The 57,671-nt window shown below is 51.3% G+C and carries 39 protein-coding genes and 2 pseudogenes (1 of these 41 running past the window's edge); 19 read left to right on the forward strand and 22 right to left on the reverse strand.

All coding sequences use genetic code 11. The annotated features are described in order from the left end of the window. Window positions 1-101: 101 nt before the first annotated feature. The 7 genes and pseudogenes from R50912_RS22835 to R50912_RS22860 form a co-directional block, all read right to left on the reverse strand. Complete coding sequence (locus tag R50912_RS22835) at window positions 102-530, reverse strand: MarR family winged helix-turn-helix transcriptional regulator (protein WP_042238125.1); 429 nt, start codon at window positions 528-530, stop codon at window positions 102-104. A 104-nt stretch (window positions 531-634) separates the two neighbouring features. Beyond that, window positions 635-1,167 (reverse strand): annotated as a pseudogene (locus R50912_RS36485) (HNH endonuclease signature motif containing protein); the annotation flags it as partial. A 328-nt stretch (window positions 1,168-1,495) separates the two neighbouring features. Continuing rightward, window positions 1,496-1,972 (reverse strand): hypothetical protein, encoded by a 477-nt coding sequence (locus R50912_RS22840; RefSeq protein WP_042238127.1) that lies wholly within the window; start codon window positions 1,970-1,972, stop codon window positions 1,496-1,498. A gap of 15 nt (window positions 1,973-1,987) precedes the next feature. Continuing rightward, the gene (locus tag R50912_RS36005; protein WP_231637693.1) at window positions 1,988-4,090 is read right to left on the reverse strand and encodes a DNA/RNA non-specific endonuclease; all 2,103 of its coding nucleotides are present in this window, start codon (window positions 4,088-4,090) and stop codon (window positions 1,988-1,990) included. A 133-nt stretch (window positions 4,091-4,223) separates the two neighbouring features. Beyond that, window positions 4,224-5,798: a response regulator transcription factor gene (locus R50912_RS22850; RefSeq protein ID WP_042238129.1), complete on the reverse strand. Its 1,575-nt coding sequence runs from the start codon at window positions 5,796-5,798 to the stop codon at window positions 4,224-4,226. Beyond that, complete coding sequence (locus tag R50912_RS22855) at window positions 5,795-7,705, reverse strand: sensor histidine kinase (RefSeq protein ID WP_042238130.1); 1,911 nt, start codon at window positions 7,703-7,705, stop codon at window positions 5,795-5,797. Before R50912_RS22855 ends, R50912_RS22850 begins: the two co-directional genes overlap by 4 nt. 212 nt (window positions 7,706-7,917) lie before the next feature. Further along, the gene (locus R50912_RS22860) at window positions 7,918-8,256 is read right to left on the reverse strand and encodes a hypothetical protein (protein ID WP_197072960.1); all 339 of its coding nucleotides are present in this window, start codon (window positions 8,254-8,256) and stop codon (window positions 7,918-7,920) included. Window positions 8,257-8,625: 369 nt separating this feature from the next. On the opposite strand from R50912_RS22860, the gene R50912_RS22865 reads away from it, so the two are divergent. The 5 genes from R50912_RS22865 to R50912_RS22885 all read left to right on the forward strand — a co-directional run bounded on the left by R50912_RS22865 (window position 8,626) and on the right by R50912_RS22885 (window position 15,797). Next, a complete protein-coding gene (locus tag R50912_RS22865) occupies window positions 8,626-10,416 on the forward strand; it encodes a cache domain-containing sensor histidine kinase (RefSeq protein WP_052416639.1) in 1,791 nt (596 codons plus the stop codon). Further along, window positions 10,409-12,013, forward strand: a complete 1,605-nt coding sequence (locus R50912_RS22870) for a response regulator transcription factor (RefSeq protein WP_042138891.1) — start codon at window positions 10,409-10,411, stop codon at window positions 12,011-12,013. Before R50912_RS22865 ends, R50912_RS22870 begins: the two co-directional genes overlap by 8 nt. 87 nt (window positions 12,014-12,100) lie before the next feature. After that, entirely contained in the window at window positions 12,101-13,057 is a 957-nt protein-coding gene (locus R50912_RS22875; RefSeq protein WP_039306445.1) for an ABC transporter permease, read from the forward strand. Window positions 13,058-13,066: 9 nt separating this feature from the next. Then, on the forward strand, window positions 13,067-13,969 hold the full coding sequence (locus R50912_RS22880; protein WP_039306448.1) for a carbohydrate ABC transporter permease: 903 nt from the start codon (window positions 13,067-13,069) through the stop codon (window positions 13,967-13,969). Between the two features lie 76 nt (window positions 13,970-14,045). Then, window positions 14,046-15,797 (forward strand): ABC transporter substrate-binding protein, encoded by a 1,752-nt coding sequence (locus tag R50912_RS22885; protein WP_042238132.1) that lies wholly within the window; start codon window positions 14,046-14,048, stop codon window positions 15,795-15,797. Between the two features lie 342 nt (window positions 15,798-16,139). On the opposite strand, the gene R50912_RS22895 is transcribed toward R50912_RS22885, so the two are convergent. Then, a complete protein-coding gene (locus tag R50912_RS22895) occupies window positions 16,140-17,354 on the reverse strand; it encodes a helix-turn-helix domain-containing protein (protein WP_042238135.1) in 1,215 nt (404 codons plus the stop codon). Between the two features lie 178 nt (window positions 17,355-17,532). On the opposite strand from R50912_RS22895, the gene R50912_RS22900 reads away from it, so the two are divergent. The 3 genes from R50912_RS22900 to R50912_RS33490 all read left to right on the forward strand — a co-directional run bounded on the left by R50912_RS22900 (window position 17,533) and on the right by R50912_RS33490 (window position 20,036). Further along, window positions 17,533-18,879: an MFS transporter gene (locus tag R50912_RS22900; RefSeq protein WP_042238136.1), complete on the forward strand. Its 1,347-nt coding sequence runs from the start codon at window positions 17,533-17,535 to the stop codon at window positions 18,877-18,879. Between the two features lie 228 nt (window positions 18,880-19,107). Continuing rightward, the gene (locus tag R50912_RS22905; protein ID WP_042238137.1) at window positions 19,108-19,521 is read left to right on the forward strand and encodes a hypothetical protein; all 414 of its coding nucleotides are present in this window, start codon (window positions 19,108-19,110) and stop codon (window positions 19,519-19,521) included. A gap of 92 nt (window positions 19,522-19,613) precedes the next feature. Then, complete coding sequence (locus tag R50912_RS33490; RefSeq protein WP_052416640.1) at window positions 19,614-20,036, forward strand: DUF4362 domain-containing protein; 423 nt, start codon at window positions 19,614-19,616, stop codon at window positions 20,034-20,036. Window positions 20,037-20,119: 83 nt separating this feature from the next. On the opposite strand, the gene R50912_RS22915 is transcribed toward R50912_RS33490, so the two are convergent. Next, a complete protein-coding gene (locus R50912_RS22915) occupies window positions 20,120-20,767 on the reverse strand; it encodes a FusB/FusC family EF-G-binding protein (protein WP_042138897.1) in 648 nt (215 codons plus the stop codon). A gap of 236 nt (window positions 20,768-21,003) precedes the next feature. On the opposite strand from R50912_RS22915, the gene R50912_RS36010 reads away from it, so the two are divergent. Next, window positions 21,004-21,225, forward strand: a complete 222-nt coding sequence (locus tag R50912_RS36010) for a helix-turn-helix domain-containing protein (protein ID WP_052416641.1) — start codon at window positions 21,004-21,006, stop codon at window positions 21,223-21,225. A gap of 84 nt (window positions 21,226-21,309) precedes the next feature. Here R50912_RS36010 and R50912_RS22925 read toward each other — a convergent pair. Next, window positions 21,310-22,056, reverse strand: a pseudogene (locus R50912_RS22925) (glycoside hydrolase family 30 protein); the annotation flags it as partial. A 252-nt stretch (window positions 22,057-22,308) separates the two neighbouring features. Beyond that, window positions 22,309-22,806, reverse strand: a complete 498-nt coding sequence (locus R50912_RS22930) for a MarR family winged helix-turn-helix transcriptional regulator (RefSeq protein WP_042238138.1) — start codon at window positions 22,804-22,806, stop codon at window positions 22,309-22,311. A gap of 116 nt (window positions 22,807-22,922) precedes the next feature. Between R50912_RS22930 and R50912_RS22935 the strand changes: the two genes are divergently transcribed. Together R50912_RS22935 and R50912_RS22940 are read left to right on the forward strand one after the other, a co-directional pair. Next, on the forward strand, window positions 22,923-23,804 hold the full coding sequence (locus tag R50912_RS22935) for an SDR family NAD(P)-dependent oxidoreductase (RefSeq protein ID WP_042238141.1): 882 nt from the start codon (window positions 22,923-22,925) through the stop codon (window positions 23,802-23,804). A gap of 165 nt (window positions 23,805-23,969) precedes the next feature. Then, on the forward strand, window positions 23,970-24,392 hold the full coding sequence (locus R50912_RS22940) for a VOC family protein (RefSeq protein ID WP_042238143.1): 423 nt from the start codon (window positions 23,970-23,972) through the stop codon (window positions 24,390-24,392). A 68-nt stretch (window positions 24,393-24,460) separates the two neighbouring features. On the opposite strand, the gene R50912_RS22945 is transcribed toward R50912_RS22940, so the two are convergent. From R50912_RS22945 to R50912_RS22960, 4 genes are all read right to left on the reverse strand, one after another. Next, window positions 24,461-26,359, reverse strand: a complete 1,899-nt coding sequence (locus R50912_RS22945) for a DUF2264 domain-containing protein (RefSeq protein ID WP_231637694.1) — start codon at window positions 26,357-26,359, stop codon at window positions 24,461-24,463. Window positions 26,360-26,366: 7 nt separating this feature from the next. After that, window positions 26,367-27,503, reverse strand: a complete 1,137-nt coding sequence (locus tag R50912_RS22950; RefSeq protein ID WP_042238145.1) for a glycoside hydrolase family 88 protein — start codon at window positions 27,501-27,503, stop codon at window positions 26,367-26,369. A 413-nt stretch (window positions 27,504-27,916) separates the two neighbouring features. Further along, window positions 27,917-29,731 (reverse strand): heparinase II/III family protein, encoded by a 1,815-nt coding sequence (locus R50912_RS22955; protein ID WP_042238147.1) that lies wholly within the window; start codon window positions 29,729-29,731, stop codon window positions 27,917-27,919. A gap of 86 nt (window positions 29,732-29,817) precedes the next feature. After that, window positions 29,818-30,960 (reverse strand): DUF2264 domain-containing protein, encoded by a 1,143-nt coding sequence (locus R50912_RS22960; protein WP_042238149.1) that lies wholly within the window; start codon window positions 30,958-30,960, stop codon window positions 29,818-29,820. A 121-nt stretch (window positions 30,961-31,081) separates the two neighbouring features. Here R50912_RS22960 and R50912_RS22965 point away from each other — a divergent pair, with 121 nt between their 5' ends. Further along, window positions 31,082-31,912 (forward strand): helix-turn-helix domain-containing protein, encoded by an 831-nt coding sequence (locus R50912_RS22965; protein WP_052416642.1) that lies wholly within the window; start codon window positions 31,082-31,084, stop codon window positions 31,910-31,912. Between the two features lie 92 nt (window positions 31,913-32,004). On the opposite strand, the gene R50912_RS22970 is transcribed toward R50912_RS22965, so the two are convergent. Both R50912_RS22970 and R50912_RS22975 read right to left on the reverse strand, forming a co-directional pair. Further along, window positions 32,005-33,519 carry a response regulator transcription factor gene (locus tag R50912_RS22970; protein WP_042238151.1) on the reverse strand — a complete coding sequence of 505 codons (1,515 nt, stop codon included), beginning with the start codon at window positions 33,517-33,519 and terminating at the stop codon, window positions 32,005-32,007. A 16-nt stretch (window positions 33,520-33,535) separates the two neighbouring features. Then, window positions 33,536-35,320, reverse strand: coding sequence for a cache domain-containing sensor histidine kinase (locus R50912_RS22975; protein ID WP_042238153.1), 1,785 nt, complete (start codon window positions 35,318-35,320; stop codon window positions 33,536-33,538). A gap of 194 nt (window positions 35,321-35,514) precedes the next feature. On the opposite strand from R50912_RS22975, the gene R50912_RS22980 reads away from it, so the two are divergent. The 3 genes from R50912_RS22980 to R50912_RS22990 all read left to right on the forward strand — a co-directional run bounded on the left by R50912_RS22980 (window position 35,515) and on the right by R50912_RS22990 (window position 38,646). Beyond that, on the forward strand, window positions 35,515-36,858 hold the full coding sequence (locus R50912_RS22980) for an ABC transporter substrate-binding protein (RefSeq protein ID WP_042238155.1): 1,344 nt from the start codon (window positions 35,515-35,517) through the stop codon (window positions 36,856-36,858). Between the two features lie 85 nt (window positions 36,859-36,943). Next, window positions 36,944-37,816: a carbohydrate ABC transporter permease gene (locus R50912_RS22985; protein ID WP_042238156.1), complete on the forward strand. Its 873-nt coding sequence runs from the start codon at window positions 36,944-36,946 to the stop codon at window positions 37,814-37,816. After that, the gene (locus R50912_RS22990; RefSeq protein ID WP_042238158.1) at window positions 37,816-38,646 is read left to right on the forward strand and encodes a carbohydrate ABC transporter permease; all 831 of its coding nucleotides are present in this window, start codon (window positions 37,816-37,818) and stop codon (window positions 38,644-38,646) included. The genes R50912_RS22985 and R50912_RS22990 overlap by 1 nt, the downstream gene beginning before the upstream one ends. A 381-nt stretch (window positions 38,647-39,027) precedes the next feature. On the opposite strand, the gene tnpB is transcribed toward R50912_RS22990, so the two are convergent. The 5 genes from tnpB to R50912_RS23015 form a co-directional block, all read right to left on the reverse strand. Continuing rightward, the gene (gene tnpB, locus R50912_RS22995; RefSeq protein ID WP_042238160.1) at window positions 39,028-40,149 is read right to left on the reverse strand and encodes an IS200/IS605 family element RNA-guided endonuclease TnpB; all 1,122 of its coding nucleotides are present in this window, start codon (window positions 40,147-40,149) and stop codon (window positions 39,028-39,030) included. Window positions 40,150-40,356: 207 nt separating this feature from the next. Then, entirely contained in the window at window positions 40,357-47,031 is a 6,675-nt protein-coding gene (locus R50912_RS35225) for an S-layer homology domain-containing protein (RefSeq protein WP_156123269.1), read from the reverse strand. A gap of 150 nt (window positions 47,032-47,181) precedes the next feature. Then, window positions 47,182-48,021, reverse strand: coding sequence for a carbohydrate ABC transporter permease (locus R50912_RS23005; RefSeq protein WP_081956611.1), 840 nt, complete (start codon window positions 48,019-48,021; stop codon window positions 47,182-47,184). Between the two features lie 15 nt (window positions 48,022-48,036). Then, window positions 48,037-48,927 (reverse strand): carbohydrate ABC transporter permease, encoded by an 891-nt coding sequence (locus tag R50912_RS23010; protein ID WP_231637695.1) that lies wholly within the window; start codon window positions 48,925-48,927, stop codon window positions 48,037-48,039. Between the two features lie 201 nt (window positions 48,928-49,128). Next, on the reverse strand, window positions 49,129-50,472 hold the full coding sequence (locus R50912_RS23015; protein ID WP_042238165.1) for an ABC transporter substrate-binding protein: 1,344 nt from the start codon (window positions 50,470-50,472) through the stop codon (window positions 49,129-49,131). Between the two features lie 325 nt (window positions 50,473-50,797). On the opposite strand from R50912_RS23015, the gene R50912_RS23020 reads away from it, so the two are divergent. The 4 genes from R50912_RS23020 to R50912_RS23035 form a co-directional block, all read left to right on the forward strand. Next, entirely contained in the window at window positions 50,798-52,525 is a 1,728-nt protein-coding gene (locus R50912_RS23020) for a sensor histidine kinase (protein WP_081956612.1), read from the forward strand. A gap of 473 nt (window positions 52,526-52,998) precedes the next feature. Then, entirely contained in the window at window positions 52,999-54,630 is a 1,632-nt protein-coding gene (locus tag R50912_RS23025; RefSeq protein WP_042238169.1) for a helix-turn-helix domain-containing protein, read from the forward strand. A gap of 433 nt (window positions 54,631-55,063) precedes the next feature. Next, the gene (locus tag R50912_RS23030) at window positions 55,064-56,053 is read left to right on the forward strand and encodes a LacI family DNA-binding transcriptional regulator (RefSeq protein WP_042238172.1); all 990 of its coding nucleotides are present in this window, start codon (window positions 55,064-55,066) and stop codon (window positions 56,051-56,053) included. 109 nt (window positions 56,054-56,162) lie between these two features. After that, a protein-coding gene (locus tag R50912_RS23035; protein WP_042238175.1) for an alpha-galactosidase crosses the window boundary here: on the forward strand, window positions 56,163-57,671 show its 5' portion. 792 nt of this gene lie beyond the right edge of the window; 1,509 of the gene's 2,301 nt are visible here — the first part of the coding sequence; its start codon is at window positions 56,163-56,165; its stop codon lies beyond the right edge, outside the window.

The following is a 57,671-nucleotide window of genomic DNA, read 5'->3' on the forward strand; positions in this document are numbered from 1 at the left end:
TGCCTAACCATATTATCTATATGTTCGATTATTATATGTTCACTTATTAAATGGAGTCAAGGTTTTTCTTTAAACTTTCTTTTGGCAAATTCATTCCAGAGCTATGTCGACAACGTCTTTAAGCGGGCAATGAAATCATGCATATCCGGCCCCAGTCTGGAGAAAAACATCTGGTCCGCGCTCATAACAATCCGGCTGGCACGTTCCATAACAGCTACACCGGATTCGGTCAGTGAGATCAGCTTGGCTCTGGTATCCTGCGGATGCGGCACACGGCTGATATACCCTTTTTTCTCCAATGTTCTCAGCACTTCTGAAGCCATCATCGGATCGATATCAGAATTGTGGGCAATCTGAATCTGCGTCACACCGGACGCGCTTTCCCGCTCATTCAGTGCATGGCAGGACCGCAGAAGCGCAAACTGGACATGTGTCAGATCCACCTCCCGCAGCTCAGCTTTCATTAACTTTTGCCAATTGTTCGTGACTCTCCACATGATATAACCTATATCTTCCGTATATTGATCCATTCCGCGTCTCCCGTCGTTGTTGCTGCGTTATATTTGTTCATTATAAGCAGGAGAAGAAGCGCCGTCAAAAAATATAGATGCTCCCCATTCCGATTATTTTGCTGCTAAATTACAACATCCTGATATCCAACATCAACTACAGCTTCATCCAATAAACGAAGTCCCAGGCCATTTTCCTGATCCCATGTACTCTTAAATAGAATCCCAATATCTCGTCCTTCCCTTTTTAAATCTCTCCCTACTATTTATCCGCAAATCCTTCAGGTTCAAACGCACCCGCGTTCCACCAACACCACCAAGATGTTCAAATGTATTGTTTATCTTTGTTGGGACAAGCTGCATTGTTTTAACATCATTTAATTCGTGCCATGTTAATTTGTATTTATCTCTTTTGTTCTGATGCCTGACGAAAAAACAGGTCAACTTTGGTGGAATCCACTTATAGTCGGTCTGTAAATGAAATAGAAATATTTTGACAAAGAATACTTTGCTGAATAGCCCCCCAATTTTCTTTCAAAGTATTAAAAGTATTATATGAAGCATACTGTTTTTCACTAAATTCGCCATCTTCTTCACCATCTACCATCAAAGCAATATTGACTTCTCCTCCGAAAAACTCAATTGTAGTATCCTTGCTTGATTAACAAATCTGTTGTCAACGGTTTTAATAAGACCATTAAGAATGAATATTATCTTTTCTTCTTAACCGGTACTGCCGAACCCCTATGAGAAACGAAAACAACAAAAACAAGTCAATCATGGGGGCATCTGACCACAATTGACCTGTCCTGTGTAATAGAATAGCGACACTTTCTTCATCATAAAAGAATACTTCAAGTAATTGACTTAGGTCATAACTTGACTCTTCCTCCTAATTGAACGAACATAATTTCTGTTTCATTTGCAATTAGGCAGTTTGGTGACCAACGTTAGTCACTTCCAAAAAAGAAACAAAATCATTGGGTTCAGACTTTATTATTAGTTAGTCCCATTTTAATTTGTTCAAACCATTCCATAGAAATGTCATCTGCAGTTTTAACAGGATCATTAGTATGTATCAAATCATATTTATATTCAGCATTAAGACTATTCTTATCTACTTTGTAAACTAGTTTAATTTCAGTGGGCATTTCTCTGTTGTAATCATTGCATAATTTATATATTTTTTCGATGTCTCCATTTATTATTCTCATTACTCCTCTTTGCCGGTCTACAGATGTATTATATTGAAATTTATTTTCATTTTTTTCCAAAGCATCATTTAATTTATTTTTTCTAACAACTTTCCCATTAATCAAGAAGAAAAAATCACTGGAAATGACCTTTTCCTCAAATGAGCAATAGATAAATATTGTATCAGCATTATTACTAACATACTCCAAACATATAGAGACCATATCCGCTTGCAATTCACTAAAAAAATCTTCAAACACCTTATTCATTGATTGATCATCCTTTCAATTCAATAAATCCTTAGAAAAAAATTCTCCATCTATCTCGTAATCTATAATAAACTTAGATGGTCGTAAGTTATCTCCCTCATATTTCACTTCAACATTTACTTTTACTTGCTTTCCTTCCTTTATTGCTGCCGCCCACTGATTTTCAATTTTTTTATACTTACTCAAATTCACATTACTTGACTGAGATACAAGGTTATCAATCTCTGGTGACCCTCCAAATCTGTCTCCTGCCAAATGACCTGCATGGTCTCCAGTTACTTTGCCTGGTGTATTTGCATCATGCGGTAATCTTTCATCTCTTGCCGTTAATTTTAGCTCATCCGTACTAAACTTTTCAATTCTACCCAACTGATCTGTTTCATAATTATATTGGTGCTCACCGGCCTTATACTTCGCATTAGGTATTAGTTTCCCTGTATCATCAAAAGGATTATCAGCAAAAGTCTTTTCAGGTACTTCACCCGGCCCCTCAACCCTACCGCCGTTGCCACCCATTTCATCCATCGCATCAATATATTGCTGCTGCACCGGCGTCTTCGGCAACGCTGGGGTATCGGGTATTTCCCCTGCCTTGAAGGCAAACCCCTCCGGTGTCTGTAAGACTGGACCCAGCTCCGGGAGCTTCGACTTGATTCCTTTCAGGGCATCCTTCGCCGCCTGGCTGACGACGTCTTCCACCCCGCTGAACACTTTCCCAGCTTTGCCAATTTTGGTGACCTGCAGTCCCGGAACCAGTATGGACGCTACCGAGCCCAGCATCGCTGCCTTCTCTTCCGGGGTTCCTTCGTCAAAATTATGATAAGCCATCTTGGCCGCTTCCACCAGTACTTCCGGATGCTCCATGATATACACCGCTTGATTCTTCATTTCCGTTGTTGTTTTGACCGGGTGGACCACAAGCTTGAAGGCAAATGTAGCCGTATCCGCCACACCCATGATGACCTCTGTGATCAAGCCTTCCCCAAAAGCCCTTACTACCGCGTCTGCTTGTACGACTTTTTTCCGCCATTCCGTCATACCGTACGTGTCTTCCAGCCACATTTCATAGGCCAGCACCTGATTGGTTACTTTGGGATCAGAAATCCGCTCCATATAATAGTTAAAGGTCGTCTCATTTCGTTTGTTGCTAGCGGTAATCGGAGTGCCATCCGGCAGTTCCAGCGGCGGACCGTTCAGCCGTCTTGCAGCTTCGATCTGCTCCTGGACCTGCCTCACAGCCTCAGCGATCCTGATCTCCTCCCGCTTCACTTCCAGCTGGCTTCGCGCATAGTTCCCAGCGGCACTCTTCTCCATCGCCAGCCGCAGCTGCAGCAGATATTCTTCGTTATGTATGAGCGGTACACTCTCCGCCGTGATCGACGGATCATAATCGCAGGCTTTGACAGCCGGCTGCTTGAAATAGCCGCTTAGATCCTTCCCTGGTTCATATTGAACCTTGGCTACACCCAGCGAAACCAGCTTCCGGCGTGCTTCCTCGGCCTGCGCATGGACAGCCTCCATCTGCGTCTTGTTCCCGAACGCTTCATAGACCTTGAAGGCCATCTGCGCCTTCGCGATCCCATCCCGCGCCGCGAAGATATCCTTCAGCTTGCTTACGGCCGCAATACCCTCTACGGTCAAAAGCCCGGACGTTTGGATGATATTCCGCAGCTTCTGCACTGCCGGATCGTTATTCAGCTCATCCTTTCCCAGCAGGACGGTAACCGAAGTGATCAGATGCGATACACTCTTCTGCACAAAGGCTGGAATGGAAACCCGCCCGGCAGGACCTTGTGTCCCAAAGCTTCCGAATACACCCGCGAGAAGACTAAACTGCTGCGTGAGCTTGTCGGCCTGCCGTTTATTCTCCTCCTGGAGTCCTGCAACCCCCTTCAGGGCGGTCCGGATAATATCCTCCAATTTCTCTGCTTCTACGGTTAATTCATTGATCATGACCTGGGACTTCACGAGGTGGTCTCCCAGGGGAATTCCGCCCCAGCCGCTGGACTGGCCCTTCAGCTGCAAATACAGCCGGTTAGTGTCCTGGCTTACCTGGCCTATTCTGGTCTGCAGGCGCTGGACTTCATTCTCATTAAATATAAGCTTCCTGGAAGACAATATCATCCCTGCTTCCTTGTCAATATATATCCATTATTGTTATGCAGATTCCTTCTTTATCGGATTAATCTTCCATAAATTTAAGAGATAACCATTGAGATGAAAGAGTAAGGGATGGTAAACACTTCGGCTATTAATCTATTGACGCAGACAGTACTTTTTGCTGATTACGGTATTCTACCGGACTCACACCTTCACTTTCTTTAAACACCCGGTTGAAGTTCTTCGTGTTCTCAAACCCGGATTTCTTGGCGATCTCGTAAATCATATCATCTGTTGTTTGGAGCAGCTGCTTGGCCTTACCGATCCGGACTTTCTTCAAATAGTTCACAAAATTCTCTCCCGTGTATTCCCGGAAGACCTGGCTAAAATAAGAATAGTTAAAGGACACTAGATTAGAAATAATGGTCATATTAATATTCTGCGCATAGTTCTCGTGAATGTATTGGATCGCCTTCTTCATTTCTTTATTATCGATCTGCACGGATTTCAGGGTTTGGAGGTTGCCATCCAGCAGCAGGAACAGGCTCTCTACTTCACAGGAATAGTCTTGGAAACAGCTGAACTGATATAAATCGCTAACCTTGCTGTACTGTTGGAGTATTTCCGTTGATTCTTCTTTACCATACGATTGAAAGGTTTGATCAAATACAAGTTCGTTCAAGGCTCTGCTAATTCCCTCAAGATACCCGATATTCTTCGGGCTGATATCCGCAGCGTCCAATATTTCACGCAGCAGGCCCAGCAGCTCCTTCTCCCGCCCTGAACCCAGCATATTTGCAACCCTTTTGATTGTATCAGCCGGCACCTGATAGGCGTTATCCTTAAGGCAAACCTCTTCGAATGTTACGATACCGGGTGCGGGCAGCATGAAAGTATGCTTCAAAGAAACAGCCGCCTCCTCATAAGCAGAGTACAGCTTCTCCATCCCATAATTCAGCCCGCTTACGGAGATATTCAGGTGAGAATCTGCCTGCATCAGCAGCCTTGTTACTATCCGAGCAGCATGCATCCCTTCCGTCAGGATAACAGCCTGCGTATTCCGGTCAAAAAACCGCACAAAGCGAAAATGAAATGCAGGCTGAAGCTGTTCTATTAACGCTTGAAACTGCGCCTTAAAGGTCATCGACCCTAGTGCCTGCAAATCCCCGGCATGTTTAATCATTACTGCATGAAAACCGTGATCCATCCAAACCAGCTCCAGCTGGGCCAGCCGCTCTCTAACCTCTTCCGGCTCCGCTGATGAATGGCCCGCGTAGTAATTCAGCTGGCTCTCCATGTACTCCTCCCGCTGCTCAGAGGGCGCGGACCGTGCAACTATCACTTCCTCTCTTCGTCCAAGCTCATCTTCAGCACGCTTGATCGTAGCAGCCAATTCCTCGCGGATCACCGGTTTGAGCAGATATTCCTTCACTTCATAACGGATAGCCGCTCTGGCATAAGAGAAATCATCATAGCCGCTGACTATTACAATTACAGGCTTCAGATGGAAGTCTTGAATCGATTTTATTAATCCGATCCCATCCATCTCCGGCATACGAATATCTGTAATCAGAAGATCTATATTCACAGCTTTCAGTATGTCCAGCGCTTCAAATGCATCGCAAGCCAAGTGAATGTCATAGACATCTTTATACTCCCGCTCAATCATGGCCTGGAGCCCGCGGCGGATATTCTTTTCATCATCCACAATCAGGAGCTTTCTCATATAATCTGCGTTCCTCCTCTACTTGATATGATTAAAGGTAGCTTAACGGTCACTTGGGTATAGCTCCCCCGCTTGCTCTCTATCCTGAGTCCATGTTCATTACCATACACCATCTGAATCCGCTGATTCACATTTCGCAGCCCGATGCCGCTGCCCTTATTCAGCTCCGTTGTTTCCGCCTTCTCCCGGGGCAATGCATTGAATTCCTCTTCACTCATAATCTGCTTACGATTCAGCTCCTGCAGCTTATCCTCTGCAATTCCGATACCGTTGTCAGTCACCTCAATATAGAAGAACCCCCCGTCTTCAAAAGCATGGATAGCCACAATCAGGCCGTCACTTTTCATCAGAGCGGAATAAACTCCGTGCTTCAAGGCATTCTCGACAATAGGCTGCAGCGACATCTTCAATATTTCGTGATCCCAAAATTCGTCCTCCACCTCAATCTCCAGTTTCAGCTTCTCATCATACCGGATGCTCATAATAGCTATGTAATGCTGAATATGCCCCATTTCATCTCTCAGCTGCACCCGGTCACCTGTCCATCGGAGATTGTAACGCATCATACTGCCCAGGGAAGTGAGCGCATCCGATACGGTATACTGCCCCTCAACCTCTGCAAGCATTTTCAAATTCTCCAGGGTGTTGTATAAAAAATGGGCGTCAATCTGATTGTGCAACGCCTGGAGCTCAGCTTCTTTCGTGGCTGCGCTGCGCTTCACCGCATCGGCGATCATTCCGTTGATCGTATTCAGCATCTGCCGGAAATGGTGGGCCAGCTCTCCGATCTCATCGCCGCCTTTGACATCAATATCTACGCCAAAGTCACCGCCGCGCACTTGTTTCATGGAGTCCCGCAGAATATTCAGTTTGTTCAGTATGATGGACTGCATGAAGAAGGTTGTAATTGCCAGAAGTATCAGCAGGATTATAATAACCACAATGACGGTGTTTCGGGTTTGATCTATCTTGGAATATGTAGTGTGTAATGAAATCACATTGATAAGCTCTGCATTTATTTTATCGATATGTTCGACGAGGTATAGGAAATCCTCCCCCTTGTGGGAGAGCAGCAATGATGACTTGCCTGCTTCCTTGTACTTAGCGACGGCCGGCTGAATATCAGCTTCATCCAATCCCGCTAGCGGGTCTGTGCTGTTGGCATGCAGGTTGCCCTGCTGATCAAGTATGTAGAACCGGGAGTCCCGGTCACTGCTGTTGTTATATGCCTTTTTGAAGAAATTCCCGATGGGCATATCGACTTTGACGATTCCAAGATGCTGGAAGAGATTCTGGCTGTTCATTTGATTAACTCCCGCCATCAAGGAGACTATGGAGCTTAAGCTTTGGTTCACAGCAGCGTTGCTGTCCTGTAATATTGCATCTTCAGATTGAATCTCCCATAGAACGTTTCCGGTTTGATTCAACATTTTAGTATAAAATGGCTTGTCCTTAATCCTTTCTTCATGATAAATGATCGGCCAGAGCTCACTAATCCATGGATTGTTCACGAAAAAGTGAATATTTGCGATATCCGAATTATTGAACAACACGGTTTGTAAATAGGTGAAGGAGTATTCCTGAAACCGCTTGATATCGTTCAACCCGGGCTCCGATTCAACGGTTACATACTCTCTCAGCTGCCGATCCGAAACCAGTAATCCGATTGACTGCTCCATGACTCCGATCCTGCTCATAATCTCTTGTTTCTCATTATCGGTCTGGTATCGGTTCTCCTTGATGATGTCTTTGATCGTATTCTGATAGAACCCGGTAAACAAATAGTTGGAAATTACAATAACCGGAACCAGAATAATCACGATATAAGCCCCAATCAGCTTGATTTGGATGGATAGATCCGCAAGCCACCTCTTAAGCTTCTCTGCTGTGCTCCTAACCCTGGCCATCTCCCGCCCCTTTTCTTCAACTGCTTCTGTTATCACAATTATATTTCATCATGTTTGAATTCATAAGGCAGCAAATTTCAGTCAGGGTTGCAGAATTTTAGTTATTTGTCTCAATCGCTGCCGATTGATTGGATTGAACTATATTCCATAGCAAAAAAGCCGGCTCCTTTATAGGTAGCCAGCCTCTTTTATTGAATAGCCTAGCCTTCTCTTTATGGGGTTAACCCCCTGGTGAAGGTCTGCACACTTTCCTTAATGAATGCCTCAAGTGAGATTGTACCAATATCCAGGTTGTTGGCGAATACCCCGTAATTCATCGAGATGAAGGAATAAGCCTGAATCTCCGGAATTATATCGGTCAGCTTCCCCTTGCCGGCCATCACCGTGAAATAATTCGTCAAAATATTTATAAATTGTCTGGGATGCTTCAATGTTCTTTCCCTGAACCCCGGTAGATTATCCGCTTCCTTCACGCTGATCATAATCATTTTGCGGTTGCGGTTCATAATTTCATGGTAGGTCCGGCTGATCAGCAGCAAGTCTGTCTGCAAATCCCAGATAGCCAAACTTGGCTGAGAATGAAGGAAATTTCGTGCCAGCCCCCCCAAAGCTTCTAGCTGCTGCCTAAAGTTCTCCTGAATCGGTTTATCGGCGTCAAAATTTGAATCAAAGCTAATGCCTATGAATAAACGAAACGATACGTCAGAAAACAAGTGGAAGTTAAGCTCCATCAACAAGCTTATGTGTGTGAGGAGTAGATTTACCGGCTGAGTGTAAACGAACACGTCCTCCCGCAGAGCTATCCGGACTCAGATGACCTTATTTCGTGGAAAAATAAATTACATATATTGCTTTGCAGTTTGCAGATACACTCTTATGTAAGCGTCAACAATAAAGGACTGACGGAGGGGATTGTATTCGTGTATACCCGTATCATCACCCTGATGAACAATCTGAAGCTCAGGACCAAGCTCTTTCTATCCTTTGGTTGTGTTGTCCTGATTCCGGTGCTGATTGTGGGGGTGTTCCTGACAAGTGAACTGCAGAATATGGCTCTGGATAACGCACTGGAGCAGATTACAGCCAATGTAGACCGGGTCAAAAAAAGAACCGGCGAGATGCTGAATGTCCCGCTCGATATCGCCTACCGGCTGTCCAATGACAGCCGGCTGGAGGAGGCTGCCAACCACCGTTATGAATCGGTCTATGATGTGGTGCAGGCTTACCGGGACTATCCGGACTTCCGGGAATTCGTCCGGCTATACAAAGAAATCTCGAGCATCCGGCTGTACATTGACAACCCGACGGTGCTGGACAACTGGGAGTTCCTCCAGGCAGATGCCGCAGTAACGCAGGAGTCCTGGTATCAGACCGCCCTTGCCCAGAAAGGGCTGGTCTGCTGGAATTATATCCGCGACAACCGTAACGGCAAGTATTATCTCAGCCTGATCCGCAAGATCGATTTCCTGAAGCAGCGGACGACCGGCGTGCTGATTGTGAATGTGAATACGGAGAGGCTCAACTCCATTCTGGATCAGGAGACCTTCGAGACCATTATCGTTGATGAGAACGACAACATTGTTGCCTCGAACCGTGCAGATACGCTGGGCAAGACGCTGGAGGACATCGACTTCAAACCGCTGTCTCCCCTTCCCGGACAAGGGCCGGCCGATGTAAGGATTGACGGCAAGCCCTCCAAAATGCTGATCGATGACTGGCACCCCGGGGGCAGCCTGAACAGCCTGCGGATTATCTCCATCTTCTCGGTAGAGAGCATTGTGGGTGAGCCCAACCGGATTATCTCACTGGCGTCTATGGTCATTATCTCGGCTCTGATTCTGGCAATTATCCTGATCTATTACTTCTCACGGCTGCTCACCGGACGCATGCTGCACTTAAGCAAGCATATCTCCAAGGTCGCGTCCGGGAATCTGGAGGCGAGGCTGGTGATAGACGGCAAGGATGAGATCGGCCAGCTGGCAAGGCAATTCAATCATATGGTAAGGAATATCAACGATCTGATGAGCGAGGTGCAGGAATCGAACCGCCAGAAGAACGCCACCCTGCTGAAGCAGAATGAGATTAAATTCAAGATGATGGCCAGCCAGATCAACCCTCATTTTCTGTTCAACGCCCTGGAATCGATCCGGATGAAAGCCCATTCCCGGGGCCAGACCGACATCTCCCAGGTGGTAAGGCTGCTGGGTAAGATGATGCGCAAGAATCTGGAGGTAGGCAACGGGAGAATAGCGCTGCAAAGTGAGCTGGAGACCGTAAGCTGCTACCTGATCATCCAGAAATTCCGCTATAATGACCGGCTCGCCTATGAGCTGTATGTAGATCCGGCAGCGAATGCCATACAAATACCTCCGCTGATTATTCAGCCGCTGGTAGAGAACTGCGTCATTCACGGATTGGAAAACCGGATGGACGGCGGAATGGTCAGAGTAGACATCAGGGTCGAGAATGCCCTGCTCAAGGTTGAGGTATCGGATAACGGAATAGGGATCTCAGCTGCCCGGATCGCTGAAATCCGGCAAATGCTGGACAACAAGGATGATTATGAAACCAATAATATCGGAATGCGCAATATCCACCTGCGTCTTCAGCTGACCTATGGCCCGGAATGCGGCCTGAACCTGGCCAGTCAGAGCGGATACGGCACGCAGATCAGCTTCGCCATCCCCCTAAGGAGTGATTCTTATGTATAGTGTATTAATTGTTGATGATGAATTGTCTATCCGTGAAGGGCTTGTCACGCTGCTGGACTGGGAGAGCCTTGGCTACCGGGTGGTGGATACGGCGGCCAACGCGATTGAAGCGCGGTATAAGGTTGAGCTGTATTCCCCGGATCTGATGATTATCGATATACGCATGCCCGGGAAGGACGGACTGGAGCTGATCCGGGAGCTGCGGGAGGATGACGAGGCGGATATGCATATGGTCATCCTGAGCGGCTATGCCGACTTCAGCTATGCCAAGCGTGCGCTGTCTTACGGCATCGATAACTATCTGCTTAAGCCTGTCGATGAAGATGAACTGCAGCAGTATCTGTCCAGCCTGTCTGACGTGCTGAATGCACGGACTATAGACCGCAGGAATCATGCCGCCGTCAAGGTATGGAGCCGGGAGATGCTCGTCCAGTCCCTGCTGATGGAGAGCCGCCTGCACCCAGCAGCGCCAGCACTGATGGACCCGGCAATGGAATCCGGCCTGCTCTGGGATTCCTATCAGGTAGTCCTGATCCGGCTGCTGCTCCAGGATCATGCGGATAACGGACCTTCCACCGCCGTCAAGGCCAGGCTGACGGCAAGCTTCGAGAACAACAGCTGGGGCATTGTCTTCTCGCTGGATTCTTATCTGGGCGTGCTGCTGCAGCCCTCTTATCAGAAGGAGCTGGTCCGCAAATTAATCGTGCAGAATATCCGCGAAGCATCCGCCGCCGAGGGACTGGAATGTATTATTACCGCCGGAGACATGGTGGACAGCCTGGATGAGCTCTCCGTCTCCCATCAATCGGCGCTGGCCCGGATGAAGGATCATTTCTTCTATGATGAGCCGGGGATGATCGGTCCGGACTCGCTGAAGATGAAGACGGGACTTCCGGCTAAGCTCCCGGATGCGGAGAGCAGCCTCGCACCGGTGATGGACCGGCTGTATTTTGCCATGGATACCGGGAACCTCACCGTAATCCCTTCCCTGATCCAGGAAGCCGGGGATATCATGACTGCCGCAGGCTTATCGGAGATGGCTGTGAAATCCTATTACGTCCGGACGGTTACGGCACTTTTCAATAAGCTCTCTCTGGAATTTAAGGAGCTGGGCCAGGCGCAGAGCCGGGTGGACGGGCAAATCCAGCAAATCTACAGGCATACCTCGCTTCCCCAATTGCAGCGCTATATCACGGATCTGCTGGAGCAATATGCAGGCGGAATTATCCGCGATGAGATGGATGTATTAATGAAGCGGATGCTGGACCTCATTCAAAGGCATTATGACGAGAATCTGAAGCTGGAAACCCTGGCTGACGTGTTCTCTTACAGCAGTGCGTACCTCGGCAAGCTATTCAAGAGCAGTACAGGCAGCTCCTTCAACAGTTATCTGGACAAAGTACGCATCGAGAGAGCCAAGGAACTGCTGGATCAGGGCTGCAAAATCCATCAGGCCGCAAGCGAAGTCGGGTTCAGCGATGTGGATTATTTCCGTGAGAAGTTCAAAAAAATCACAGGCCTCTCCCCCTCTGTCTACCGCCGGAAGGATTCACTGCAGGAGGATGATTTTTCAGAAAGCGCTTACGAAAAGAACTGATTTCCCCCTGTTTTCCCGCTTAAATCTTCGGGTGTTTCCCCGTTTCCCGGAAGATTATGATAAAGCCATATCGAAGGAGGGACATAAATGAAAGCGATTACCCCCGCAATGAAGCCGGAGCTCAAGAAACCCGCTTCACGCTTCTGGGCCAAATTCCGGCAGCAGAAATATCTCTATATGATGGCGGTTCCTTTTGTCCTGTGGGCCTTTGTCTTCAGCTATCTGCCGTTATGGGGATGGATGATGGCCTTCCAGAAGTACAAGCCGGGCAAATCTTTTTTTGAGCAGAAATGGGTCGGCCTGCAGTATTTCAGGGAGCTCTTCCAGGATGAGCAATTCTTCAATGCCCTGCGCAACACTCTGGCGATGAGCCTCATGGGGCTGCTGGCCGGATTCATCATTCCTATCCTGTTCGCCATTCTCCTGAATGAGGTCAGATTGCAGGTGCTGAAACGGTTCGTCCAGACGGTGTCTTATCTGCCCCACTTTGTGTCCTGGGTGGTAGCCGCCGGGATCATTACCAAGATGCTCTCCACCGACAACGGCGCAGTGAATGACCTGCTGCTGAGTCTCCATATTATTAGTGAACCGGTCCAGTTCATGGCCAAAGGCAATCTGTTCTGGGGAATCGTGACCGCCTCTGATGTCTGGAAGGAAACGGGCTGGAACACAATCATCTATCTCGCCGCAATATCGGGGATCGGCCCTGAGCTGTATGAAGCCGCCAGAGTGGACGGGGCAAGCCGGCTGCAGCAGGTGCGGAACATTACACTGCCGGGCATCCGGGCGACGATCGTCATCCTGCTGATCATTTCCATCGGCCATCTCATCAGCATCGGGTTCGAGAAGCAATTCCTGCTCGGCAACAATCTGGTACGCGACTATTCGCAGACACTGGATTTATATGCGCTGAACTACGGGCTCGGTATGGGACGGTTCTCCTTCGGGACGGCCATTAATATTTTCAACTCGGTGGTCAGTGTGATTCTGCTGTTTACGGCCAATGGTATCTTCAAAAAAATAACCAAGGAAAGCATCATTTAGGAGGCCCTTATGCTGATCAAAAAACTGGCCGCCGCGTCCTGGTCGGACCGCATCTTCGATTTGGTAGTCTATATTGCGATTACGGTGGTGACTGTGGCCACACTGTACCCTTTTCTCAATGTGCTGGCGATTTCATTCAATGACTCCACGGATAGCATCAAGGGCGGGATTACGGTCTACCCCCGGATGTTCACCTTCAAGAACTATGAGACGATCTTCGCCTTCTCCGGTCTCATTACCGGATTCAAGATCTCTGTCCTGCGTACCCTTATCGGAACCCTGCTCGGACTGATTAGCGCCTCGATGCTGGCCTTCACCTTAAGCCGGGCGGACTTTCAGGGCCGCAGGTTCGTCTCCACCTTTCTGGCGCTGACGATGTATGTATCCGGTGGACTGATTCCCTTCTATATTCTGATCAAGAATCTGCATATGATGGGCACCTTCGGCGTGTATGTCCTGCCCGGCTTGGTCAGTGCATTTAATGTGTTCGTCATCCGCTCCTTCATCGACGGCCTGCCTTACGCCCTGCAGGAATCTGCCAAGCTGGACGGGGCCAATGACTTCACCATCTACTGGCGGGTGATTCTGCCGCTGACCAAACCTGCGCTGGCAACCATCGCCCTGTTCCTGGCTGTCGGCCAGTGGAATGCCTGGATTGACACCTACCTGTATAACGGCTCGAATGACGCACTGACGACGCTGCAGTTTGAGCTGATGAAGGTCATTCAGAGCACCACCACCAATGCGGATAACTTCCGTGGCCGGAATATGACCGAAGTGATGGCGCAGATCTCCCCGGAATCGGTCAAAATGGCAATCACGATTGTTGTCACCGTACCTATTCTGATTGTTTATCCGTTCCTGCAGCGCTACTTCGTCAAAGGCATGACGCTGGGCTCGGTCAAAAGCTAGTCCGCTCACCGGTATCATCAGGCTGACGCCTGTGTATACAATATGTTCTCACCAGACAAAGGGAGGGTTTCTATTCATGACAAGAAAGACAGCGAAACCGTATGTGGCGCTAATGGTCTTGACCTTGCTGCTCAGTGTACTGGCCGGCTGCGGCGGGGGCAATAATAACAGCAAGAATACGGCTGGGAATACCGGTACTGAAGCTACCAATAGCACTAATGCGGCGGCCACAGCAGAAGCTACGGCAGCAGCCGAAGATTTAAGTCCATTGACACTTTCCTTCTTCGCGGAAGATCCCAATCCGAACTGGAATAATATGAAGGATGAAGTCAGTACCGTCCTTACGGAGAAAACAGGCGTCACTCTCGATGCCGAATTCGCCGTAGGCGATCCGCAGCAGAAGATCGCGCTGATTGCTGCCGGCGGGGAATATCCCGACATCATCTCGGCCAAAGCGGATATCGGGAAGCTGGTGGATGCCGGCGCTGTCATTGACCTGACCGAACTGATCGACAAATACGCGCCTAATATCAAGCGGGTGCTTGGAGACAATCTGGCCCGGGCCAAATACACGAACGAAGACCAGTCCATCTATGCCATCCCTACCTGGGCTGCTGTGAATGAGAAGAAATTCGTTGCCGGCGGAGGCTTTGAGCTGCAGCACAGGGTGCTGAAGGAAGCCGGATATCCGGAGATCAAGACGGTACAGGATTATGAGAATGTAATCAAGGCCTACCTGGAGAAACACCCGACCGATGAGAACGGCAACAAGAATATCGGCGTATCGCTGAACGCAGATGACTGGCATATGTACATTTCCGTAACCAATCCTGCAGTGGCGACTACCGGCGGTTCCGATGACGGGGAATATTTCATTGATCAGGAGACGCATGAAGCGATCTACCACTTCCGCCGTCCCGAAGAGAAAGAATATTTCCGCTGGCTGAACCATATGAATGACATTGGCCTGCTGGATAAAGAAAGCTTCGTGCAGAAATACGACCAGTACAAAGCGAAAGTGGCCACTGGACGTGTGCTTGGCCTGATTGACCAGGATTGGGACTACAATGACGCGCAGCAGGCTCTGAAGACTGCCGGTAAATTCGATCAAACCTACGGCCATTATCCTGTGACCTTGACCAGTGAATACAAAGAAACCAGCTTCTGGCCTACCGGCTTCATGGGCGGCTACGGAATCTCCATCTCGACCACCAACCCTGATCCGGTCCGGACGATTAAGTTCCTGGATTACCTGGCTTCCGATGAAGGACAGATCCTGAACAACTGGGGCATTGAGGGCAAACATTATGTAGTAGAGAACGGCAAACGCGTTGTCCCTGCCGAAGTGCAGGACCGCATTAACAATGATAACACGGCCTTCACGAAGGAGACCGGCATCGGCTTCTACTGGAATATGATGGTTCACTATGGCGACGGAGCCAAGGATTCTACCGGCAACTATTACACCAAGAACTTCCCTGAGCAGCTGGTGCTCGGTTACAGCGACGTCGAGAAAGAAACGCTGGCAGCTTACAATGCCACTACCTGGAAGGATCTGTTCCCTAAAGAGGAGGAGTTCGCTGAGAAAGCGTACGGGGCAGCCTGGAACATTGCCCTCCCCGGTGAAGATGAAGTCTCCATTCTGGGCAATAAAATGAGAGATATTACGTGGAAACGCATCCCGCAGGCTATTCTGGCCAAACCGGCTGAATTCGATAAAATCTGGGATGACTACATGGCCGACCTCGAGAAAGCCGGTGTTAAGAAGATGGAAGCAGGCTACACCAAATACGTGCAGGACCGCGTGGAGCTGTGGAGCTCAAAATAGGGTGTTCGTTATTGCTTGAGCCACAAATGATTAAAGATATGGAGCCTGTACTATTTAAGAGATGGACTTAAAGCTTATTCGTTACTGCGGTGAACATTTGGACTTCCGGCCGCTGTTGTCCCCAGATATCTTCAATTTCCACCGCTGTTAGCGGTTGATATCCGGGGACAAAGGCGTACGCTATCGCTCCTACAGTTCCAAATTTCCCCTTCGCTCCTTTTCGCTTTTTGTTAATCTCAATAGTACTTTTTCCTTTCTCTAAAGATTTAGAGTTCAACCAATAGTTCACATGCAGAACCAACCGTGCGGGAAGCTGCACGGTTGGTTTTTGTTTGTGATTGTTTAGTTTTGGTGATCGTGGAGTTCGTGGTAAGTCTGTCTAATTAGTTCCGCATATTCAGAAGGCGGATAATCCTTTACCTGATCATAGGCAAACTCCACCTCGTGGCGGGCTTCCTCCATCCGGCCTTGCATAGCGAAGATCTTCGCTTTGTAGGCATAGGCAGTGAGCAGGTCGACCCGGTCAAGCGGATGATAGACCTGGTCGTTCAAGACTACTTTGGACAAGTCCGCCAGTGCCTCTTCATTCCTCTCCAGATGGTAGAGAGCGGTCCCCGTCATCATATGGACAAAAGGCATGAACTGGCTGTCTTTCGCCGGATAATGCTCCGCCAGTATCAGCACCTCCCCGTAATTCCGCTTCGCAAGAGCCAGTCTAATTTCGCCAAGATGCACCAGCTCCAGTGACTCCGCAGCTTCCGTGAACTGTGCGAACAGCTTTGCCTTGCTTAGGTACGCCTCTGCCTGCTCAAGGTCATTGTGAAGCAGGGCCAGATGGGAGAGTAGACGGTACAGATGATCCGACAATGAGTAGACCCCTTCTTCGTGCGACAGCTTAAGTGCCGCCAAGGCAGCTTCCCGGCTGCCGGAGTACTCTGCCAGTGCAGACAACGTAACACTTTCCGCATAATAAAGATCGATTTCAAATAAAAAATCGTTGCCTACCTTATTGTTCACATATTCCTTACGGACACGGCGAATCAGCTCCAGGCCATCCTGGTATCTGCTTTTGGCGAACAATAAAGCATAAGCCAAATACTGAATCTTGGCACGCTCTACAAATAAACCGAAACGCTCATAGATTTCAACAGCCCGTTCGATTCCTTCTTCTCCGCCCTCTATTCCGGTATGGTAGCAGGAGCCCACATAAAACTCCATCAGCCGTGCGGCATCCACTGCCATCGGAAGCGTATCCTTCATCAGCGGCTGGATTTCCGTGACAATCTCCTTATACTGCTTCGCCTTGTACTGCTGCTCAATCTTACGGACCAGCGGACCCAGCTCCGCTTCGTGTTCGCCCTCCAGGAAATAACCGGCATCTGTACCCAGACGCCCGGCAAGGAATTGCAGCGTATTCATCGAAGGCAGAGCCCGTCCGTTCTCGATTTGGCTGAGCATGCTTTTGGTCATATGTTCCCCGGCCAGGTCAGTCTGCGTAAGGCCCTTGGCTTTACGTAACTGCTTGACTTTATCGCCGATCGTCTGTTTGGTGGTCATCTGCTGTGCCAACTTTCTTTGGTTGCTTTTCTTCCAGTATAGCCTAATATTCAAGCGAGAAAAAGCCGCACTATGGAAAAAGTTAAATTTAATTAAACTTTTTGTTGCAATAATCAGATCCAACATCTACAATAAGTTTAATATAATTTAACTTTTTTCAGAAAAGGGAGTGCTTGTAATGTCTGAACCAACGCCGGTGGCAGCAGCATCCAACCGCAATATCATTCTTTTCTTCAGCGGAAAATTCGCTTCTGTTCTCGGCTCCAGTATGTACACCTTTGTTGTCGGCCTGTATATTCTGCAGCTCACCGGTTCAGGAAGCAGCTTTGCAGTTACGTTGCTGTGCGGTATGCTGCCCAGTATTATTCTGTCGCCCTTCGCCGGCGTGGTGGCTGATATGGTGAACCGCCGCAAGCTGCTGATCGGCTCAGATGCTGCAAGTGTTTTGATTATGCTGCTTTCCTTTGCCGCCGTCTCCATTGGGGGAATGTCCCTCTTACCGATTTATATCTCACTGATCCTTCTGTCAATATGCGCTACCTTCTACAGTATCTCCGCCTCCTCTTCCATGATGATGCTCGTTGACCGTGATTCCATCCAGCGTACCGGCTCCCTGAATCAAATTGCCAGTTCTGTCGGCCACCTGCTGGCTCCCATTCTTGCCGGTATGCTCTACGCCTTCCTCCCGCTTGAAGAATTCATGCTGCTGAACGCGGCAGGGCTTACCATCTCGACCGTGATGGGCTGCATGCTGAAGTTTAGACCGGTTCCAGAAGCCTTATCTGAAGCTGGGCTTGCAGATGGGGATGCCGAAACCGGAAATCCGCCCTTTCGCGAACGCCTGGGCAACGTGGCTGCCGAGGTCCGCACGAATCTGAAAGAAGGCTTCTCCTATGTAATCCGCCGTCCCGTTATCCGCTCCCTCCTAATTATCGTGTTCTGGATTAATTTCTTTGTAGTCGCGCTGAATGTAGTGCTGCCCTTTGTGGCCGTACAGACCCTGGGGCTGTCTTCGAAGCAATACGGTGTACTTGAAGCCATGCTGGCAGCGGGCATGCTGCTGATGTCCCTGCTCCTCACCGTTCTCCGCCAGAGCAACAATCCGGTAAATACAATTATCGGAGGTCTAAGTGCACTGGGGCTGCTGTTCCTAGCGATGGCGCTTCCGCTGCTGCTTCATTTCACCGCTGCCGTTACCTTCTTTTTCTTCCTGCCGCTATTGATTCTGGTCGGTGTCGTCATTATGATCATCAATATTCCGATTCAAGTGTACTTACAGCAGAGTATAGAAGAAGAGTATCGCGGGCGGGTATTCGGGCTGGTTGAAGGTATCGCCGGTTCCATCGCTCCGCTGGGCATGCTGCTCTACGGAGTGCTCCTAGACTGGATTCCGGGCTCCATTATTCTGCTGGCCTCCGGAGCGGCTATTCTGGCGGTAACTCTGATCGGGCGGAGAGGCTTAATCAGCAGTAATGCTGATGAGCAGCAAGGAATTCATGCAGAGGTGGAGCAGGCCGGGGCGTAACTCCTTGAGGAGACATAGCAGGTATAGTAACTTGTACCATCAATGATGCTACCTTTCCAGAGATAAAGAAACATTTTTAGACAATAAAATACTAAATTTTCATTTTATCGTTAAAAATATTTATAATTTTAGAAATTAATAGATAATGTAACGGATAAAGTAACTTCTACAGCTTCCCCAAAAGAGGTTGTAGAATATCATGGAGACCTGGCCGAAAATTTCAATACAGTGTCTAAACTCACTTATGGTTCAGATGCTATTTATGAAGTTGAGGTGAATGATTCTAAATCTTTTGAATATGAGGGTGTAATATTTACCGTATCAAATGCCAATGCCAATGTAAATGAACATTATAAAGGCGGTTCCATTGACACAGTGAATATTCTGGAAACTGGTGGTAATTACAACAATACGGAATATGTGTTCGAGGATTCAAGTGTTTTGAAAATTGGAGATAAAGCTATAGTTTATTTGGAGAAATATGAAGGACCCATCCCCGAAGCACAAGGAACATATGTAGTTACAGGTGCCTATCAAGGGAAATTTGAAATTGATGAAGCTAATGGTTCATTGATTCCTGCTGCCGTAGATCAAGAGGAACTAAAAGAAGTCAGAGCACTAACAGATTTGAATTTGGAATAGGATAAATTAGTACAATTTTACGGTAGAACGTCAGAAACATTCTTTGACGTTCTATCGTCTTTTTGTTAAACGGTTTAATGGAGGGCTACAGAATGAAGATGTTAAGAGTATGTATATGTATGTTGCTGATGTCGTTAATTATAGTAGCTTGCTCAAATTCAATGCATTATGAAGCGGCTGCAAAGAAAGGTTATGTTGTATATGTTCAAGGTGAGATTATTAACTATACGTATTTCGAACAATTCGTGGAAAATTACAACAATGGTCAGGATGCCACTGTTAAAATCGCAAAATATACAGATGAAGGAGATCCTATCTTCCACACGCTTGAATATAAACGGGATCAGAAAAAAATCAGTTATACCTATGACAACAGCGAGGATGAAAATGGAGATAAATTGCAGGCAAATACTCTGTGCAGCAGTATCACAAATGTCGATGGTGTCTATCACTTAGCCGATTGCGCTGACGATGAAACGGGTAAGTGGTTTAGTGCAAAGCAGCCATCTAAGTAAGCCATGCAAGTGCTGGAGGCATGGACTAAGACAAAGGGACTGACCCGTATTCCTATGGGCAGTCCCTTTGCAGCTATATCATGCTATTTCTGCACCGAGAGCACGAACCTCTCCAGCGAGCTTATATTGGTGATACTCTGATTACATCCATGATTATCTATGCAGACGTATTGCCCCACAGAAGCAATGTTATCGGCTGAAGCAAGCTCAGGTTTGGTCTTGACTGTAAGGAAGGCAAGATCCTGCTGTCGGTTGCAGAACAGGCAATAGCCTTTCTTGTGGGTCGGTATTATTCTGCCCTCTACACCGATGAATTGTCCTTCGTACGGATAGACAATGAACAGCTTATTCGTGGCAATGTCTGCCCAGGCCAGATACGTTACATAACGGAAATCAAACGATGCAAGATCAGGTAGCTTCATCTTCTTATTCTTGGGAAACAGCTTCTGAATCTGCTTCAGTGTAATCGGCGGAAATGGCTCCAGATAAGGCTCGAAGCCGCTGATATACTGCTGGAAATCCTCGGCTTTCTCCAGGGTGGAGATAGGCTTCAGCATCTGCTCCTGCTCGGTAGTCAGCGAAGAAAATGCCTCCGTCACATTCACCTCAGCACTGTACCTTACGGTCTCCAGGACACGGCGATCTGCTACAGACCGCAGTGTTTTGAGCACGAAATCCGATTGTTTCTTAATATAATTATATTGATGGTTTCTAATAAATGTTGTAGTCACAGCTCTTCAGCCCCTTATTCATATTGGTCAATCCAATAAGGTGCAGAGCCTGCTAATTAGAAACGATAAAATCAGTTTGGGCGATCAAGATCTTCCTGCCGCACCCCACGCAAAGTATCGCCCCAGATCAGGCTCTGCATGAGGACTTCCTAGCTAATGAGCAATTCGTTGCCATCAGTGTAACCCCCTATCCAATAACATGCAAAAAGTATAGCAGGAAATTGCGGAGCCTACAATTGATAATCTCTTATCTATCATTCCCCTTAATTAAAGATCTGGCGGAGTGGATCGGACTGAATCCCGTCTACCTGGGTAAGCTGTTCAAACAGAATACCGGCTCCACCCGCAAAGAATTCCTGAACAGGGTCAGGGTCAATAATGCCGAGATGATTCTGTCTGCGGGCGGGTTCAATGTGTCTGAGGTGGCGGAGCACTGCGGATATCATGATGTGGCGTAATTCAGCAATGTGTTCAAAAGCATGAAGGGGTATCCGCCGTCAGCTGCTTTGAAATGACGGCGAATGGAGTCATATTAGTCTATTTTACAGAACAATGGTATTAAAAGATTCTGCATCCAAATTGAGCTTATATTGCGTTTCATCGTTAGCCAAAAGAATCGTTCTTGCTTCCGTGAACGGATTCGCGATCACCAGCACCCGCCTGCCTTCCGGCGTCCCGAATGCCAGCGCGTTGCCTGTCCATCTGCGCTTCAGTCCGATTCTGCGGGAGCCGGGGCCAATGAAATGAGCGAAATGCTTCATGACGTAGAACTCGGGATTATGCACGGCCTTCGGTTCATCCGGATCTACAGTAATCATGGAGTTCTGCTCCCATCCCCAAATACTGCGGCCTTTCGGCTGAAGCACCATGTTCCAGTAGATATAGGCGTTCACGCCATTGGTGAAGTAATGTTGATACAGGTTAAACACATATTTGGCATAAAACCAGGTGTTCACCCCATCCCCGCACTCATTCTCCGTCTGCATGTAGCGCAGTTCAGGATAAGCCTGCACCGTACGCTGAATGCCATATTTGCCCGCCCATTGGTAGCCAACGCCTTGCACATATTTGTATGCTTCAGGATCGCTTAACACCGTGTGCGCATAGGCATCGAATCCGCTGTCCTTCTGCTTCATCCACTCATCCCAAGGCTCCGGCGCATTAATCGTACCCAGCCAAATCTCTGTATCCAGGCCATGCTGTTCAAAAGCCGGTCCCAGATAATCACGGATAAATTCACGCAGCTGCTCGCCCGTCCATACGCACGAAGGAAATTTCTGATCTGCTACGGTAGATGCCATAAATTGTCCCGCGTTTATCGCTGCCGGCAATGACAAGCGCCCGGTCCACGACAGGCATTGGAGCTTCAACCAGCTACAGCCGGTAGCATTCCCGCTTGCCTTAAATCGATGTGACGTTGAGGACGCCTTCTGCAATCAGCTTGTCGATCAGTTCATTTCCGCCTATGGGGCCGGCGATGACTGCTGTTTCCGCCAACTGCTCCAGCTGCAAGCATTACCGGTGCTATCCCGCTCACCAGCTTATAACCCGTTGAACTGCTTGAGCATGTAAATGAACTGATGCAGCTCGTCGTCATTCCATACCGCAGTCCGCCCGAAGAACACGGAACCTTTCTCGTTCAGGGCTGATATTGTCTGCTGCTGTCCCTGCTCCGTCAGCGAGAGGAGGATGGCCCGGCCGTCATCGGGTGAGGCTTCCCGGCTCACATAGCCCAGAGACTCCAGCTGTTTGATCAGACGGCTGACCGCGCTGCGGTCCATAGCCGTTGCTTCCGCAATGGCGGCAGCACTTGCCGGCCCATAGGAATAGAGCCAGCGGACAATATGGAAGGCAGCCGGCTGCAACGAGGAATCGAAGCGCGCGGCGGCTTTGACATTCAGCGCATGCGCTGCGCTGATCAGTGCGTTAAGCTGCTCTCCCAGCGCCAGCTCCAGCTGTTCTCTTGAGTCAAGCTTTGATTGATTAATGTTTATCGGGTCATTGTTTACTTGGTTATCGTTTATGGGGCCCTGCTTCATATTCATTCACCTGTCCTTATCTTCAAAGATAACAGTTACTGATATAGTTGACATATATCCATCATATAATTATAGTGGACATATATCAATTATACGTCACTTAAAGGAGAATAACCATGCCTAAACAACCAACCGTTGTCATCACCGGAGCCACTAGCGGACTGGGACAGCTTGTTGCCATCCAATTGGCGGAAAGAGGCTATGCGCTTGTCCTGACTGCCCGCAGTGAAGAACGTGCCGCGGCTACCAGAACCATCATTGAGGCCCGTCAGCCTGCTGCAAATATCCGTTTTGTCTATGGGGATCTGTCGCTGATGCAGGATGTGAACCGGGTTAGCGCTGAAATTACTGCCGCCTGCCCTTCCATCGACGTACTTTTGAACAATGCAGGAATCCACGCCTTCGAGCCCCGCACCACTACCGAAGGTTTGCCAGAGATGATGGCTGTGAACTATCTGGCACCGTGGCTGCTGACTCATAGACTGGAGACTTCACTGCGCAATGCAGGCAAGGCCAGAGTAGTCAACGTAGCCTCAGAGGCTTCGCGCCGTCATGGTATACTCCGCCTGCCCGGGGACTTAACGGATACTGCTGCTTTTACTGCCCGGGGCTCCTCTCCTGTCTACGGCAAAACCAAACTGCTAAACATCATGTTCACGGCAGAAGTGGCCCGGCAATGGGCAGGCAGCGGAATAACCGTCAATGCCCTGAATCCGGGCTTCAATGTAACCGGACTGGGACGCGAGCTGCGGTTCGCTTCTGTGATCGAGCGGATCCTGAAGCTCATCCGGCTCGGAGACCCGCGAAGAGGAGCAGAGATTATCACCCGGTTAATCGTGGACCCGTTTTATGGGACAGTAACCGGAGGTTATTTTAACGTGGGCACAGGAAAGTCCATTGTACCGGTATCCCCTGGCGGCGATGAAGCGATGCAGCGCAGGTTGTGGGCAGATACACGGGAGCTGCTGGGGGAGATACTGGTACAGCATCAGAACTAAAGAAGTGAGTTAGTGCATTTAAGCCTATCTCATACCGTAATGTGGTCACTGCAAACCCTCAGCAAACATTTGGCCAAAGTGGTTTTCACCAGTTAATATCAGTAATATAGAATAATACAGGTACACACAAGATGATCTATTACTTGAATTGGAGGGTGCTAAGAAATGATTCAGTCTATTATACACATCGCTTTGGTTGTAAAAGATTACGATGAAGCAATAGATTTTTATACAAAAAAGCTGCGCTTCACATTGATTGAGGATACATATCAGCCAGAGCAAGATAAACGGTGGGTAGTGGTTGCACCCCCCGGCTCTTCCGGTACGACAATTTTACTTGCCAGAGCGTCGAAAACTGAACAAGAACAGTTTATAGGCAATCAGACAGGCGGTCGTGTATTTCTATTTCTGAACACCGACGACTTTTGGAGAGATTATAAGGAAATGGTCTCTGAAGGCATCGAATTTGTTAGAGAGCCCAAAGAACAATCCTACGGAATGGTTGCTGTGTTCAAGGACTTATATGGTAATTTGTGGGACTTGCTGCAGATGAATGAAGCTCACTCGATTTCCAAACGCGTTAGATGAGGTCATATGAGATGCATATAATCAAATAAGGCTGCACCCTCACAATCACTTGAAGATGCAGCCCTTTTCTATTGTATCGGGATAAAAATTTCTGCTTCGCCCGTAGTTTGAACCGTGATGCCATCCTCAGCAAAAGTAACCGTCAGCAAGGACTCGGGAGATTGCTCCAGAATATTACTGACTCCGTTCGCCTGCCGATCTGAAGGATCCGCTGACGGATCACCGTAGACGGCCGAAGCCAGCCAGTGAATTCCGGGCTCAAGTGTAGCCGTCAATGTGGGCAGTACCGTCCGGGGACGAAGTACATTCGTGTTGGCATTGGGCCAGATCAGCTCTGCCTTCCCGTAACCCTTCAACCCCTTGATTCCGCTGGTTCCCCAAGCTGTAGACGCAACTGCACCAGATCGGCTAATCTGCTGCGCAAGCTCCGTTTCCTGGCCCAGGGCGAACCCGCCTTCTGCGGCGTCTAGTGCCCGGCCTGTCTCGATCCGGTGAATCCGGATATGCCACGGCAGTCCCGCTACAACCCAGGTTCTGACCTCCACATTGGCCCAAGGTTTCCAGACAGACCGCAGAACATTGTCCGTAATCTCAGATTCCACATTCCGGCGCCGCACGCGATACAGATTGTCCCCGCCTTCGCTAAGCGCAAGCATGGAATCGAATGCTCCCTGTGACAGTCCCCACTCGGAACGGGGCACGCTGAACCCGAAGCCTGTGGAATAGACGAATTTCTCGTATTTGGCCGAGGTATGGGTATGCTCATTCGTGTACTGGTGGCCGCTGTTGAACGCCGCCACATGACCGGAGGCCGGCTCGCGGACTAGGACAAGATGTGCAGGCTTCTGAACCATAACTGCCGGGATTTCCGGCAGGGGAAGCTCCTCTTCGTTCCAGAACGGATGCTCTTCACCAAGTGCGAGCGGCAGGAAGGTCTTCAGGGCCCAGTAGGGTGAGCCGGGAGCATTATAATTCTCCGCCATGACCAGATTCGGATACGTGTATCCGATGGTCAATACGCCTGCCGCATCAAAGATCGGCTGGCTGAACCACCAGCGCAGATTGCGCAGAACAACGCCTTTCACCACACCGGCAGGGAAGCCTTCAACATCCGCATAAGCCAAGGCACTCCAGAACGCCGATTGGGCGAAGCGGTATGCCAGGCTGCGCCCGTAAGGAAGCGCGGAGCCGTCCGGGGCGAACCAGCCTAGGAAACCGGCGGCGAACAACCGGGCCCGTTCTTTGAACAATCGGGAACGCTCTGGATCCTCCTGCTCCATCAGCTTCGCATAGAGCAGCGAATAGTAATGGATCGCAAACGGCCCGTAATAATCGCAGTGCCCGTCAACACCGTCACTGTACCAGCCCTCGCCCAGGTAGAAAGCATCCATCCGCTGCAGATTGTTCTCCAGCTGCACCGCATCATACGGGCGGCCGATGGTGCGGAATCCAACATTAACAAGTACATTGAAGAACAGCCAGTTGCAGTCATAACAGGGATGGGAGTTAATCTGATTCAGCCAGTTGTACAGGTGATGCTGCTCCTGAGGAGCAAGCGGTGACCAGATCTGCTCCGGAACCGCTGCAAGCGCGAAGCCGAAGGCCGCCATCTCGACCAGACGCTGGTCGTAATCCCGTACATCTCCCCAATATTCTTCATGGGCAGGGTCGGTGCCATGCCGGATACCCTCCAGCACGATGTCCCGGATTTCGCTGCTTCCGCCTCCAGCGAGCAAGGGAACCAGCCCCCATAACACCCGGGAAAAACCTTCCATCCCGGCAGTTGCTGCCGGATAGCTCGCTCCGGTTCTGCCGATCTCAAGTCTTGCGCCGCCTTTGCTGTAGAGCGGACACAGCGGACCCGTAAGCTGTTCAAGTGCAGTCACCAGGTCCGCCCGCGTCTTCAGCGGATTGTCTGCAATCCGCGAGGATAATATTTCGGATGCTGCTTTGCCGTTAGTCATCATAATCTCCCTACTCCCAGTAGAACGGGCCGGCTTCTTTGATCCGTGCCAGCGCTTCGACATAGAAGAAATCACCGTAGATCAGCGGAACATCGATATTCCGGTTCTCCGGGTAGTTGCTTGTACCATGAAGCAGCAGCCCCTCTTCCTCCGAATTATCCCAGGTCCCATAATTCCGGTAGAGGGATTCCGTAATTCTTAGCGCGCCGTTCCGGTACACATGCGCCTCCGATTCATCCACCTGGCTTGCCAGCAGCAGCAAGCCGCTCGCCGCGCAGGAACCGGCGGAGCTGTCACGAATCTCTCCGATCTCACCAGGAGCCCGGAAATCCCAATGCGGAACCTGATCCTCGGGGAGATGCGTCAGGAAGAAATGGGCAACCTGCTTGGATGCATCAAGGTAGCTCTGCTTGCCGGTATGATGATAGGCCAGCGACAACCCGTAAAGTGCCCAAGCCGCGCCGCGCGACCAGGCCGACTCCGGTGCGTAACCCTGACCGCCGCGCTTCTCTACCACTTCGCCTGTTTCCGGGTTGAAATTGACAATGTGATAGACAGAGCCGTCCGGCCGGATGAAATGTTCCAGCACCGTGTCCATATGGGCCTCGGCGATATGCCGGTAGCGCGGGTCTCCGGTTACTTCAGAAGCCCAGAAGAGCAGGCTGGTATTCATGCTGCAGTCGATAATAGCGACCCCGCTGTTGTCCTCTCCTTCTCTCCATGGATTCCACGCGCGGATATAGCGGCCTTTGAGGTTGAAGCGGGCAGCCAGATAGTTGGCAGCCTTAAGCGCCCGGACCCGTGATTCCTCGGTGCCCGTGAGCTTGTAGTTGGCTACACTGGTCAATAGCCACATGAACCCTAAGTCATGATCCAGCTTCCCATATCCATCCAGTACCTCGTCCAGCCGCTCCTCGCAGCGTTCGGCAATCTCCTTCAGGCTCTCGTCTCCGCTCCCGGCGTAGAGCTGCCAGAGCATGCCCGGCCAGAAGCCGGCGGTCCACCAGCTCGGTGTCTCCAGTACATACTTGCCGCCTTGGCTGGCATGGGGGAATTCCGCGCCGATTCTCAAGCTGTTTGCTCGCGTTTTCTCCAGTGCCTTGCTCCAAGCCTCATCTACCCATGCCTGCTGTATTGTTCCACTCATCTGAATCCCGCCTTTGTTTGAATTGAATTGCATATCTATATAAGCTAAACGAAACACATCTGCCAAAGAATTAGCTTTCACCAGGGCAAATCAGGGGGCTTTCGGCGCTTTCCGATGGGGGCGCAGGAGCTCCGGCGGCGTGCGCCGCAGCTTTCCGGCGGCGTGCGCTGCTGCTTCCCGGCGGCGTACGCGGCAGCTTTCCGGCGCTGCTGTTGCCGCAAAAATCACCCGGTTCCCCGCCCCATTGTACAATCCTGCATAAAATACAACATTTTGACCTAGTCCGTCTGAACACCAGCGATGGACCGGCCGCTTTGTTGGAATCGTCTACTATGCGGGTTATATGCCCCACCAGAGAAGCGGTAACTGCGGCGGATGCGGGTACCTGGAATTCGGGCCGCCTGATTCAATCTTCACAGAAATTGAAAAGTGAATGCTAATGTGCCCTCCGCCCCGGGCTGTAGAACATGGAAGTCCAGACTATGCCACAGCGTCTCCTGGCCATAGTGATCCCGGTACACATGCGCGGTAATCTCCGGCCGGACTGCCTCCGGTTCATAAGTGACCTCAACACCGTGACCCGCCGCAGTGCCCGGCAGCAGTACGCTGCCCGGGTGAAGAAGCTTGGGTCTACGCGAGGTTACAAACCGCTCTGTCCAACCCGCCGGAGCTCCCTCATACCGGTAGGTGTCTGTCAATTCCAGACGGGGCAGGTCCTCTTTATGCCAGACCAGCGAACGCACTAAGGACTGCAAGCCTGACACCGGATAAGCCTGTGCCATCTCCAGTGTCAGCTCATCCTTCTCCGCCGCCGCAGATGCATGCAGCACTGCGGTGCTGAACTCCCGGCCTGCACCCTGGTACTGGCCGCCTACGATTGGCACCGAATGTCCCTGTGATCCATTGCAGTCATAGCTGTAGCGTCCGGCACCGAAATAATCAGCGGTATATTCTCCACTGCCCAGGTCAGAAGCGAAGATCTCTCCCCGGCCGCTTAGAATGAAGTGGCCCAGATCATTGTGATTGTGCGGCTCATCATTGTGGCCGGCTTTGGCTGCGAACCCAAAGGAGCCTGCTGCCGGCACATGACGCGAGACAATCCATGCGGCATCCGGAAGATAATAACTGGCAGCCTCCCAGGCTTCGTTCTCCCGTCCCGCTCTGGTCCAGATCAGATTCCGCAGAGCCGGTGCGAAGCGGCTGCAATGATCTTCAGTGAACGGAGCGCGGAGCCCAGACGGGGGACGCAGGACATTCGTGCAGGCCTCAGCCAGATAATGGGACAAGCCCATATGCACACGTACCTGAGGCACCGAATCCGAGAAATTGGCGACATGACTTTCGTCAATGAAGCATTTTTGCTGGAAACGGGCAATCTGCGATACCTTCTCCTGCTTGAACCAGTCCAGCCTGCCTCCGGTTCTTGCCCGGAGCAGATCGCTATAATAAGTGAAATAGCCAAAACCATAATTCCAATAGCCCAGCCCTTCCAGACAAGCGCCGTCGTCCCCGAAGCCTTCCAGATAATAACTCATGCTGCTCTCTGTCTTCAGCAGAATATCCGTCAGCATGGCCGGTTCCTTCACCAGCAGCAGCGCAGCTGCCCCGATGGAGCCCGCACAGACTGCCGCCCAGTTATGGCGTGATGTCTCCCAGAAATATGGCCCCTGCTCAAGAAAAGGCCGGAAGATTCTGCGCTCTACCTCATGCCGTATCCGGGACTGGAGCAGCAGCGAAAGCCGGTCCCCCAGCAGCAATAATACTTCACTTAAAGTGAATCCCGTCTCGGAGGAGAACAGGTCAATATGCCGGCTGATCTCAGCAGCGTCAGGGTCTGCGGGAAGATGGGCCGGAAGACACCAGGTGTACTCATCGCAAATGACCCAGAGGATATCCTCCAGCTTCTCCAGAGCCCCCGTATTATCCGGCTCCAGCAGGCTTAGGAATGCATAGGTATTCAGTCTTCTTCTCCGTTCGAAATAGACCCGTTCATATTCCAGTCTCGAGCCTGTACGCGCAAAAATAGAAAATAACGTATACGTCAGCGCGGATATAGGCTGACCGTCCAGCCTTTGCGCTTCTGCGCGAATCTCGCTAATGTCTGCCTGTAATCCTCCGGATGATATCGCCCTGGTCCAAAAAGCAGACGAATCGCCCTGCGGATAATATAAGCTCCAATCCGCCGGCTTCATGTCCTGCACAATTCCGGCAAGCTCCTGTCTGTTCATGCCCGTTATCTCCTCCTTATGGGTGCACCTTCTGATCAGAGCCGCACCTCATTCTCGCTAAAGCACCTAAAGCGGGTGAATATCCATTATTCCAGCGCATGATCCCGCATGACATTCTCACCGTCTGCTATTCTCAGCGCAGTCCATTTCAGCGCTTCACCCGACCAGAAGGGATCTGCCGGAAGCAGCCCCAGCGGAAGGAATACAGCAGCGCATAAATAGAGGCTGCCTGTATTGATGTAGCTCTCCGCAAGCTCCGGCTGATAGCCGTAGATCCCCGGCCGCAGCCAGCCGTTCTCATTCAGTGTACCCGGAGCATTCATGATCCGCTCTATCACGGCGGTCAAAGCACTGCGCACCTGTGCCGGAGGCAGTGCCTCCTCCAGGAAATGCTGCAGCGCCGCCTGCGACAGCAGCTGAAAGGCGCCGAAGCGATACACGATCGAGCGCCCGAGGAACGGATAGGTGCCGTCCGGGGCAATGCTGCGTTCAAGCACGGAGGCATATCTCTGCGCCCGTTCCATAATCACCGGCTGAAGTGCAGCATATTGCGCCGATTCCTGTTCAAAGACAGCCACGACATCAACCAGCATCGGCTGAATCACGAAGCTGTTGTAATAATCCCAGTGAAAATCCTTGCCGTCCCCGTAAACCCCATCACCCTTGTACCAGTCCATGAACATATGAACCGCATAACCGACACGCATCCGGTCATAGTCGGCATCACCCAATATATACAAAGCCGCTTCCACCATTGCACTGAACAGCAGCCAGTTGCTGCCGCTTGGAGCAGTCCGGCGCGTCTGCTTCAGCGCCAGTATCAGATTGCCTTTGACACGCTCATCCAGCCGGCCTGTAATCGCTTTCGGTGCGCGCACCAATGCATGGGCCAGGAAGGCCGCATCGACCAGCGGCTGGCCTTCGGTCCTGAACTCCATATAGTCAGGCGACTGCGGATCTACAGCCGCATCGAGGGCTTCCAGCATCAGCGCGGTATAACGGGCTCTAAGCTGTTCTTCTTCTCCCTCCAGGCCCTCAAGCTCCAGCCATGGGGCCATCCCGCAGGCCAGTCTCGCAAAGGCTTCCAGATGGGCAAACTGGCTCCGGTCACTGTGAAACTCCGTAGGCAGCTGTTCTTTCAGCTGCCGCTTGGCCAAAGCCTCCAGCACAGGCCCTCCGATCAGCAGCATCGTGTCCAGCCAGTATTTTCGCTGTTCCTTACCCTTCATTCACAATTCCACCCTTTCAGGTATTCTTCTTCTCTAGTGTAGTGTGGTATTATTGCAATGTCTTTGCGAATAATGATGTTTTATTGCGTTTGTTGCGATTAATCTGAAAGGGGCAATGACTATGAAGCATGCCCGGTATCATCAAACATTCAACGGCGATATTCTGGCCGGAATCGGCAATTCCCCGATCTCCCCGACCAGGGACTTCCATATCCATGACCACTATGAAATCTTCCTGTTTCTCGGCGGCAGTGTGAACGGATTCGTCGACCAATACAGCTATCCGTTGCAGCGGGGCAATGTTCTCTTGTTCAACAATCACGAGATTCATAAGATCATCAATCTATCCCCAGAGCCTTATGAACGGCTCACGATTCATTTCAAAGCTCCGCTGATCTATCCCTTCTGCACGGCAACGACCAATCTGCTCGCCTGTTTCCAGAACCGTCAGCCCGGAGAGAATAATCTGGCACAGATGGAGGAACCGCTGCTAACCGAATATATGACACTAGCTTCACTTCTTATTGCGGCACTGGAGAGTGAGCAATACGGCAGCGAGGTGCTGGCTCTGACTTACCTGATTCAGATTCTGGTAATCGTTAATGAGCTATACAGCCGGACCCGCTCTGCCGTACCCAGCATTATTTCCTCACATATTCAATCGGCCATGAGCTACATCGACAACCACCTGCATCTGAATCTGTCCCTGGAGCATATAGCCGGAGAACTGAACGTCAATAAATATTATCTGAGCCACTTGTTCAAGCAGCAGACCGGAGGAACCATCTACCGTTACGTCCTGCTCAAAAAGATAGCGTTATCCAAGCAGCTGCTGGCTGCCGGAAACTCCGTATCTGATACCTGCTACCTGTCCGGCTTCAATGACTACGCCAACTTTATCCGCACCTTCAAGAACATCACGGGCACCCCGCCCGGCAAATACAGCCAATAGCAAAGGTACCGTTCTTTTAGAGAATCAGTACCTTTGGGGTTTGGAACATATTCTTATCAAAATCACCGACCCATCAGGACAGCCACGCCCTCCTAGCTCCCGCCCGTCTGTCCTTCCTTGTACTCTGTGGGACTTGCGCCCGTGTATTCCTTGAATACTTTGGAGAAATAGTGCTGGTCTCCGAACGACAGCACCTCCGACAGCTCCTTCACCTTCATCTCCGGCCTCACTGTAAGGAGCCGGCAGGCTTCGGCAATCTTCAGCTGCATATAGTAATGCACGAAGGTCCTATTCGAATATTTTTTAATGACCCTGCTGATATAAGATGGACTCACATGAAATTTGAGCGCCACCTCGGCAATGGAAATCTGGGAGTAGATATGCTCCTGCAGGTATTGATCCAGCTGCCGGAACAGCTCCTCGCCACTTTTCTTCCTCTGCTGGTTCAGCCAGTCAAAGCATTGCTCCGTCCAGTCCAGCACCGCTTCCGTGAAAGCATCATAGTCCTCACTCTCCAGCATCTGCCAGACATCCTCCTCCAGCTTCAGCCCGTCCTCTGAATCCTGATCGGAGCTTATGCTGCCAAAGGCTTCTGCCAGCGACCAGATGAACCTTTCCAGCTCGGCAATCCGGATATTGGCCGTTCTAAAATGCATCAGCTGCTGTTCCAGCAGCAGCATACAGCGCTCCTTCTGCCGCTGTGCAATCATGTCTGTGAATTGCGCCGTCAAGCGCACAAAGTCACCGCCGGGCAGTATTCCCTTTGGCAATGTGTACGCCGTGTCCATAAGGCGGCTGGACACAGACAGCTGCTCATTCATCAACTGATCCAGCCTCTCATAGACCTTGCCCAGCGCCCGGTTCACTGCAGGCTGTGGCTCCACCGCTATGGACACCTCTATGCCCTGAAGCTGCAGCAGCGTATAGATTCTCTTCATCCATTCATGAACAGGCGGGTGTGCTTCCAGCACCTGGTTGCTTAAAACAACGAGATACTGAGCGGGCTTCAGGGCAGGAAATACCAGGCATTCATAGGGTGCACAGGCCTCGTTCAGAGAAGACCGAATGACCTGCGGATTCCAGCGGTCCGGTCCCGGCCAGGGTGTGAACGGCTGTCTGCGGAGGATCAGCATAATTTTGTCCCCGGCAGCGAAGCAGGTCTCAGGCGCTAGCGCCATGAGGAACCTCGGCTCGGCGATTCCTTCCAGAAGCTCCTTGATACTGCCCTGCTGCTCCTGCAGATGGGCAATCAGCCGCTGCATAACCTCGGCCAGCTGATGGCGCTCGACAGGCTTCAGCAGGTAATCGAATACCTGCAGGTTCAGGGCTTTGCGCGTATATTCGAAATCACTGTACCCGCTGATAAGTACTGCCTTCAAATTCGGATTCACCAGTTTGCACTGTTCGATCAGCGCAAGCCCGTCCAGCTTGGGCATACGGATATCGGTCAGCAGGATATCGACAGAATGAGCCTTGATATATTCCAATGCCTCCAGCCCGTTCGACGCCGTGGCGGTGATGACGATGGGCAGCTCCATTGACTGCATCAGAGCCCTGATATTCCGCAGGATCGGCTTGCTGTCTTCTGCAATAATAGCGGTATACATTGCGGTCCCTCCCGGTTTAGTAGAAGTCTTTACTCATGGATGCAATAATCTGAACCGTGGCTCCCCGGCCCTCCTCTGAATGGTTGTAGATGTTGAAGAACAGCCGGTTCTTGTACATCAGCTTCAACCGGTTCACTGTATTCACAATGCCCATATTGCCGATCCCCGAAGTATTATGCTGAAGCTCGTACACCCCTGAATCCGAGCCGTCGATTTTATCCAGAATTTCCTTGATTCTGCCTGGCTCGAAGCCCTCTCCGTTATCCCGGATTTCGATGGCCCACAGGCCGTTGTACACCTTCACCCTTACCTTGATATTCCATGGCGGATCCGTGTTCCTGAAAGCATGTTCAATGCAATTCTCCACGAACGGCTGTATGACAAGACGGGGTAGCTCGATCCGGTCAAACACCTCATCCTCATCGATCTCCCATTCAAGGTCGTCCTCGAAATTGTGCTGAATCAGAGACAAATAATGCTGGGTATGCTTCAGCTCCTCCGTTAACGTGACATGCTGATAGGGGGAGGACACAATATAGCGTAGGCTGTCCGACAGATGCTTGCACATATCGGTTACCACCACATTTTTCCCCTCCTGTGCGGCGATACTGATAAGATACAGAACATTGTGGATGAAATGAGGGGCAATCTGCGCTTGAAGGGCTGAATTCCGCGACTTCACCTCTTCGTGCAGCGCAAGTTTCTCCCGTTCGATGGATTCCTGCAGCCGTTCAAGCAGCTCCTGAAAAGCCCCGTTCAATTGAATCAGCTCATTGTTGTGGGTGCGCGTATCCGCCTTCACATTCATATTGCTGTAATTAATCCGCAGAATCTGGCTGCGCAGCTTACGGATGGGAAGCAGCAGGTTCTTCGTAGAGAAGTAGATGAAGATGAAAGAGAACAGAATCAGCGCTGTAATCAGCAGGATAGAGATGTATTTCACCGAATTGACAGAGCCCAGCACCACATGCTTCGAGGTCACAACATAGGTGGTCCAGCCCGTCTCGGCAGATCTATGATAGGCGACATAGCTCTGGCTGCTGCTTAGATAGATTCCGCTCGCCGCTGAAGCCGGGGCAAATTCCGGAGCCTCTTCCCCTTCCTGAAGCACCGGAGAGCTTGAGATCAGCTGATCGTCCGGATCAACAATGTATACCTTGCCGCCTGCAATGCCGGCCGCCGATCTTGTCAGATATTCCTGATCCAGCTGAATCGCCAGATAGCCGAACACCTGACCGTTCTGGTTCCTGATTGCCCGCACAAAGGAGATAACATCCGCCCCCTGACGGTACACGGCGTAACCGCTTGCATTCCAAGTCGCCAGCCTCCCGCTCTCCTCCAGGAATGGGACAAGTGAGGTCTGGTTGCCGGCATATCCGATATAGGAGGCTACCTCTGCCCCCTTCAGGTCATAGATAATCATATCTTCAATGTTCAGACTCGGGCCAAGTGCCTGGAACATGATATCCTTGAGCCTGCGGCTGCGGGTCAGTCCCTCAAGGGTAAGCTGCGAGTAATCACCGGCGGACAGCAGCGTGAAGACGTCTTTGTTCGACAGAATCCGCTGGGACAGCTGGTTCTGGTTATTGATATAGAGATTGAGCTGATCGCTGACTTTGGCGGCGGCCATCTTCATTTCATTCTCGGTCTTGTCCTTCAGCGGCTTGATGACCATGATGTTGACATAGACCAGGAAGCAGCCCAGCACAATCAGCAGGAGCAGCATGAAGGTTAAGAAAAACTTCGTTTGCAGACTGGCCTGAACCCTGCCTCTGCCGAATTTGTTGAGAAGGTTAGCCAAGTTGAATCCTCCCTGAACCGTTTGATGTCCCTACTTTACAACCAAACCGGCAATTGGACAAGCGGCCCACGAGTTCAGAATATTACACAGAAAGAGTCACGTACAAACATGTACCTTGCACAGGCATCAATCTATAATCAGAAATGTAAACGGATTCAAAGGCACCAGAAAAAAATCACTACGGGGGCGATCACATGAATGGCAAAATGAAAAAAATCGCAACAGGCGTGTTGGCGGGTGTAATGACCCTATCCCTGGCGGCATGCGGCTCTGACAATTCAGGCTCCGGCAATGCTGCGGCTACCAACAGCGGTGGAAATGGGAACAGCGGCAGTGGCAGCGGTGGCGGCAAAAAGGTAACCATTGAGCTGGCCATCTCCAAAAGCTCGCAGGATTCGGCGTTTGTGGCCCAGGATGTACTGGATGAGTTCGAACAGAAAACCAATATCAAAATCAATCTCCAGCTGCTTCCGGCAGAACAGACCGCCACCGTGCTGCAGACCAAGCTGGCGGTTGACGAGGTTCCCGACCTTATTCAGTACAATCTGGCCAGTGCCACCACGGATCTCAATCTGGAGCGTAACTTCGAGATTCTGGACAATGAGCCTTGGGTGAGCCGGCTGCTGAATAAGGACGTTCTCTCCGCCTATGGTCATGTATACAGCTTCCACTATAGCCAGGATACAGGCATGCAGGGAGTGGTCTACAACAAGGATATCTTCAAGGAGCTTGGGCTGAGTATTCCGAATACCTACGAGGAATTCCTGGCCGTATGCGAGAAGATCAAGGCCAGCGGGATTACACCGGTCTTCATGCCGTTCAAGGATAACTGGGCGGCGAATATTTGGCCGGCTGCCGCTTTTGCCGACTGGGCGGCCAAGAACGAACCTTCCCTGTTCGAGGACATCAATGCCGGCCGCAAGAAGTGGTCCGATGTTCCGGAATTCGCTACCTTCCTGGAGCAGCAATACGAGGTCTACAAGAAAGGCTACACCAACGCTGACATCCTCAGCGACAGCTACGATATGGCCGTGGGCAAATTCCTGAACAAGGAAACCGCGATGATGTTCATGGGAGACTGGCTGATTGTGAACGTGGCCGAAAAAGATCCGAATGTGCATCTGGGCCTGTTCGCCATCCCTTCTTCTGAAGATGCAAGTCTGGGCGCAAGCCCGCTGGGCGGCCAGTTGTTCATTCCGAAGAAAGCCAAGCATATGGATGAAGCGAAGAAATTCCTGGAGTTCCTCGCCACCAAAGAAGTCGCACAGAAAATGGTTGACAGCCAAGGCTCCGTCTCCAACTTCAGCGATGTCACTACGCCGAAGCTTCCGGAATACAAGCAGGAGATTGTCGATCAATATATCACACCGAAGAAGACTACACTGACTACCGATGCTTACATGATCGTAGACCGCAGCGAGCTGTACCGTCTGCTTCAGGATGAGTTCGCCGGCGGTCTGGACGCTGCGGGCGTACTCAAGGCCTGGGATGAGAAATTCAGCCAGCTGATGAAGGACAAAGGCGTCGAAGGCTTTTAATGTACAGCAAATAACCATTACAACAGGCAGAATAAAGTCCGGCCAGGGCTTTATTCTGTCCTGGGCTATATAGGAGTGTGAAGAGATGAAAATATCAAAGAAACTATACTCGTATTACCTCATCTGGCCTGCGCTGCTGATCTATTCCATTTTTTTCGTGCTCCCGGCGCTAACGGGTCTCTTCTATTCCTTCACGGATTGGCGCCTGGACCGGGAAGCGATCAAGTTCATCGGCTGGGACAACTTTGAACGTATCTTCACCGACAGAACCCTGCTGCTCGCCATCAAGAATACGGCAATCTTCGCTGTAGTCACCGTCATCGGCAAAAACCTGCTCGGGATCGCGCTGGCAGTCGGCTTAAATATGAAGCTGAAATCCAAAAATCTGCTGCGGGCTATTTTCTACTCTCCGTCGATCTTAAGCGTTCTGGTCATCAGCATTGTCTTTACGCCCATGCTGCGCTCCGACGGAACGATTAACCGTATCTTCGAGGCTGTGGGTCTGCCTTCACTGAGCCAGGCCTGGCTGACCAATCCGGCGATTGTTATCTGGACCGTCGCCGCAGTCTCCATCTGGCAGCATACCGGCTTCCAGATGGCGATTTATCTGGCGGGGCTCCAGTCGATCTCCAAAGAATATTATGAAGCCGCTACGATTGACGGTGCCGGATCATGGCGGAGCTTCCGCAGCATCACCATTCCGCTCCTGCTCCCTGCGATCAACATCAATCTGATGCTCACCCTGATCGGCGGCCTCAAAGTGTTCTCCGAGGTATTCGTGCTCACCGGCGGGGGCCCGGGCAATGCATCCCAGGTCGTAGGCACCATCATCCTGCGCTCGTTCGGGGAAGGCAGCTGGGGGCTGGGTACAGCAGTCAACACCCTGCTATTCGCTGCAGTAACCATCATCGCCATTCCACTGCTGATCTTCATGCGGCGCAAGGAGGTATCGGAATAATGAGCTTTTCACGTAAAATGGCCTGGCGCAACTATCTGGTCGAAGGGTTCCTGATCCTGGCCTCCCTGCTGATTATCCTGCCGCTGCTGATCATGATTTTTGGCAGCTTCATGACCAGCACGGAGGTGCTGAAGTTCTCCCTTCGTCTCCCGGACAAATGGGTATTCTCCAACTATTCCACGGTCTTCCGTGAGGGCGGTCTGGGGCGCGCGTTCCTGAACGGGCTGCTGATTACCGGCGTGTCTTCGATTCTGAATATTTTCACCTCGTCGGCGGCCTCCTTCATTCTGGTCCGCAGGGAGACCAAATGGTCCAATTTCCTGTACATGTTCTTCTTCATGGGCCTGATTGCCCCGATGTCCACCATCACCACAATCCGTGTGGTCCAGTGGATGGGCTTCTATGGCAGCATCACCAGCGTAATCCTGATCTATGCTTCGCTCAACACCGCGTTCAGCGTGTTTCTCTACAGCGGATTTATCCGCTCCATTCCCAAAGCGCTGGATGAGGTGGCTTTCCTGGAGGGTGCGAATACGTTCGATGTGTTCTTCCGAATCGTCACCCCGTTGATCGTTCCGGTCAACGCGACCGTAGCAATTATGGTCTTCATGTCCGTCTGGAACGATATTACCATTCCGCTCTACTTCCTGACCGACAGCTCGGACTGGACCATGCCTCTGTCAGTATACAATTTCTACGGCAAGTATAGCCGGGATTGGAATCTGATCTTTGCGGATCTGGTGCTGACCTCGCTGCCCGTACTCATCCTGTACGTATTCTGCCAGAAGTATATTGTAAGCGGCCTTACCGCAGGTGCGGTCAAGGGGTAACCCGTGGCAGAATACCTAGCGGTTCCGGCAACCCATTGTGCAGCAAGAGCTGCCCCTTAGCCATGAGATGGCTTGGGGCAGCTCTTGTTTTTTTTGATGCAGGATTTAGGTTAGAGGCACTCAGCCAATGGACTCCGCACAATTCCTGATGTAGCAACATATTTAAACAACAAAAGACAGATATAATCCAACAAACGACTATCATCATTATCTAAGGCAACGACTTTGAATTCTCCCCCACTTAGCTAACGCTTGAAGTGGCGGATTCTTGCGAACAGAAGAGTACCCTCTTCTTATGGAGCAAGCGATCCCTGCGTTCCCGCAGTTTTACATTTTTGACGCTAGTGAAATCTTGAATTCTATCGTTTGGTTAGGTGGGGGTTAAACCGCTACTTGTTCAATATTGTGAGCGGCGTTTTCGTCACGGTCATGGATCGTCCCGCAGGCCGTACACGTCCATTCCCGAATGGACAGGTTCTTCACCTCGGGGTGGATTGTGCCACACACATGGCAACGCTGACTGGTCGGCTCAAACGTGTCGGCGATCCGAAGATTTCGTCCATACCATTTCGCTTTATACGTCAGCTGTCGCACCCACTCGCCCCAAGACGCATCAGCAATGGATTTTGAAAACTTGGGGTTCTGAATCATATTCGCCACACGCAGATGTTCGATACTAATCGTTTGGTTTTCACGAATCAGTCTCGTGGTCAGCTTGTGGAGGAAGTCATTTCGTTTATTGGCAATGCGTTCGTGAATACGAGCGATATGCTGCCTTGCTTTCTTCCAGTTGGAGCCGCCCGGAGTACGCCGAGCCATCCGCCGCTGCCAAAGCGCCAGCTTGTTCTCGTATTGACGGTAAAAGCGAGGATTGGCGATATGTTCGCCGTTTGAGCATACTGCATATTCTTTCAAGCCTAAGTCGATGCCAATAGGTGTATCCACTTGGGGCAGAGGGTTCTTTTGAACTTCGCAAACGAGCGAGACGAAAAATTTCCCGCTGGCGTTTTTACGAACGGTAGCGGACAATATCCGGCCTTCCAGCTTCCGGGAGTTTGCAAAACGTATCCAGCCGAGTTTGGGGAGCTTCAAGCGACTGCCCTCCATGGCGATATTCCCGTTGGTGAATTTGGTCGTGTAACTTTGAATCGGATGCTTTCGGCTCTTGAAGCGTGGCGCTTGATTTTGCTTCTTGAAAAAACGATCAAAGCTATCCGCCACATGACGGGCAGCCGACTGCAAAGCGATGCTATCGACTTCTTTCAGCCAGTCGTATTGTGCTTTTAAACCGGGGAGTTGTGTCGCACAAGCGTGATAAGACAAGTCTTTTCCCGTTTCCGCATAGCTTTGATTCCAAGCTCCCAAGAAGTAATTGAACACAAAACGGCAGCAGCCAAACATTCGACGAATGAGTTGCTGTTGCTCTGTATTGGGGTAGATCCGATATTTATAGGCTTGATGAACCAGGGGTTTCGAAGAAACCTCCTGCGCAGACACGAGCATGTGCAACACCTCCTTTTAGTGATCTCATCCATATTATAGCACATATGTTCGTCTTGAAATCGAAAACTACTGATTCATCCCCACCCTATCGAGGGTGGAGTATTCTCAGCTTTTTTAGATAAACGTAGAGCAGCGGATCTCCATTAACTGGAGATCCGCTGCTCTGTTTGAACGATATGGTGTGGGGCATGAACCGCCTCGCTGGTGTTACAGCTGCCCCATTAAATTAGCGATGACTTGGGCACTCTCGGCGCGGGTCATGCTCCCCTGCGGCGCGAATTGCTGATTGCCGCGGCCCTTGATCAGCCCCGCCTGTAGGGCGATGCCGGCTGCGTTCTTCGCCCAGCTATGAATCTGGGAGTAATCACTGAACGCGCCTGCAGCTGTATCACTTGCCTGGCTTACCCGGCTTCCCTGTAAGTACTCATAAGCGCGGACGATCATGACCGCCATTTCCTCCCGGGTAATGCGCTCATTCGGAGCGAAGGCATCCTTGCTGTGTCCGAGCACGATCCCCGCTTCATTTACAGCCGCAACAGCTCCGGCATACCAGGACTTGGAATCCACATCAGCAAATGACGGTGTACTTCCCGCCTTAAGGCCAAGTGCCCGTGTAATTATAGCGGCGAATTGCGCCCTGGTTACTTCACTTTGCGGATTGAATTCTGTAGCCGAAATGCCTTCGAGAATATGCTTCGCAGCCATAGACTTAATGACACCGCTGGCCCAGCTGGTGCTGCTGACATCCGAGAATGTCTTGTCATACTCCAGCACTGCATACTGGCTGAAATGATTGATTTCGGCGGTGAATTTACCATCTGTCAATGTTCCGCCCATGTATTCAAGGGCACCGCTGGCAGCAATATAGTAGACACCGAGCAAGCTGCGGTTCGCATTAGGATCTACAGTGAATGTAAGGGTCAGCGGCTTGTCAAAAGCGGTTACCGGCATGGCCGTGCCGTCCGCAGCAAGTACCTCCAGGCTGAAGCTGATTACATCACTTGCCGCCGATAGCTGAACGGAACCGTTGACAGCCGGATTCTTCATCAGCTGCTCCGCAGCAGCCTTCGCAGTCTTCACGGCTGAAAGCTTAATTCTCGCCCCCTCCGGTTGTCCTCCGGCACCCGCAGCCTTCTGCTGAATGCTCTTCAGCACTTCCGGTGTCAGGTCGACCGCAACCGTACTCCAGGCGAGACGCAGGGTATTCTCTCCTGTAATTCCCGATAATCCTGCCGGAAGCAGCACGGATTCTGTAGCATCCGTGAGCTGAACCGTTATTGTCCCGCCAGCCGGGGCCGCGAAATCACCAGGGGCAAGAACCTTCTCGGTCTGCGGCTGCGGAGCCGGTGATGGCGTAGCCGCTGGTGTTGGTGCTACCGTAGACACTGGCGCATCTGTAGGGGCCGGTGTTGCCGTTGGTGCTGTTGTCGGCTCCGGTTCCGGCGTCGGCGTAGGTGTTGGTGTCACCGGCGGCTGTTCTGCTTCGCCTACAGTCACCGTCCGGGTCACCTCAGCAGCGGCGTTGCCCGCTGTATCCGTCACATTATAATGGTACAAATAGGTGCCTGCAGCCGATGTATCCAGCGTCAATACTGACTCCCCATCCTTCGTAATCGTCTCCACGATGCGCTCCGTAATGTCGCCGTCACGGTCATCTGCCGCAGTAGCTCCGGCATCGGTATAGCTTGCGCCATTCTCCAGTTGAACGGATGCTTCCCCAAGCAGGGTTATCACCGGCTTCGTTACATCCGGATCAATGGCAACCACTACGGTTCTTGTTACTTCCTCCGCTGCATTCCCTGCGGTATCGCTGACGTTATAATGGAAGGTATAAATATCCTCTACCGCCGTATCCAGCTCTGTCAGGCCGTATACTTCACTGGTCACTGTTGTAACGATACGGCCCGTTATATCGCCGTCCTGATCATCAACAGCCGTGGCTCCGGCATCCGTATATTCCGAACCAACCGGCAGATTAACGGTCGCCTCGCCACTCAGGGTAATTACCGGCAGAACCGTATCCGGTACCGGCAGCGTAATTGCTCCGCTGGCCGAGCTATCCGCCTTCGCCTCTCCCTTGCTCAGCGTAACAGAGAAGGTGAAGCTGCCATCCGTATCCTTCGTTGCTTCCTGGAATGGCGACAAAATGATGTCACCCATGGCAACTCCGGTAGCACTGAAGCCGGGCAGTGTGTTTATGGTTTGCTGCAGCCAGGTCTGGACAGCCTCCTCACTATTCGCTGTCTCCTTCTTCACATTGTAGGCCGCACCTTCAATGATGCTCTTCGCCTCATGGACAGCCTGCTCATTGGCAACGCTGACCTTATCTCTGGCTACAGCTACATAGCTGATTACTGCAGCCTGACTGAACGTATTGTACACTGCATAGGTCACGGTACCGCTCACCGGCAGCGTGAAGTCATGATTGACCGCTGTACCCGCAGAACCTGCAACCAGGCCGGTACGAACCTTCTCAGATACGGCTTTCCCCTCAGCATCAGAATAGCTAAGAGTAACATCCATCGTCCGGCTGCTGTTGTTCCACCAGTCCAGATGATAGGACGAAATCGTATATTTGCCTGCATTCAGAGGCAGCTTGTAGACCAGAGGCGTATTCTTCGTATTCAAGCTGTATACTCCAGTCTGTGCTTTGTCTGTAGCAACTACTGCTCCGCCAAGTCCCTTTGGACTGTAGTTAGCCGTACTGTTGGTATGTCCCCAGACCGCATCCCCTGTCGACAATTGATCCGCCTTGTCATTCAGCAGGCTGTCGCCGAAGAAATTCTTGATGGTTGTATATGGCGGTGTTACCCCGTCAGCGGAGACACCAGGGTCCAGGAAATATACGAGGCCAGCAGGTACCACTTCCACATACGCTGTTGTCTTCAAATTTCCGAAAGTACCGGTTACAGCTACCCGCTCATATGGAGTGTCGAAGCTGACTGCGTCTACATTCCATTTCACAGCCACCTGCACCTTGGAGCCGTCAGCACGCGTTGCTTCCAGCATGGCCGGCAGGTTAGGCTTCTTCCCGGCATAAGTGGCCGTATCCTGAGGAGCGGCAAGCTCCCTCACATCGCCTACAACCAGTCCGATATAGGCCGAGGTCAAGCGCGCTTCAAGGTGCGTTGCTCCTTCCTGATCCAATCTGTACAGCACAGGATTATTCAGTGCTGCCTCAGCTGCACCTAGCGCATCTGCGAACAACTTCCAGTCACTCTCCGGAAATTCATCCTGCCGGGTAATTTCCTGCGCGTCCTTCACCGCCTGCTGAAGCGCAGCAGTATTCACGTTTCCTGCAGCTCCGCCGGAGATAGTTCCCACGGAATCCACTGCCAGTGTCCCGCTCAGCACCTTGATCTGGACCGTGTGCTCTCCGTATTCCAGCCCGCGCAGCATGAAGGTCTGATACAGCTCCTTCGATGCCGCAGCAGCGCCAGAGAGCACTACAGTCCGGCCGTCCACACTCGCCTCCAGCTTGGCGGAGCCGTCATTAGGCCCGAGAATATCCAATCCGGTGCCGGTAAAAGTATACTTTAGCACCGCACCAGCAGCCTGACTGGTCGAAAGGGAACGCTGGTACACATACATCCCTTTGCCATTCTCATGGGCCCATGCCCCCTCGTACACCAGCTTGGATTGCGGAACCGCAGCCAGATCGTGCATCTCCAGATTATCCAGCAGCTCTGAATAATAAGGAGTATAGCCGTCTACCTTCTCCACCTTTAGATTATCGAAGCGGACATGATAGAAGCCGCTCGCGAGCTGCACGCGTCCGGACAGCTTCGGATTCGGGTCGGTATAAGTTGTAAGTTCAACATGATCCAGATAGGCAGTGATTCTATCACCTGCAACCTGAAGAGCAATGTTATGCCATGCGTCGTGTGCGGTATCGTAACCCTCAAGCTTCACACCGCCGGTGCCAGTGGCGGCATTGCCGCTGGCGACAACAGTACCGCTGGACAGCAGCTGCCAGCCGCCATCGAACCAGAACTTCAGCGCATATGGCGTTCCGCTTAGCGTCTGTGACCCGCCCTGATAGCGGGCTCCGACTGCTGCGTAATTGTTGCCGCTATAAGTACTGTTCTGCTCAAAAGACACATCGGCACTGACCTTATAGTTGGTCCAGCGGTTATCACCGATCGCTGTGACCGGGTCTCCGCCGTTCCAGGCACCGCCAACTCCTGTTGTAATCTGATCCAGCTGCTGGCGCAGGACATAATTATCCGTATCGCCGATACGATACCCCTCGAAGGCTCCGTTAAGGTCCTGGGTATAACGCGGAATGACGCTCTGCTCACCGCCGCGGGAGCTGACATAGCTCTGCTCGCCGGCAATCCCTCCGTCTTTGCCGATGACGGGAACGGTTTTGCTGCCGTAATTGAAGTCATCCGCATACAGAATTCCGTCTTCCATATTCTGTACGGAACCTGTTGCATCGGTATCCAGCACCGTACGTTCTCCCTCAACCGGAAGCGGTGCCGGCGACTCTGCTGTAGCGTGATTATCCAATGTGCTTACAGTTACAATCGAGAACGGCTTCACTCTCACCGTGTATACACCGCTGCCGTCTGCAGCCGCATCGCCTAGATATTTCATATAATTGCTGTTAAAAGCCTGACCCTCATCAGCCGCACGGGTCTCCCATACTTCCAGGGAAGGGTTTCCTGTATAGCCCATGTTCACCGCCTGAAGCTTGTAGATCTTCTCATACTCGCTGTCATTGATGATGACTGTCGAGAATTCCTGCTTGCCCGGAGCAGCAAGTGTCATGTAGCTCGGAGTTCCGTTCCGTCCGCTGACCGGGTTCGTGCCGGATGCACCGGTGTAGCTGGCCTTGGGAACCGCTCTCCAGACTCCTGCTGTATTATCCCCATTCTCCCAGCCCGTCTTGGCAAACCCGTTGAAATGCTGGAGAATAACCAGCCCTGCGTCATAGTGTATGAAGCCCGACCACGGGTCCCGCGCGCTGACCAGCTCCTTGAAGGAATACTGTCCGCCTTCATAGAAAGAGCCGATCGCCGGCTGGTAGATGAAGTGTGTCCGGCGGGAATTCACGAAGCCCTTAATGATGGTATTGCCCATCTCCAGCGGACCGCCGGTGCCGCCGATGCCCGTTCCGGCCGTTGACGGGTCCTTCATATTGTTGTTCGGGCGGAAGGCCGAGTTGCTGAAGGTCGCCTGCGCCTCACTGTTCCAGATTTCCTTGTCGAATTCTTCGGCCAGCCGTTTGAAGTTGCCTTTGCTGTCATCATCAGTGTTGTAATGATAGCCTGCGGCCGTTACCGCCTCCCGCAGCGAAAGATCGCTCACCATAGCATCGCCGAAGGTGCCGATTCCGACCTCGTCGGAAATAATCAGCTTGATGTCGTGATACAGCGCCTCCTCCTCAGTGCTCTCGAAGCCTTCAGTATCCGCTTTAACCTTGGCGCTGTATTGCTTGATCCAGTTCAAATCGGATGCATGCTCATTGACATCAGGATTGACATAATCCACCATATAACCGTATTCACGGTAAGCGGACAGAATCGTATTTTTGTACCAGGTATATATTTTGTCGTTGTTATTCGCCCAGGCCGGAGCGTTCCAGCGCAGGAAGCTTACCTTAACCGCAGGATTGATGGCCTTGGCATCAGCCGCAAGCTGGAAACCGGGATGCCGGGTAACATTGGCCTCTTCATTCTCCGTACGCATCGTCGAAGGGTCGGGACCTGTCGAGTTGTTGCGGTCATTCCCCATCTCAATCTTGACATGGTCGATCAGCGGACGGTCGCCGCCGAACAGAACCTGCAGCAGCTGCGCATAAGCCTCTGGCTGCTCAGACTTATAGTCCATCAGCAGGGCGCTGGTACTGTTGCCGCTCAGCACGCCGAAGCCTTTGAACGTCAGGCCGTTAACATTGTCTTCCTTAATATCGTTGCCGTCGAGCAGAACTTTGACCGTAGAGGCTGCGGTCTGCCGGGCATCCTCAAGCTCTTGCTTGATCGCACCTTCGGCAACAGCGAACCAGCTCAGGATCGGCTTCTCCCCGGATACTGAAGCATAGGTCAAGGTCATAGGACTGCTGACATCAACATCTCCAGGAATGGTGAATTCACCGGAAATAAACTTGGTCGTATAGGTGTCCAATTGCGTGAACGTGATCGTCTTGCTGTCCCCGGCGGTATTCTTATACTCCAGGCGTGGCTCTATCCCGCGGTTGCGCGTGCCGGAGTACCATTCATAGAAACCGCTGCTGAGTGTATACGTGCCCGCATTAAGCGCTTTCAATTTATAAACGATATTAGCGCCGGACGGATCTGCCCGCAGGCCAACCTTCCATACCGATGGCTCAGTGGCAGGGTCGGCCAGCTCTCCGGCCTTGGAGTTCTTCACCATATTGCCCGTATCATCGAAGCCCCAGTCTGTCGTTCCGCTGACGTATTTCTGATCCGGTAACCCGTTAAGCAGGCTGCTGCCGGACAAGGTTTTGACCGCCTCGTACAGGGGCGAGTCTCCAGGAGGATTCCCCAAGGAATCGCCGCCTCTGCCGCTGTCCACGAAGTAGACGAGCGGACTATCGGCCGGCGGAATTACTTCCACATTCGCCACCACCGGCCCGCCGTTCGCGGTTCCGTTCACGGTTACGGTGTCATACGGCACATCAAAGGTATCTTCGCCAATGCTCCAGTTCACAAGTGCACTCTGGCCGCCAACATCGACGCTTGCAGGCAGAGTCGTACCTGCCGTTGTCTTTGCCCCCATATGGGCCGCTGCATAGACCGTATTTACAGTGGCCGCAGATACGGCCGGCATACCTAGTGCCGGAAACATTCCGGCTACAAGTGCCCCTGACATCAACACAGAGAATAGCCTTTTCTTGACACGGGTTGTGCTGTTCATTCATTCATCCTCCTCTTATTCAACAAATAATCGTATACATTGCGTTGTTAGAAGAATATTTACTTGGACAGACCTTTGCCTTACCTCCATAGTGGTTATAAAAAACCCGGCAGCCACGAAAAGATGCAACTGCCAGGCGCGTTACTTGTTCTAGCCTTTAATCCCCGATGCTGCAACACCTTGCACGAAGTACTTCTGCAGGGCCAGGAATACAATCACTACCGGAATAATGGAAACCACACTTGCTGCCATGATCAGACCGTACTCCGCAGAATACTGCGAGATGAACATCCGCAGACCGATCTGAATGGTCTTGAGCTTCGTATCTGTCAGATAAATCATCGGCCCCAGGAAGTCATTCCAGGTGGCGACGAAGGTGAAGATTGTGAGTGTAGACAATGCCGGCTTGGACAGCGGCAGCATGATTCTTGCCCAGATGCCGTATTCACTGAGTCCGTCGATCCGGGCTGCTTCACATAATTCATCAGGTACTCCCTGATAGAACTGGCGCATCATGAACACACCGAATGCCGAGAACGCCTGCAGCAGAATGATAGCCAGGTGGGTATTGTTCAGTCCCATGTAACGCATCAGGATAAACTGCGGCACCATGTAAGCCTGCCAAGGGATCGCAATCGTTGCGATATACCCCAGGAAGATAAAGTTCTTGCCCCGGAAATGCAGCTTCGAGAACGCATAGGCCGCAAAGCTTGAAGTCAGCAATTGCAGAATCGTTACGATAATCGATAATTTCGCAGTGTTAAAAATAAACCGTCCGAGCGGAATCCGCGTCCAGATATCCGTGAAATTCTCCCAGCGGGGGTTCGCCGGAATCCACTGCATCGGGAAGGAGAAGACATCCTTGTTCAGCTTGAGCGATGAGGACAGCATCCATATATACGGAACCAGCATCGCCAGCACGGTCGCAAACAACAACATATACACATGAACCATGAGGCTGATTCTGAGTCCTTTACTTTTTCCAACCATATCTTTTGAATCCTCCTATTGTCCGTATTTCTTCTCGCCGCGGAACTGGACGATGGTGATGCCAAGTACCAGCAGAAAGAGTACAATCGCCATGGCACTGGCATATCCGTAATCAAGTGAACGGAATGCCGTATTGTAGATTTGATAGACCATAACCCTCGTAGAGTCGTTGAGCTGGTTATCGGCGCCGGCAAATAGGTTGATAAAGATATCGTAGACCTTGAACGAGTTAATGACCAGAATCATCAGAACAAAGAAGGTTGTAGGTGCCAGCTGTGGCACGGTGACATTGCGGAATCTTCTCCACGGGCCTGCGCCGTCCAGCTCAGCAGCCTCGTAGAGCTCAGGGTTAATTCCCTGGAGTCCTGCCAGATAGATGACCATATAATAACCCATATTTTTCCACACTGTGAAAAGAACTACGGTAAACATGGCCCACTGCTTATCCGCCGCCCAGCGGGGAAGATCCTCCAGCGGGATACCGGTAAGGGTATGCAGAATGTTGTTGATCGGACCCATGGTAGGGCTGAAGATGAAGTTCCATACCGCCGCAACGGCTACCAGGGAGGCTACATAAGGGAAGAAGAACACGGTTCTCATGAAATTACGGCCCATAATCTTCTGGTTCAGCAGAATGGCCAGCGCCAGCGCCACAATCATGGTCAGCGGTACGACTCCGATGGTGTAGACAATGGTGTTCCACAAGGCTTTGTGGAAGGTTGAATCTTTGAGCAGCCGGGTGAAATTGTCCAGCCCGATGAACTTCATCGGATTGGCCCCGTCCCATTTCACAAACGCAAGGACAAAGGCAAATATCATGGGTACCAGTGTAAACAGGGCAAATCCGATAAAGTTCGGCGCAATGAAGCTGTAGGCAATCAGGTTATCTTTAACCCCTCTTGACATACGTCTTTTTGGGCTCTTATTTGTATGCAATATGGTTTCGTTCTGCATTGTTTCTCCTCCAAACCTTATATAACATCCCCGCAAAGTATGAATTACTGTGATGCCTGTTCAGGTACTTTGCGGGAACCCCAAAGCTGTCCTTTGTCATATAGAGGGCGGGCCTTCGCCCGCCCTTACTAGCGACCGCCCTACTCAGAACGGTTAATTGTTCAAGAGCTCTCCTACACGTTTGTTCATATCCTTCAGGCCTTCATCAATCGAAGCGTTCTTCGTCATGATGTTATCGTGTGCTTCATTCAGGATAACCTCGATGTCTGCACTCTTTTCATGTATAGGCATTTCCAGATAAGTCTGAACAGTATTTAGTGCAGCCTTACTGTTCTCGTCTGCAGGGAAACCGTCGATGGAAGTAATGGAATTGATAACTTCATCGTTCTTGATGGCCGGAATGGTTCCGGTAGAAGCAATAACCTTCGCGCCTTCTTCACCAGTTACGAAGTTCATGAACTCCAGTGCGGCTTCTTTGTGCTTGGATTTCTGGTTTACAGCCAGGGAAGTAATCGTACCCAGAGTTGTACCGGCTTCCACACCGTCAGGGTGAGGGTATTTCACAATGCCCCATTCTGTTGATTGGGATTCGCCGCTCTTCACTTTCTCGATCTGGGTAGCAATGAACCAGCTGCCCATGTTCATCATGGCAACGGAGTTGTTGTAGAATACGCCGGAATAATGCGTGCTGGAAGTCTTCAATGTAGCGTAATCCATCACGATACCGTCTTCCTGCTCTTTCAGAATCCGTTCATAGGTAGGCTTCAGGAAGTCATAGTTGCCGCCGACCACCGTATTCTTGCCGTCAAGAATACCGAACAGTTGAACCGCGCTCCGCCAAGTGTGGTAGTGGGCACCGTATACTTTTTCGGAACCGCTGCCGGAGGTCATTTTGCGGGCGAGCTCATCATATTGGTCGAAGGTCATATCATTACTCGGGTATTCCACGCCTGCTTTGTCGAACAAAGCTTTGTTGTAATAAACCACCCAGAAGTCACTGCGGAAAGGAAGCGCATACACCTCGCCGCCCACTTCAATCTGCTCCACAGTACCGCCATACAAGGAAGGATCAATGGAATTTGTGCTCATGTAGCTCTTAAGCGGCTCCAGATGATTCTGCTTCACCAGGTTCGAATAACCGGGAATATCTTTAATGGTAAGAACGTCCAGGTCTGCACCGCCGGAGAGCTGTGTGCTGAGCATGGTCATATAGTCCGTGGAGCCAAGATCTACATATTCAATCGTTACATTCGGATGTGCAGCTTTATAAGCATCGATCAGCGGCTTGTAGTAAGCGGTTGCTTCCCAGTCCCACAGCGCCCATTTCAAAGTCACAGGCTCCTGACTTGGTTCAGCGGAAGCGTTTGCAGCGTTACCCGCCGCAGGTGCGGTAGTTGCAGCAGCTTCATTATTGGCGTTGTTCCCGGAACATCCGGCCAGCATGCTCACGGAGAGCGCTGCGCTAAGGGTCATGCCATAGAATCTTTTTAAGTTCATTTAAATATCCCCTTTTCCTTCTTATGGTCAATCCGCGACCGGCTCAACCGGCCTTAGTTCAAAGTGTAAGCCTTTTCAGACGGGATTGGGATGCAATATCAAACACAGAACATTCACTTTTCTGTGCTCTTCTTCCCCTCGTCCGGCCTAAACCTGTAATATCCTATCCGAAACATGTAAAATTCTTAGCTTCTTCTCCTTGGTCTGTATTGAACGGCAGGAATATGATAAGGTAGATGAAAACGCTTAATATGTTTTCAACATTTACAAAGGAGTGTTCTCAACGGTAAGAAAATCTACTATTAAAAGCCGCATCATTCTGCTCATGGCCGTATTCGCACTGCTGATTGCGTCGCTGCTGTCTTTTTTCAGCTATGAATTGATTACGTATTATCAGCGTAAAACAACCATTCAGGCGACCGAGTTCAATCTGCAGCTGGTTTCCCATATTATTGAACAGGATTTGATTAACCTGTCTGGCCTGGCAATGACCTGCAGCACCAACTCGTCCACCAATACCCTGATCACGAATTATTTCGCGTCCAAGAACCCCAGCTCCAAGGAAGCCATTAACGTCTTCAACTCGATGCAACAGGAATTCCTGAATAACCGCTCGAACAGCTATGCCCGCCGCCTGATTGTTACGGATAACAACGGAAAGTTTCTGCAGGTGGATAACACCGGCACCTCCGTTCCGCTTACCATACACAATATCGGTCATATCGCCGGTCTTAATGCAGATGCCGAGGAGCAATGGGATCAGGTGATCAAGGACCCGCTCTCCAACACGAATGGAATCCCGTTTGTGTTTCCGATTTACGGCAAAGGAGCTATACGGGTTGGAACGGTATATATGTTAGCCAATACCTCTGTTATCACCGACAAGCTGAAGGGATACTCCCTGCCGAAGAATTCCCGGCTGCTGCTCACGCTCGGCAATCATCATTATCAGCTTACCGGCGATCAGGTCACAGCCATTACAGAACCTTATGTACCGGTAGCCTATACCAATGACAAACCTGTCGGCCCGCAAACCGAGCTGTCCATGGTCAAGCTTACGGATGATGAAGAAAGACATATTGTGGTATCTTATCCCGTACGCAGCGGAGTCATTCTGTCACAGACTTTATCGAACGACCAGTTCGCGCCCAAGGCAAACATATGGATTCTGGTGATGCTTGGCGTTGTCCTTCTGGTTATTGTCTTAAGCGCTATCATTACGCTGTATTTGACCCGTACGATCAGTCTTCCAGTAGAGAAGCTCAAGAAGCGCATCGATAAGATTGCCCAGGGTAATTTCCTGATTGACCGCAATATTGAGTGGAAAAGCGAGCTCGGCGACGTCGGACGCGGCATTAACCGCCTGTCTCAGGATATCGTGGCCCTCATGGACAGCCGGCTCGCGGACGAGAAGCAGAAGCAGGAGCTGGAATACCGGATGCTGCAGAGCCAGATCAATCCGCATTTTCTCTACAACACACTGAATTCAATCAAATGGATGGCCACGATCCAGAATGCTACAGGCATTGCAGAGATGACGACTTCACTGTCCAGACTGCTCCGCAGCATCGCCAAGGATAACCGGCGGCTGATGCCGCTGAAGGATGAGCTGAGCCTGCTCGATGACTATTTCCTGATCCAGAAATACCGCTATGGCAGCACGGTCACCATGGTCAAAGACATTGAGAATGAAGAGCTGCTCACCGGCCTGATTCCCCGCTTCACGCTTCAGCCGCTGGTGGAGAATGCGATCTTCCATGGCATTGAGCCCAAGGGCCGTGGCAATATTATCATCACGGTCTCCAAAAGCGGATTCGCCGATATCCTGGTCACGATCGAAGACAATGGTGTCGGCATGAAGGAAGAGCAAATCTCCACAATTCTATCCGTTCCTGAGGATGAATCCAAGGGGATGCTCGAGAATGTCGGACTGCGCAGCGTGAATGAACGCCTGCAGCTGGCTTTTGGCGGGAATTACGGCCTATCTATTGAGAGTGAGCTTGGACAATATACCATCATGAAGCTGCTCCTGCCCTTCCTGCAGAGAGAGTAGCTAAGTACAGACTGCGTTACCGTCCCTTTTAGGACTATACCTCATCCGCCCGACGTTGCCCAGTAACAGTAACTGTATATAAAAGTGCCGCTATGCTTAAGCAGAACCGCCCTGGCTGTGAAGCTGGGGAGCTGCTGTAGATTCGGGGGCTGGCGGCTGGAGCTGACTGCTGACTGAAGAGCTGGCGGCTGGCTGAAGAGCTAGAAACCAGCGGTTCCCTCAAGCAAGTGGAAAAATGTATCTTAATTGTTCGGTTTCGCAGGATTAGGGGCAATTAAGTGGAAAAATGACATCTACGACTTGAGGTTTCAGCTACTTTGAAAGAAATGAGATCATTTAAGTGCTTTTTATCCAACTGCTGTAATTGCAAGGCTCCCTCGCTCCTCAGCAAGTGGAGAAAATCCAACTGCTATCATACGTATGAACCATATAAACTCTTATATTTCAGCAGACTGAGCAAGGATGTGATGAGCTTGATCAAATTATTAATCGCAGATGACGAGGCCCTGGTCTGTATCGGCCTGCAGTCCATGCTGAAGTGGGACCAGTACAATATTGAGATTGTAGGCATTGCCCACAACGGCGCCCAGGAAGAGGAGATGATCGATACACTCCGCCCTGACATCGTCATCAGCGATATCAAAATGCCGATTAAAAGCGGTCTCGAGGTTGCCGGCTCGGTACGCAAAAAGTATGGCCGGCTGCCGCTCTTCATAATGCTGACCAGCTATGAAGAATTTCAATACGCCCGCGGAGCGATTGAAGTGCAGGCCACGGATTATCTGGTTAAGCTGGAGCTGACCCCGGAGGCGCTGTCCGAATCCATCCGCAGAGCGATCGGCATGCTTGAGACTTACCAGACGATGGAGAGCTACCCGAAGCTGGTCCACCGCGGGAATATCCAGGGCCAGCGCGATAAATTCTTCATCCGCCTGTTCAACAACCTGTTCGAGAACAAGAACCAGTATCTCCTGCAGAAAGAGGATCTGGACCTGGATTTGCCAGGGGCCGCCTATCTCGTCTGCACCTGCCGCATTCTGGGTCCAGATACGGTTCCACCGCGCGGCGATAAGCTGGTTGCCTTATGCTCCAGTACCGTACAAATGGCTAAGGATACACTCTCTTCCGTCAGCCCGTGTTATGTAACCAGTCTGGATCTACGCAATTTCGCCGTAGCACTGCCTCTCCCGGGCACCGATCCACAGCTCTGGATGCCTGACATCCAGAAGCTGCTTGGAGACATGGCCTCTGTGCTGCACAACTACTTCAATGTGACGATCATCGGTGCCATCGGCTTTGCCGTCGAAGATCCTTATCTGCTGCGGGAGAGTTATCTTGCCGCCCGGAAGGCACTTCCGGCCGCGGTTAAAGAGCGCTCCTTCGTCTTCTTCACAGAGGGCGAGACACTTCTGCAGGAGCATCTGATGTTCGATTTCTCCGAATCACGTTCGGAGATCCGCCGTGCTTTTGAAGAGATGGATACCCGGGCCTTGTACACCATTATCTCCAGAATGATCGAAATCTTCGACGGCCGGTCCGACCTGCTGGTTCCCGCCACCGATGCCGCCTGCAATATCCTGTATATGGCCACTTCCCTGCTTGCGGACGGGGAGAACATTGTGGAGCAGATATTTGAGAATGAGCCGGAGGGCTACCGGGCCATTTATCAGATGCATACTATAGAAGAAATCGCCGGCTGGCTGATCCAGTTCCGGGACGGATGCGAAGGTATCCTCTCCACCCGCAGACAGAGCTACAAGGAGCAGGTCGTGAAGAATGTCCAGGAATATATCAAAAGAAATCTTGGCAGTAAGCTGTCGCTCAATCAGGTGGCGGATGTGTTCAATTTCAGTCCTAACTATCTGAGCCATCTGTTCTCCAAGGTCGCCAAGGTAAACTATGTAGAGTATATCACAGAGATCAAAATCACCACCGCCAAGGAAATGATGGTCCGCGGGGAAGGCCGGATCTACGAGATCTCGCAGAAGCTCGGCTACGAGAGCGCCTTTTACTTCAGCAAGGTATTCAAGAAGGTCACCGGTCTCTCCCCCCGGGATTACATGCAGCAGATTGAATCAGGTACGGAGGATGTGCGGAGTCATTGAGCTGAACTTGGTTAGGCGGATGACGGAGTTGAAGTACATGAAGCGATCTGAGTCCGTATGCCTGCCGAATGGCGATATTCATGCAAATAACGGCTCTCCAATCCGCCAGGAATCTGCTGTGTAGCGTGACATAACATAAAACTGCTTCATGAGGGCTCATGTCCATCATGTCTCATAACGAGCCTGCTCCTGAAAGAGATTGCCCAAAAGCCATGTAATGGCGCCTTGGGGCAATCTCTTATTTTATAGTTAACGAAACTTTTACCCGGTTAAGGCACAAACTACGGCCATTGCACAGTTGAGGCAGGAGGAGCTCTCATCGACGCCCTCCTAATGTAAGCGCCTCAAAAATCCACTTGAAAGAACATGAAAGTAGTGGTAGGATAAAAGCGAAGTTTTAGTAAATATATTAACTAAAAAGGCGTGAAGCAGCTTGGCAACGATTAAAGACATCGCCCGTGAGGCGGGTGTATCAGCCGCAACCGTATCGAGAGTGCTAAATAATGACCTGTCCCTGGCTGTCAGTGACGACACGCGGAGCCGTGTGTTTGCAGTCGCAGAGCAGCTTGGCTACAAGCCCTCACGGTTAAGGCAGCTGAAGCGGGAGACTGAGCTGAGCAGCAAAGCTATTACGCTTCTGCTCTGGTGCTCGGCGGAAGAAGAACGGGAAGATCCGTATTACGGCTCAATCCGCCGCGGGGTTGAGCTGCGCTGTGAGGAGCTGGGGATTGTGCTCGGCCAGACGCTGCGCGGACGTAACCTCCTGCCCCCGCTCCGGGCCGATGATGGACTTATCGTCGTAGGCGGCTTCGACCCCAAGGAATTCGAGAGGCTGCATGCCGACAAAAGCACGACCGTACTGGTCGACCAGTACGAGGAACACCTGGAGTACGACTCCGTGCAGACGCATTTCCGTCAGGCTGTCGGTCAGGCGCTTACTCATCTGCTGGACCTTGGCCACCGGGATATTGCCTTCATCGGCGGCGGCAGTGAAGGCGAGCGCCGGGCGCATCACTTCAGCCGTATGATGCAGAGCCAGGGCTGCTACGATCCGGAACTGGTCCGCAAGGGCAGCTGGAGCAGTGCTGACGGTTACCGGATGATGGACGAGCTGCTGGCAGGTGGCAAGCGGCCAACCGCCTGCTTCGCGGCCAGTGACCCGCTGGCGGTCGGCGCCCTCCGCGCCCTGCACGACCACGGCGTGCAGGTGCCTGCAGAGATGGCCATTGTCGGCTTCGATGATATCGAGATGGCCGCCTACGTCCAGCCCCCGCTGACAACGGTGCGCGCCTATCCCGAACAGATGGGCAAAGCGGCTGTCCAGCTGCTCGCCGAGCGGTTCGAAGGACGCGAAGTGCCATCGCATACGATTATCGGCACGAAGCTGATCGTCAGGGAGACCAGCGGCGGGACACCAGAGTAACAGTAGCCCGGTACACACAGAAATCATGTAATGCATATCACCAGTACAGAAGGTTCTGACGGTTCAGACATCCGGACCGTATCTCACTTCACAAGGAGAGTATATGAATATGAACATTTATGCAGACGAAACACTGGGATTGTTCCACCTTCAATCCAAAGATACCAGCTATATTATCCAACTGGTGGAAGGCTATCCCGCCCATGTATACTGGGGTCCACAGCTCCGCCATGACAACAGCCTGACCGGGGCGCTAGAGCTGCGCGAGCGCGCATCCTTCTCCCCAACCCCGCTGCTGCAGAAGCCCACCCTTTCTCTGGATGCTCTGCCCCAGGAATATCCGCAGTATGGAACAAGCGACTTCCGCCGCCCTGCCTATCAGGTTCAGCTGGCTGACGGCACGCGGATCTCTGAACTCCAATATGCCGGCTATGCCATTACACCGGGCAAGCCTGTACTCGAAGGACTGCCTGCCGTCTATGTCGAGAATGAAGCAGAAGCACAGTCTCTGGAGCTTACACTGAAGGATGATTACGCGGGTCTGAGCGTTAAGCTGATGTATACCGTCTTCGCTGACCATAGCGCGATTACCCGTTCTGTCCGCTTTGAGCATAACGGTGAGGCACCGCTACGGCTGGAACAGGCGCTTAGCGCATCCGTTGATTTCGCCGATTCCTCCTACGATACCCTGCACCTGAGCGGTGCATGGGCGAGAGAACGCCATGTTCAGCGCCGTCCGCTTACCCCGGGCGCAGCCTTGTCGCTGGAGAGCCGCCGCGGCTCAAGCAGTCACCAGACCAACCCGTTTCTCGCCCTGCTCCGACCGGGTGCGGATGAAGATCAGGGTGATGTGTTCGGCTTCAATCTGGTCTACAGCGGCAGCTTCGCCGCAACTGCAGAGGTTGAACAGTTCGGACAAACCCGGGTAAGCATCGGGATTAACCCGTTCGACTTCTCCTGGCTGCTGGAACCGGGCCAATCGTTCCAGACCCCGGAGGCTGTGCTCGTCTATTCCAGTGAAGGACTCGGCGGCATGTCACGCACCTATCACCGTCTGTACCGGACCCGGCTGTGCCGCGGCGTTCACCGCGACCAAGCCCGTCCGATTCTCGTCAATAACTGGGAAGCGACCTATTTCGATTTCGACGCTGACAAAATCGCGGCGATCGCCAAAGAAGCAGGCCCGCTCGGGATTGAACTGTTCGTACTCGACGACGGCTGGTTCGGCACACGTGACCGGGACAACAGCTCGCTCGGCGACTGGTTCGAGGACCGCCGCAAGCTGCCTGAAGGTCTGGCCGATCTCGCCAGCCGTGTTAACAGCGAAGGCCTTCAGTTCGGACTGTGGGTCGAACCGGAGATGGTCTCACCGGACAGCGATCTGTACCGGAAGCATCCGGACTGGTGCCTGCATGCCGCAGGACGCCGCCGCACGGAAGGCCGCAACCAGCTGATCCTGGATCTCTCCCGCCCGGAAGTATGCGATTATCTGTATGAGACACTCAGCGCAGTCTTTTCCAGCGCACCCATCACCTACGTCAAATGGGATATGAACCGCAACATGACGGAGATCGCCTCCGCCAAAGCCAGCCCTGAGCGGCAAAAAGAAACCGCGCAC

Origin of the sequence: Paenibacillus sp. FSL R5-0912 (genome assembly GCF_000758605.1) — a bacterium.
Classification (GTDB): domain Bacteria; phylum Bacillota; class Bacilli; order Paenibacillales; family Paenibacillaceae; genus Paenibacillus_AQ.

Excerpts from the sequence above, each read along its gene's own strand:
- R50912_RS22870 (WP_042138891.1), top strand. The coding sequence starts at position 10,409 with ATGTATAGTGTATTAATTGTTGATGATGAATTGTCTATCCGTGAAGGG.
- R50912_RS22945 (WP_231637694.1), bottom strand. The coding sequence starts at position 26,359 with ATGATGACTAACGGCAAAGCAGCATCCGAAATATTATCCTCGCGGATT.
- R50912_RS22895 (WP_042238135.1), bottom strand. The coding sequence starts at position 17,354 with ATGACCACCAAACAGACGATCGGCGATAAAGTCAAGCAGTTACGTAAA.
- R50912_RS22880 (WP_039306448.1), top strand. The coding sequence starts at position 13,067 with ATGCTGATCAAAAAACTGGCCGCCGCGTCCTGGTCGGACCGCATCTTC.
- R50912_RS22850 (WP_042238129.1), bottom strand. The coding sequence starts at position 5,798 with ATGAGAAAGCTCCTGATTGTGGATGATGAAAAGAATATCCGCCGCGGG.
- R50912_RS22950 (WP_042238145.1), bottom strand. The coding sequence starts at position 27,503 with ATGAGTGGAACAATACAGCAGGCATGGGTAGATGAGGCTTGGAGCAAG.
- R50912_RS22875 (WP_039306445.1), top strand. The coding sequence starts at position 12,101 with ATGAAAGCGATTACCCCCGCAATGAAGCCGGAGCTCAAGAAACCCGCT.
- R50912_RS35225 (WP_156123269.1), bottom strand. The coding sequence starts at position 47,031 with ATGAACAGCACAACCCGTGTCAAGAAAAGGCTATTCTCTGTGTTGATG.
- R50912_RS23010 (WP_231637695.1), bottom strand. The coding sequence starts at position 48,927 with ATGTCAAGAGGGGTTAAAGATAACCTGATTGCCTACAGCTTCATTGCG.
- R50912_RS22940 (WP_042238143.1), top strand. The coding sequence starts at position 23,970 with ATGATTCAGTCTATTATACACATCGCTTTGGTTGTAAAAGATTACGAT.
- tnpB (WP_042238160.1), bottom strand. The coding sequence starts at position 40,149 with ATGCTCGTGTCTGCGCAGGAGGTTTCTTCGAAACCCCTGGTTCATCAA.
- R50912_RS22855 (WP_042238130.1), bottom strand. The coding sequence starts at position 7,705 with ATGGCCAGGGTTAGGAGCACAGCAGAGAAGCTTAAGAGGTGGCTTGCG.
- R50912_RS22840 (WP_042238127.1), bottom strand. The coding sequence starts at position 1,972 with ATGAATAAGGTGTTTGAAGATTTTTTTAGTGAATTGCAAGCGGATATG.
- R50912_RS23020 (WP_081956612.1), top strand. The coding sequence starts at position 50,798 with ATGGCCGTATTCGCACTGCTGATTGCGTCGCTGCTGTCTTTTTTCAGC.
- R50912_RS22980 (WP_042238155.1), top strand. The coding sequence starts at position 35,515 with ATGAATGGCAAAATGAAAAAAATCGCAACAGGCGTGTTGGCGGGTGTA.
- R50912_RS22970 (WP_042238151.1), bottom strand. The coding sequence starts at position 33,519 with ATGTATACCGCTATTATTGCAGAAGACAGCAAGCCGATCCTGCGGAAT.
- R50912_RS33490 (WP_052416640.1), top strand. The coding sequence starts at position 19,614 with ATGAAGATGTTAAGAGTATGTATATGTATGTTGCTGATGTCGTTAATT.
- R50912_RS22885 (WP_042238132.1), top strand. The coding sequence starts at position 14,046 with ATGACAAGAAAGACAGCGAAACCGTATGTGGCGCTAATGGTCTTGACC.
- R50912_RS22990 (WP_042238158.1), top strand. The coding sequence starts at position 37,816 with ATGAGCTTTTCACGTAAAATGGCCTGGCGCAACTATCTGGTCGAAGGG.
- R50912_RS22955 (WP_042238147.1), bottom strand. The coding sequence starts at position 29,731 with ATGAACAGACAGGAGCTTGCCGGAATTGTGCAGGACATGAAGCCGGCG.
- R50912_RS22900 (WP_042238136.1), top strand. The coding sequence starts at position 17,533 with ATGTCTGAACCAACGCCGGTGGCAGCAGCATCCAACCGCAATATCATT.
- R50912_RS22960 (WP_042238149.1), bottom strand. The coding sequence starts at position 30,960 with ATGAAGGGTAAGGAACAGCGAAAATACTGGCTGGACACGATGCTGCTG.
- R50912_RS22930 (WP_042238138.1), bottom strand. The coding sequence starts at position 22,806 with ATGAAGCAGGGCCCCATAAACGATAACCAAGTAAACAATGACCCGATA.
- R50912_RS22835 (WP_042238125.1), bottom strand. The coding sequence starts at position 530 with ATGGATCAATATACGGAAGATATAGGTTATATCATGTGGAGAGTCACG.
- R50912_RS23005 (WP_081956611.1), bottom strand. The coding sequence starts at position 48,021 with ATGGTTGGAAAAAGTAAAGGACTCAGAATCAGCCTCATGGTTCATGTG.
- R50912_RS22965 (WP_052416642.1), top strand. The coding sequence starts at position 31,082 with ATGAAGCATGCCCGGTATCATCAAACATTCAACGGCGATATTCTGGCC.
- R50912_RS22935 (WP_042238141.1), top strand. The coding sequence starts at position 22,923 with ATGCCTAAACAACCAACCGTTGTCATCACCGGAGCCACTAGCGGACTG.
- R50912_RS22985 (WP_042238156.1), top strand. The coding sequence starts at position 36,944 with ATGAAAATATCAAAGAAACTATACTCGTATTACCTCATCTGGCCTGCG.
- R50912_RS23015 (WP_042238165.1), bottom strand. The coding sequence starts at position 50,472 with ATGAACTTAAAAAGATTCTATGGCATGACCCTTAGCGCAGCGCTCTCC.